We start from the raw sequence: 57,671 nt of genomic DNA, 5'->3' as shown, positions 1-57,671 counted from the left end.
GATAGTTTATTGATAACCACTTTTGGCGAATTGGTATTATGCAGTTCCTGCTCGGTGAAGATCCTTTTTACAAGAGTAGCCAACTGGGTGTCCGCATCATTAAAACAGTTGGTTAATTTGACAATCTGTTCAGGATCGATAAAAGGTTCATCTCCCTGAATATTGATGATCACATCATAGCCGGGATGTAAGCGGGCAACTTCGGCACAGCGGTCGGTACCACTTTGGTGGTTTGAACCTGTCATTACGGCTACGCCGCCAAAACCGGTAACATGTTTAAAAATCCGGTCGTCATCGGTGGCTACAATAACCTCGCTCAGGCTGCGGCATTTTTTAGCCTGCCCGTACACACGCTGGATCATGGTTTTACCACCGATATCAACCAATGGTTTACCGGGGAAACGTGATGACGCGTAACGGGCGGGTATGATGCCTAAGATTTTCATCGTATAACTTTAAAACAGCCCGTTGATCTCTCTTTCAATCAGGTTCACAATGGTAGCCATGTCTTCGGTATTGTTGGCAAAATCAAGGTTGTCTTTATCCAGGATCAGCAGCTTGCCGAGTTTGTAATTGTTGATCCATTTATCATACTTTTCGTTCAGTTTTGAAAGATAATCTAAACGGATACCTATCTCATATTCACGGCCACGGCGCTGAATATTGCTTACGAGTGTAGGTACAGAAGCTTTAAGATAAACCAGCAGATCAGGCGGTTTAATGAACTCGGTTATATTCTGAAAAATTGATTCATAGTTTTCGTAATCGCGGGTGGTCATCAGGCCCATATCATGCAGGTTTTCTGCAAAAATGTAGGCATCTTCATAAATGGTACGGTCCTGGATAATGTTTTGCCCGCCTTTCTGAATATCAATGATCTGACGGTAACGGCTATTCAGGAAGTAGATTTGCAGGTTGAAACTCCAGCGTTTCATGTCGCTGTAAAAATCTTCAAGGTAGGGATTATTATCTACGGCTTCGTACAATGGGTCCCACCCGTAATTTTTGGCCAGCATTTCGGTAAGGGTAGTTTTGCCGGCGCCTATATTTCCTACAATAGCTAAGTGCATATTCTTTAGTTCATGGGTTATAGTTCATGGTTCATAGCTGATGTTTTTGTCGAAGAGCACCCGTTATTTTGAAATGAACTCCGACTAATATACACCATGAACTATGAACTATCAAAACCTGCTATTTAAAATTTCCTGAAGCCTATGATCTCTCTAACTTCTCTTATCGTTTTTGAAGCGCTCTCGCGGGCTTTATCTGCACCCATTTCTGCTACTTTGCGCAGGTAATCGGTATCAGCGGCTATAGCATTGATCCTGTCGCGGATAGGGGCGGTAGCCAGCACCATATCTTCGGCAAGCTGTTTTTTCAGATCGCCGTAGCGGATGGCCATTTTGTTATATAGCTCGTCAAAATGAGCAAGTGTATCTGGCGTTGATACCACTTTCATCAAATCAAACAGGTTTTGGATCTCCTGTGGTTTTTGTTGGTTTTCAACGGTTGGGCCGCCGTCGGTTACTGCGCGCATTACCTTTTTACGGATAGCCTCAGGCGTATCGCCTAAAAATATAGCGTTGCCTTCGCCTTCCGATTTGCCCATTTTTCCCTTACCATCCAGACCTGGAATTTTTACCAAACTCTCGCCAAAACTAAAGGCATAAGGTTCGGGGAAGTAATCATTGTTATACAGCCTGTTGAAACGGTTACCAAAGGTGCGGGCCATTTCAAGGTGCTGTTCCTGGTCTTTACCAACAGGTACTTTGGTTGCTTTATGGATAATGATGTCGGCAGCCATTAATACCGGGTAAGTGAGCAGGCCGGCATTTACGTTTTCGGGATTGGCGCGTACTTTATCCTTAAAAGACGTAGCACGTTCCAACTCGCCCATATAGGCGTTCATGTTCAGGTACAGGTATAATTCTGTAACTTCCGGAACATCCGACTGTACATATATCGTAGCCTTCTCCGGATCGATACCGGCGGCTAAATATTCTATCAGCACCTGTTTCACGTTACCGTGTAAATCGGCGGGTGTTGGGTGTGTAGTTAACGAGTGGAGGTCGGCAATAAAGAAAAAGCAGTTGTATTCATGCTGCATTTTTATAAAGTTTTGCAACGCTCCGTAATAATTTCCTAAGTGTAAGTTTCCGGTCGATCGGATACCACTAACAACAGTCTCCATAGTGTGGCGAAAGTAAGGAATTTTTCTATTTTTGGTGATGATGAAAATGATATTGAGAAAAGTGCACGTATACCTTTACATTGTGAGCGTAGCCCTTGGCTACCTTATATTGTGGCCTTTTTTCTATTATTTTTCGCGTAAACCCGAACGCTACAGTACACTTAATTCATTTAGAAGAATCTGGGGATTAGTTAGTTCGGCTTTTGTGGGCATTTTTTATCGCTTTGAGTATGAGCAGCCGATAGACTGGGGCAAGCCGTATATCATTTGCCCCAACCATACCTCAAACCTTGATATTTCGGCAATGTGTATACTGGTTAAAAGCAATTGTTGTTTCATGGGGAAACAGGAGCTTGAGGAAGGGCTTGTTACCGGTCTTTTTTTTCGCACGGTAGATATTCCTGTTAACCGCGACAGCAAAATGTCGTCGTTCCGTGCATTTAAAAAGGCATCCGAGAAATTGCAGGAAGGTATATCGCTTATTATTTTTCCTGAAGGAGGTATCTCTGACCATTATCCGCCGCAACTTGGATCGTTTAAAAATGGGCCTTTCAGGTTGGCTATTGAATTAAAAATACCCATCATCCCGGTAGCATCCGCAAATACATGGCAAATACTTTGGGATACAGGCACCAAACACGGTAGCAGGCCAGGGTTGTGTAAATTTAAAATCCATAAACCTATCGAAACCGCGCACATGAATATTGATGATGCAGATGCTTTACGCGATAAAGTATTTGAGGTTATGAATCGGGATTTAAAATTTGGAGATCCGGTTTCTACTTTTGCTTAATCAATTATATGGCAGCAGACCGGGAATTTGTAATATATTTGTGGATAAACCGATTGAAACGGTTCGTTCAACATTAAATGAATCGATGCTTTGCGCCATGAGGTTTACGTTATATATAAAATAAAAATTACAACAGGCATGACCATTGATAAAGAAACCGTTGAAAAAGTAGCCCACCTGGCCCGCCTTGAACTTACCGAAGCCGAAGTACAGGATACCATGCAGGATATGAGCAAAATCCTTGATTTTATGGCTAAACTAAACGAGGTAGATACAACAGGTGTTGAGCCGCTGGTTTACATGACTACCGGTGCTAACGTACTGCGTGAGGACGTGGTGAAGCAACGAATTACACACGAAGAAGCCCTGGAAAATGCCCCTAAACATGATGAGGACTACTTTTTAGTAGCCAAGGTGATTGAGAAGTAAGTTCGAAGTTTTAAGCCGGGAGTCTTAAGTCTGGTAATAAAAAATAACTTTTGACTAAAAACTTAAGACTTTCGACTTTAAAGCTGTAACATTAGGTACCCATGTGCAGTCCAAACAAAAAATAATTCATGGAGCCAACAAATACTGCCAAACCGTTAATAACAATAAATGATATCGGGCGTAAATACGTAATAGGTGCCGAGGTGATCCACGCGCTGAAATCTGTTTCGCTTTCTATTAACAAAGGCGAATTTGTTGCTTTGATGGGTCCATCCGGTTCGGGTAAATCAACCCTCATGAATATTTTAGGTTGCCTGGATACACCAACCAAAGGGCAGTATATTCTTAACGGGATAGATGTAAGCCACATGACCGATAGTCAGCTTGCCGAGGTTCGTAACTCGGAGATTGGATTCGTATTTCAGACATTTAACCTTTTACCGCGTAATACAGCATTGGATAATGTGGCCTTGCCGCTAATCTACGCCGGTATTAGTAAAGAGAAACGTATGGAACGTGCCGGTAACGCTTTGAAAAACGTAGGGCTCGGCCACCGTATGGATCACAAACCAAACGAGCTTTCGGGTGGGCAAAGGCAGCGTGTTGCCGTGGCAAGGGCGCTTATTAATGATCCTTCCATTATCCTGGCCGATGAGCCGACAGGTAACCTTGATACCAAAACTTCTATCGAGATCATGGGCCTTATTGAAGATATCCACGCAAAAGGCAACACCATTATCCTGGTAACGCACGAAGAAGATATTGCCCTGCATGCCCACCGCATAGTACGTATGCGCGACGGATTGATTGAGAACGACTACGTTAATACAAACGTTCAGACTGTTGACCGCAGGGTAGAGGAGGTGTAGGCCCCAGCCACCTAAAGGGGGAGTTTTATACGTGTGAATTTAACCTGTTGAACCGTGAAACAATTACAAACAGGCAGCTTTTACGGACAAACTAATCAGACAACTCATTTACAGGGCATCACCATAACTGATACCGAATATACCCTTGATAAGGTAGACTGGCACTACCATGAAAATGCCTACTTCACCTTTATATTGGCCGGTAATGTAATTGAAGGCAATAAGAAAGAAGTTTATCATTGCCCTGCAGGCAGTCTGTTGTTTCACAACTGGCATGACCCTCATTATAATATTAAACCTAAAGGCTTTACCCGCGGCTTTCATATCGAATTGCAAAAACACTGGTTTGATGGTTTGGAGCTCAAGCAGGATAAACTGGAGGGCAGCTTTGCCGTTCATGATCCGGATGCTAAATTTCTTTTATACCGTATCTTCAAAGAATCAAAGATTGGCGATGAGCTAACCGCTATAGCGGTAGAGTCGTTATTGCTGCAAACGCTTAGTAAAATGCAGCTGAGCAACATTGCCGCATCAAGCCTTGTTCCTGCATGGGTTGGCAAGTTGAAAGAGATCCTTGCCGATGATCCTATCCGAAAGCATACGCTTACCGAACTTTCGGATTTGTTAAACTTACATCCGGTTCATTTATCGCGCGATTTTTCAAAGTATTTCAACTGTACAATGGGCGAATATGTTCGCAAGCTCCGGGTTGAAAAATCGTTCGCCTTACTGGCCGATGAGGAATTGTCTTTAACAGACATAGCATTTACCTGTGGATTTGCCGATCAAAGCCACTTTTTACGTTGTTTCAAGGAGTTTGGCAGGAGCAATCCATCAGCATATCGCAAGCTTTTATTGAGGGTATGTTAATCCTGTTCTATTTTTAATGTGTTGATTGTGGCAGATTTGTAAAATCTAAACAAATAAAAATGAAACGTTATCTACTCTCACTCTTTATCATAATTTATACAACCTGCAAAATATTTGCGCAAGCCGGCAATATCACCCAACCGGAGCTAATTACATCGGCCCTACAAAAAGCCAATATAGGTAAAGTGGTTTTTGAGGCAGATACTATTCCGCTTGAAGGGTTGAAAGCAACCGATCTGTTAACAAACTATCAGGCCAGGCCTGCCAATAATTTATATATGCGGCTTTTGCTGGCCAATTCGCTAACCAATTATCAGCATGCCTTACAACCATCGACAAGTATTGAGCAACTGAACCAGGGCAATTTTCAGTTTACTTTTTATGTAGATGGCAGGCAGGTTTATCAGGAAAACCTGCATAAGGGAGCCAACCTGCCCATTGTGAAAAATACGAAGACCACGATTTTTGTTCCGCTCATCAGCAACCGTGGCGAGGATTCATGGGGACGTTCTTTATGGGGGCGGTTCATGAACCATGGCGGAGATGACGCGTTTACAACGGGCTCACATCAGCTTAAAATAGAGGTGCGGCCTTATGTTGCGGTGCCCGATTTAAAAGTTGGCGAACTGATAGCACAGGGCGGGATAAGCTTTACTGTTCCGGCAATTGATCCGAAGGATGCCCAACTACAGTCTATAAAGCCAGGCAGTGACTGGCCGGTATCAAATGAGGCTTTTGATAAAAAGAAGATCATGGAGATGAACGCCATGATTGCGGGCAACAGGTTTAAACAGATCACCAGTGTGGTTGTGATCAAAAACGGTAAGTTGCTTATAGAGGAATATTTTAACGGCAGCGCGCGCGATTCATTACACAATCCCCGTTCGGTAGGTAAAACTTTTGCATCGGCTGTAATGGGCATAGCTATTCATGATGGCTATATTAAAAGCGTTGATCAAACTCTAAAAGAGTTTTATAATTTGAAGAAATTCAACAATTATTCGGCTCAAAAAGATAACGTAACGCTCAAGAGCCTGCTTACCATGAGTTCGGTTTTTGATGCCGATGATGATAAGAGCGATTCGCCGGGAAACGAAGACAATATGTATCCTACAGACGATTGGGTGAAATTTGCCCTCGACCTTAAAACCGACAGCAGCAAAGCCGCGGGCAAACAATGGAATTATTTTACAGCAGGCGTAGTGGTATTAGGCGATATCCTCAATGAATCGGTACCTGGGGGATTGGATAAATATTCGGCCGACAAGCTTTTTAAGCCTCTGGGCATAACAAATTATCGTTGGCAATACACGCCGAAAAATGTCCCCAATACAGCAGGCGGTCTACAAATGCGTTCGTTGGATTACGCCAAATTCGGGCAGCTGTATAAAAACGTAGGCTTGTGGAATAGTAAACAGGTGTTACCCCCAAGCTGGGTGAAGGACTCATTTACCAAACACCTCACTTTGCCTAAAGATGTGGTAGGCGAGGGCTTTTACGGCTATCTCTTCTGGAATAAAACGTATACGGTAAATGGCAAGGCATACGAAACTTATTATTGCTCGGGCAATGGTGGCAACAAAATCTTTGTTTTTACCGATCAGCCATTGGTAGTAATCATAACTGCCGAGGCCTACAATACGCCTTACGCGCATCCGCAGGTTGATAAAATGATGCGTGATTATATTTTACCGGCAGTATTGAAATAATTGATGTAGAGACGCATCTCATGCGTCTATGAATATGCCGGTCGATATGTTATTGCAGAGAGACGCATGTGATGCGTCTCTACATTGAAAAGGGGGCGTTTTTTAATCGCAGGTAGTACATAACCTCGAAACAAACTCCGCCAGGTGCATAGCTTTTTCGGCGTTTCTGGCTTGGGTGTTGCCTATGATCAGGGTATGTTCAACTATCTCAATCACAAAATCATCCAAACGGATATCCATTACCACATTCCGAAAATTACGATCGGCACCGGTTGTCGCTTTTTGGCGGTCACTTACCAGCATGTAAAACGTATCGCTGAATGCTTTATCCTCGGCAAAATCAAGCTCAACGGGGTGGATGAGTTCCTTGATTTTATCAACAAGCGTTTCGCGCCTGATGAGTACCTTTCCAAAATCGTGTTTTAAGTAGGCCAGCGCCCAAACGTGATGTTCGGTAGTTATAATTTTACCGTGGTCGGCATGTTTAGGTGTGGCCTCAGTAAAAAGTATGTAACTATCGTTGTTTTTATTTTTTACAGCATAGGAGCCGCTCAGGCTTACATCGCTGTAATTTTTAAATACGCTGAACTGTTCTAAATGAAAATCAATATGTCCGGTTTGCTCAATCCTGAATCTTTGCTGAAGCGTTTCAAGTATAGCATTTATATCCGTTACCGGTGTTGCAATTTGTGTTGTATCAAGGGAAGCTGACACTTTTATAAAGTTTAGTGTTAATGATTAACACAATAATAACTTTTTCGCAACAAAATTCAAAAAGTGATTAGTTAGGATATGGTTTCATTTTTCCACATGAACAAACACAATTTGGATCGTTCACGCCCATCTTTTTCAGGAAAAACTGGTAAAAGCCAATCCTGTCGTTCATGTTGTACATATTTTCGCCTTTATTACATTCAACGTCGCCGTTTACGATATTGATGGTCATGCCAAAGCCTGGTGTACGGCCAGCGGCCTTATCTTCGGCATTAGGCTGCCATTTGCCGGTCATAACATCATGTGCCGAAGGTTTGTGCGTTTGAGGGGTCATCCAAAAATAAATAGCTGTTTTAAACGCCATTACAGGATCGGTTTCCACTAACTCAGGGTTTTGCAGCAGTATTTTATCATCGCCTAAAATACAATCGGATGCATAGCCATAGTTGCCATTGTAGCTTAGCTGCATTGGTCCGCGGCCATAGTATTTTTTACCGGCTACAGGTGGGTATTCATCATTTTCGGCAACGTAGGGTAGGCTGGTATTACTTTCGTGGATCAGCATCAAGCCGTCGGTATAAGAGGCATTCATGCCGTGACGTGTTTCATGGGCAATATGCGCGAAGAAGGCCGCGAGCTCCTTTTTATTTACATCAGCGCTGTATTCGGTACAAAAATTACTGTAATCAATGGTGTAAGTACTATCTGGTTTGGCTTTGGCCCATTCTTCATTCCAGTCAACATCCTGGCGCACAACAGTGCTTTTATTTGTTTTTTTATCGGTACGTACCAACTGGTAAACAGATGTTGCCCGCCGGGTTACTTTTACTTTGATTATGCCCAACTCATCGGCGGCTTTAATAAAGGAAGCGTAGGTGTAAAATTTATCGCGCTGCGGAAAAAGATCATTGAATTGTTTCTCGCTCAGCAAACTGGCCATGGTTACTTTAGGAGGAGCTGGTTTATTTGACACCGCCTTATTACTGTCGCTGCCACTGCTACTTTTACTGTTTCCGCCGCAGCTAAAACCGGTTGAAAGCAGTATTACAAGGGAAAGACAAAGAAGCTTAGATGATAATATGATTGATTTCATGGGTTTAACACTAAGTATGTTAGATGATGTTACTAATGCAAGTTTAAGCTAACATTTTAAAAATTACACTTCATTAGCAAAAAATATACTAATTGCTATGAAATACAAATTTTAAGATGATAGCTTTGGAATAACAGTAATCATGAAAAAAAGATTTTGCAGGCGTTATTTAATTTGCTGATAGCCAGCATAGCTATTTTTTGTAACCAGATTGTTGTGGTTTAATTGTTAAATTAAGCATGAAGATATATACTAAAACGGGCGATAAGGGGTTTACCTCATTAATTGGTGGTACCCGTGTGCCCAAGCATCATATCCGGATTGAAAGTTATGGAACTGTTGACGAACTAAACTCGTACATAGGGTTAATTCGCGATCAGGATATTGATGCGCATGATAAGGAGGTATTGAAGCAGATACAGGACAGATTGTTTACTATTGGATCATCACTGGCGGCAGATCCGGAGCGCTCAAAAATGATCATCCCCGACTTGTACCTGAGCGATGTGGAAGCATTGGAAACGGAGATAGACAACATGAACGAAAAACTGCCGCCGCTAAAACATTTTATTTTGCCCGGTGGTAGTAATGTTATTTCATTTTGCCATATTGCAAGATGCGTTTGTCGCCGTGCCGAAAGGATCACCGTTCAGCTTGCCGAAGAGAGTACAGTTGATGAAAAAGTGAATATTTATCTGAACAGGTTGAGTGATTACCTGTTCATTTTGGCCCGCAAAATTGCAAATGTTAATGAAATAGCTGAAAATCAGTGGATACCACGGGTTTAAAAAATTGAAAAAAAATATTGATATTCAATTTGAAAATGTTATACTTTTGCGAAAAAGCAAATTTTACTGATAATTATAAATATAAATAAAAACGATGTATTGGACACTTGAACTGGCATCGCACCTGGAAGATGCACCATGGCCCGCAACAAAAGACGAATTAATTGATTATGCTATCCGTTCAGGCGCTCCTGTTGAGGTTATCGAAAACCTTCAGGCACTTGAAGATGATGGCGAACCGTACGAAAACATAGAAGAGATTTGGCCGGATTATCCGACTAAAGATGACTTCTTCTTTAACGAAGACGAGTATTAATCACGATAATAAAACCCTTAGCAATAAGGGTTTTTTTGTTAGCCACTACTTTTTGGAATGATTTTAGTATAGGTGAATTCACATTTACTTAATTAAAAACATACAAAATGAGAGGTTTACTGTACATTATCGCTGTTATCCTTGTAATAGGATGGGCAATTGGCTTTTTTGCATACTCTGCACCTGGTTTAATTCACGTTTTATTGGTAATAGCTATAATAGCCCTGCTTTTAGGCGTAATCAGGCGTGCATAAACAATTTTAACCTTGTATTGCAAATAGAAAAAGCCATGGCTGTTATAGCTGTGGCTTTTTGTTTAATAACAGTTCGGCAATAGCGATATCTTCGGGGAAGGTGATCTTGATATTGCTGTGATCGCCCTCGGTAAGTTTTATCTCGGCACCGTATTGCTCAACAACACTGGCATCATCCGTGAATGTACTATTGAAAGGCTGCTCGTACGCTTTTCTCAACAACGATGCTTTAAAGGTTTGTGGGGTTTGCACCAGGTAAATCTCGTCCCTGATTAAACTGACCGATTTGTCATCTCTTACTTGCCGTATCGAATCGCGGCTTTTAACGGCTACTACGGCTGTTCCGTGTTCAGCAGCGCACCGATAGGCATTGTCAATGATTAAAGGCGATACAAGCGGGCGTACTGCATCCTGAATTGCTACCAGAGCTTCTGTGTCTGTAATGATGCTAAGCCCGTTCTTAACGGAGTGAAAGCGGGTTTCGCCGCCTGTAACCAACCGGTGGGGGATGGTGAAAGAGTATTCCTCAATCAGCTGCTGCCAATAAGTATGATAGGCTTCGGGTAAAACCAATATAATGCCCGGCTTAAATGCTGACTGCTCAAAGGCCTCAATTGTGTGCATCAGTACCGGCTTGCCGTTAAGTAATAAAAACTGTTTAGGCAGGTTCGATTGCATCCGGCTGCCCGAACCGCCGGCTACTATAATGACGTAGTTGGGGAGATTAGATATGAGATTTGAGATATGAGATTTGAGATTGGAAGCTGCCATGATTTGAGTTGACTAATATCTAACAAAATTGGCTGTAAAAGAAATAAGATCTAATAGCATATAATGTGTCTCTCATCTCAAATCTAATAAAACTACCACAAAAAAAATGAGATATGAAACCGTAGTCTCATATCTCAAATCTTATATCTCACATCTAATAATATTAGATGATCAGCATCGCATCGCCGTAGCTGTAGAAGCGGTATTTTTCTTTTACTGCTATTTCGTAAGCGTTCATTACGTTTTCGTAGCCACCAAATGCCGCAATCATCATCAACAAGGTTGACTCTGGCGTGTGGAAGTTGGTGATCATTGAGTTTGCAATACTAAAGTCGTATGGCGGGAATATAAACTTGCTGGTCCAGTCGTTAGCTGCTTTCAATGTTTTGTTTGCAGATACAGCCGATTCGATAGTACGCATTGAAGTAGTACCAACGGCACAGATACGTGCTTTACGCTCAATACCACGGTTTACGATATCAGCTTGTCTTTGCTCGATAATGAATTGCTCCGAATCCATTTTGTGTTTGGTTAAATCTTCAACTTCAACCGGGCGGAAGGTGCCTAAACCAACGTGTAATGTAACCTCGGCAAAATCAACACCTTTTAGTTCAAGGCGTTTCATTAGCTCACGGCTGAAGTGTAAGCCTGCAGTAGGGGCAGCAACGGCACCTTCGTGTTTAGCGAAAATGGTTTGGTAACGCTCCTTATCTTCGGCAGTAGCTTTACGTTTAATGTATTTTGGAAGCGGTGTTTCGCCTAAAATTTCAACGTTACGACGGAATTCTTCGTCGGTACCGTCAAACAGGAAACGGATGGTACGGCCACGTGAAGTAGTGTTATCCACAACCTCGGCAATCAGCAAATCGTCGTCGCCGAAATATAATTTATTACCTACGCGTATTTTACGGGCCGGATCAACCAGTACATCCCATAAGCGCAATTCTTTGTTCAGTTCGCGAAGCAAAAATACTTCGATAGTGGCACCAGTTTTTTCTTTGTTGCCATATAAACGGGCAGGGAAAACTTTGGTGTTATTAAGGATCATTACATCCTTATCATGAAAGTAATCCAGCACGTCTTTAAATATTTTATGCTCAATTTTGCCTGAATCTTTGTGTAAAACCATTAAACGTGATTCATCGCGAGTGGCAGAGGGTGTATGGGCGATAAGGGATTCAGGTAAGTTAAATTTAAATTGAGATAATTTCATGCTTGTTTTTATGAATTTTCAAGGGCGCAAATGTACGAATTTTTTTTGTTAATTTAACAGATTTTTTTAAGAAGGGTTTTAATTACACTACTGTTATATTAATTAAAAAATACTGTAACTTAAATCACCCGCTGTTGTCTAAAAAACATCAGCAGGTTGTTAAACATTTTAGGAATAATAACACCGGCTGTTTTATTACCTCCAGGCGCTTTTTTACCGTGCAATAAAGGTTGATTAACAAGTAAGATCAAAATAAGTTATATGCTTTTTTTAAAACTTTTAAGGGAAAGTTTTTTGTTTGCGGGCGACGCCCTGCGGCAGAACAAAACACGTACGTTGTTATCGTTGCTGGGGGTAACCATTGGTATATTTACCATTATTGCTGTTCAGTCGGCAGTTGATACGCTGCGCAATAATCTGCAAACCAGTGTTAACAAACTTGGTAACAATAGTATATACGTACAAAAATGGCCCTGGGTAGGCGGTAGTGATTTCCCCTGGTGGAAATACCTGCAAAGGCCGGAGTCTGATCTGCGTGACTTTAACGAACTCTCGCGCCGTATCACCACTGCCGAAGCTTTATCTTATGAAATAAACATCGATAACCGTACCATCAAATATAAAAGTAACACAGTTGAAGGCGCTCAGGTTGATGCCGCGTCGGCAGATCACGACAAAACCTGGAATTTTGATTTTGAAAGCGGCAGGTACTTTACCGATATGGAATCAAAAACCGGCGCGCCTATAACCAACATCGGGTATGATATAGCACAAAACCTTTTCCCTGATGGTGACGCCGTTGGTAAGCAGATTAAAGTAATGGGACGTTATGTTACCGTTGTAGGCGTGTTTTCAAAGCAGGGTAAGGATATGCTGGGTATCTCGACAGATAAAGAGGTATTACTGCCTCTTAACTTTGCCCGCAATTTAATTGATATTCAAAGCTCTAAATATGGGCCGTCCATCATCGTGCGCGGCAAAAAAGGTATCCCTACCGATGATGTTGAAAGCGAGATTAAAGGCCTGATGCGTTCTATCAGGAGGTTAAGGCCCGGTGCTGACGATAATTTTTCATTGAACCGTACCACCATGATCACCCAGCAACTTGATGACTTGTTTAAGGTTGTTAATATAGCGGGGGCTATTATCGGCGGTTTTTCTATCCTGGTAGGAGGCTTCGGGATAGCTAATATCATGTTCGTATCGGTAAAGGAACGTACCAATATCATCGGCATACAAAAATCATTAGGCGCTAAAAACTATTTCATATTATTGCAGTTTTTAATTGAGTCGGTACTGCTTTGTTTTGTAGGGGGGATCATCGGGTTGCTTTTCGTGTATCTCGGTACGTTTGCCGTCAAGGCCGCGTTAGATGTACAGGTAATACTTGATGCCGCTAACATTTCAAGAGGTTTAAGCTATTCAATTATTATAGGTGTAATAGCCGGTATCATTCCTGCCTATTCAGCATCAAGGCTTGATCCGGTTGAAGCCATCCGTACAAACTAACATTGATATGAAAACAATTAAAGGATTTTGCTTTTTAGCGGCTTTGGCTGCCGCAACCGCTTGTAACCAGCCAGCCAAACAACAGGACTCAACTAAAGCCGATTCAACCGCAACCAACGCTGCTAAACCCGCTGAAACACAGGTTGCCGCTGATACCGCTAACACAAGTGATGTTTTAAAAGCCTATATCGCTTTAAAAGATGAGTTTATTAAATCAGACGTAGTCGGAATTAAAACTGCTGCTACCGATCTGGAAGGTAAACTTTCAGGCATTAAAGGTTGCACCGAAACAGCTACCGTAGCCCATCAGATAACAACAGCTGCCGATATTAAAGCACAGCGCGACGCGTTTTTGGTATTAAGCAAAGATGTGATTGCCTTAGTAAAAGGCGCCAAACTAAAGTCAGCCCCAATTTATGTTGATTTTTGCCCTATGGCCGATGGCGGTAAAGGTGGTTACTGGCTTTCATCAACAAAGCCTATTGTAAATCCATATTTCCCGGAGCATATGAAAGAGTGCGGATCAGTAAAGGAGCAGATTAATTAAGGCTGAACCCTGATTTTCATGATCGAAGGATTTCATGATATTTTGAAGCGATTGGGTTACCAGTCGCTTTTTTTTGAACCTTGATTTTCATGATTGAAGGATTTCATGATATTTTAAATCAGCTGTCCGCTGTCCGAAGCCTCTGACTTCGGACGACTATGTATGTAGTTTGTAACTACATTCATAAACCTGTAGTACAGAGATTTCGACAGGGAATAAATCCGAAATCGAACATCCCAAATCCGAAATTAAGCCGATTGTCTGATATGCTTTGCCAGCTTGCTGTACAATATTTCGGGAACAAAAGGTTTGGTAAGATAATCGCACATGCCTGCTTCAAGTGCTTGCTGATAGGTTTCAGGCATGGCATCGGCGGTGAGCGCTATAACTGGTATATCCGGGTGCGATTGCCTGATGATCGCCGTGGCTTCAAATCCGTTCATTACCGGCATTTGTAAATCCATAATGATCAGATCGTAAGAGTTGTGGTTAACCATATCAACAGCTATCTGTCCGTTTAAAGCTTCCTGCACCTGCGCGTTCCAGCGTTTTAAGAACCTACCGGCTATCATCAGGTTCATTTTATTGTCGTCTACAACTAAAATGTTCATACCCTGCAGGTTATTATCTGTAACAGGCGCTGGTGCAACTTCAGGTTTCGGAGCCGCAACTGCTGGCGCGATGGTAAAGTTTATTGCAAAACAAAACGTGGTGCCTTTGCCCAATTCGCTGGAAACAGCAATGGTGCTGTTGTGCAGTTCTATCAGTCGCTTAGTGATAGCTAAACCTAAACCGGTGCCTCCATAGTCGTTATTGATTACCTGTTGATCCTGCATAAAGGGATCAAAAACAATGTTAAAACTTTCGGGCGAAATGCCGATACCGGTATCTGTAACTGCAAATTTGATCGTAACGGTGTTTTCGGTTGTTACATCTTTATCCAGCCGGATAGTAACTTTACCGTTATGTGTAAACTTAATGGCATTACTAATGAGATTGTTGAGCACCTGGCTTAGGCGCATGGCATCGCCCATTAAATCTCCTGAAATAGTATCATCTACTATCAGCTCAAGCGTTAAAGCTTTCTCCGCAGCTCTTGATTCAAATGATTGCTTGATCTTGCGGATTAACTGGTGGATGTTGAACCTTGAATTATTCAGTTCAAGCTTACCGGCTTCTATCTTATTGTAATCTAAAATGTCATTAATAATGGCCAGCAGGTTCTCGCCAGAAAATTTAAGTGTGTTCAGGTATTCCATCTGTTCGGGCCGCGGATCCTGATCAAGCAGCAGGTTGGTTGATCCAATAACCGCATTCATTGGTGTGCGGATCTCGTGGCTCATGATAGATAGAAACTCCGACTTAAACTTGGATGATTTTTCGGCCATTTCTTTAGCCCAGATCAGCTCCTGCTGTGCCTTTTGCTGATCGGTGATATCCTCGCCAATACTGGTAGTTTCTTTAATATCGCCATTCTCGTCATAAAAAACAGTGTTTTGCCAGCTGATGATCCGTTGCTCGCCATTTCGGCAAATAATAGGATTTACAAAATGAGGCAAAATGGCGTTGGTGGCAAACCAATTCTTCAAAAAGTCTTTTAAATCGTCGGGTATGAAGTTATCCATCCAATTCATACCAATCAGATCCTGTTGTTTGTAGCCAACAAGTTTAGCCAAATACTTATTACAGAAAGTTATGGTCCCGTCGCCGTCAACGGTAATAGCAATCATGTTTATTTTTTCCAGTACGGATTTGTATTTGTTCTCGGCGCTTCTGAAATCAAGCTCGGCCTGTTTGCGTTCGGTTATATCCTGAAGTGTGCCAATGATTTTACGAACGCTGCCGTCCTCATTATAAAGGCGCTTGCCCGCAATAATGCTCAGGTATTTTAAATTGCCGCGAGGGGTTATAATTCGGTATTCGTGCGATGAATCCATGGTGTTGGCATCGCTCTGCAATAGTTTCCTGATGATGTTTTTATCATTGGGATGTACGTATTTAAGCAGCAGGTTTACAAATGTTTTGCGATACAATGAGGTATCCTGCCCAAGCTCATAAATATTATTCAACTCGTCCGACCAACTCAAGTTGCCGGTGGCTACATCATATTTCCAGTTGCCAATCTTCGCTATGGCCTGGGCTTCCATAAGTTCAAGCTGACTTAGTTTTACGGCCTTATCGGCCAGGCGGGCTTCAGTTATGTCCTGGATAATGCCAAAGGTACGGGTACCCGAGCCGGTGCCCGATCTTAACTCCTTTTCGCCTCTTTGTATCCTAATGTATTTTAAGTTGCCTGCGGGGGTAATGAATTTATGCTCAAATTTATTCTGACTGGTGCTGCGGATAGCATTAAGATATTGAAAGGTATTCTCCCTGTCGTCGGGGTGAACAAGGGATATGTAGTAGTGGAAGCGGTTCATCCCTGCCGGGATCTCCTCAATTTCAAGCAAATCGTTCAAATTGGCCGACCAATGGGTTTCTTTGCTTTCATGATCATACCACCAGTTACCTATTTTGGCAATGTCCTGAGCTTCCAGTAGCAAACTTTCATTTTCTTTTAAAGCCAGTTCATATTTTTTTTGCTCGGTAATGTCAACAACCGAGGCCGAGATCCGGCCGGTGTAAGTACCGTCACTATCGAAAACAGGGGTAAAGTTGGCTATAAACCAGTGGCCGCTATCATAATCTGATGGAAACTCAACCGACGTAGGTTTACGGTTTGCCATGACATAATTTAATGCCATATCATACTTATGGGCTTTTTGAGGGCCTACAACCATGTCAAGGGTTTTACCGATAGCCACCCTTGGGTCTACCGCACGTTCGGTAAGTTCATTAAACCAAACGTTACGGCATATCTTGGTTTCATCAAACTCAAAGATGATATCATTAAGCGAATTGATAAGCGCATGCAGATGTTTACGATGTTCCCGGAGTTCGGCATCGTTTTGCATCAGGTTATTATTAAGCTCCATTACGTTATCAACCGCTTTTTTTAGCTGGTATTGGTAAGCCATCACCACCAGGAATGATACGTAAGCTATCAGCGTAAAAACAAGAATGAGGACTACCAGTACCGTAGGCGATATAACGGGTTTGGTTGCCATGAAATAGGCAATCACAATTGCAGCAATATTAGCCTCGCTTATAACGATAAATTCCCTGCGCTTTCTGCAAAAAAGCGTTAAGGCAATAAAAGTTGTTATGGCGCTAAACAGGTATACGTGTGCAAACTCATTTTTGCTGAGTAAAATACAGTTGTTTATTACCAGGAAGGATGATATGGTAGCTACAATCGCTGCTTTATAAAAAGCTGCATTGTTAATGAAGGAAAAAAATAAAGCTACAGCACAAAAAAAGCAATTTATTGCCCGAAGCCAAAAAGGATCATAAGAATTTTGGAAGCAGAGATAATGCAAAGACGGACTTGCAATAAATAAACCTATCAGCAACAGCCGGTAAACGGTAGCTTCGTTTTGGATCATTACCAATGAGTTACCTTTTAACGCCATGTTTTGGAGTAATTTTTTAATCAATTATTAACCTTTATAAACAATAATACAGGTGTTAAAATAATAAATTTGCCCGAAATTTTTACAAACAGTAAATTATATTAGCGGTTATTAATACGCAGATTTATTTACATTTGTTGCAGATACAAATTTCTATGGCGGAAACAGCACAACTAAAAATTGGTGATAAAACATTTGAGCTCCCTGTAATTGAGGGCACTGAAGGTGAAAAGGCAATCGATATTTCTAAGCTTCGCGATCAAACCGGTTATGTAACACTTGATATCGGGTACAAAAATACAGGCGCTACCAAAAGCGCCATTACTTTTTTAGACGGGGAACAGGGAATTCTTAAATATCGTGGTTACCCGATTGAAGAACTGGCCGAAAAATCATCATTTATTGAAGTTGCTTATTTGCTGATCTATGGTGAATTACCAACTGCCGAACAGCTGAAAGCATTCCAGTACGAGTTAAGCCGCCATACCTTGGTGCACGAGGATATGAAGAAGTTTTTTGATGGGTTCCCGTCAAAATCGCACCCGATGGGCCAGTTATCATCGCTGGTATCAGCCTTATCGGCTTTTTATCCTGAATCATTAAAACCATCACAAACTACTGAGGAGCTTAACCAGAGCATTATTAAAATGCTTGCTAAAATGGCTACCGTGGTTTCATGGATCTATAAAAAATCATTAGGACACCCGGTTATTTATCCTCAAAATAAATACGATTACGTTACCAACTTCCTGTACATGACCTTTGGTCAGCGTACCGAAGATGTAACTATCGACCCGGTTGTGATTGATGCCATGAACAAGCTGTTAATCTTACATGCCGATCATGAGCAAAACTGTTCTGCTTCTACAGTACGTATTGTAGGTTCATCCGATTCAAATATCTACGCTTCTGTATCTGCCGGTATTTCGGCACTTTGGGGCCCGCTGCATGGCGGTGCTAACCAGGCTGTGATTGAAATGCTGGAAAAAATTAAAGAAGACGGCGGCGATACCGATAAATGGATTGCTAAAGCGAAAGACAAAAACGATCCTTTCCGTTTAATGGGCTTTGGTCACCGTGTTTATAAAAACTTTGATCCGCGTGCTAAGATCATCAAAAAAGCATGTGATGATATTTTAGAAAAGTTGGGTATCAATGATGAAGTATTGGAGATAGCCAAGAAACTGGAAGAAGTTGCCCTGAAAGATCCATACTTTGTTGAGCGCAAGCTTTATCCTAACGTTGATTTTTATTCAGGTATTATTTACCGTGCTTTAGGCTTCCCAACTGATATGTTCACTGTACTGTTTGCCCTTGGTCGTTTACCGGGATGGATAGCTCAGTGGAAAGAAATGAAAGAAAACAAAGAACCTATCGGTCGTCCACGCCAGATTTATGTTGGCGCTACTGACAGGGAATATGCTGACATAGCAAGCCGGTAGGAATTTGGTTCATCGTTGATGGATCATAGCTCATAGAAAATATCTTGTTAAAATAAAAAGCGATGGGGGATAACCTTATCGCTTTTTTTGACCGTTGACTTTTCACATTGAAAATTGATTACGCTGATTTCGTTGAGTTGTATTTTATTGACGCAGCTTTTCAATCAACGAAATCAGCGTAATCATTCATCAAAAAAATCAACGGTCAAAAAAGCCCCGCAGGTTTTCACCGTGCAGGGCCATATATATAAATCAATCAACTGTGAAGTTTGTGCTTAAAGCTTGGTAATGGTGAATGTATTGGCTACGGTGTTCAATACTATTTTGTATGTACCACCGGTTGTTATTGTATAATTACCTCCGCCTGCCGTAAGCGCAGCGGGAGTGCCACCTAAGTTTACATCCCAGCTGTGATTAAACCTGAATTTCATATCCTTGCCTGCAATTAAAGCAACGGTAACGCTCCATGTTTTAGTAGTAGCATCATAAAGCATATCGGTATCAGTGTTCCAGCCACCCGGAGTAGCGTCACCAATAATGCTCCAGAATACAGGTGTAGCAGTAAATGTGCCTTTGGTTTTATCACTTTGATCAATAACTGCATGCAGGGCATAATAACCCGCTGCCGGTACCGAAATGTTTCCGCCTGTAGTGCTTATCTTTCCGCTGCCTGCATCGCCGTATGCAACGTCCCAGGTTTTTTTCGGGGTGATTTTAAACTCAAGTTTGCCTGCCGGGAAACCAATATAGCCATCATATACACCATCGTTATTGGGCGAAATGAGACTATCGGCAGTGGCCGGATCCCATCCCTGGTAAGCACCCGGTACATAAATGTAACCTGTGCCCTGGTATGGCAGTACGGTTAATGTAATAACATTTGAATAGGTAGCTGCCAGGTTTGGAGCGGCCGATGATTTAATGCGTACCTCAACCTGCGACGGATCGTTATAAGATAACTTCAGCGCGGTTAACATATCATTAAGCACACCTACCTTAAGGGTTTGCGTAAGCTTATCTGTGCTTACTTCCCTGGTGTTTTTGAAATTGTCGCCTTTTACATCCAACTGTAAAGTGTAAGTGATAGGAGCTTTATAACCTGTTACCGGGGTTGCCGCCCAGCTAAAGGTAACAGCATCATTATTTGCGTTTGGTTTTGATAATGCCGGTGAAGTTGTTGTTGAAGTTAGGGCGCCCACTTTGCCCACGTTTGCTACAACCTTTGTTTCATCCTTTTTACATGACGCCAGCATCAGCAGCGCGATGCCGCCAAATGCCAGGAGCGTGGTAAATATTTTTTTCATATCCTTTTTTAGGTTTTATGGTTTTACGGGAGATACTTTGTGGGTATCTCCCGGTATAGTATTAATATCCTGTATTTTGTTTCAGATTAGGGTTAGCCGTAACATCTGCAGATGGTAACGGATAAACAGTGCGGAAACTCTCAACACCTTTTCCATCTTTTGAACCGCCTTTAAACGGCCATAGATAGGTATCCTCAACAAATTTTTTGTAACGGATCAGATCTGTACGGCGGAAACCTTCCCAGTACAACTCGCGACCTCTTTCGTCAAGCAATAAATCGGTTGTTAAGGCTGTTAACTGACCGGTTGTAGCGCTTTGGTAAGCACGGGCCCTTAATTTGTTAACATAACTTAAAGCAAGCGCGGCATCGCCACCTCCGCCACGTGTAGTAGCTTCGGCGTAAATAAGGTACTGCTCGGCTAAACGGAAAATAGGGAGGTCCATATCTGCATAGTCCAAACTTTGTGGAGCTCCGCCGTCTATCTTAACATCTTTAAATTTACTGATAGCATAGCCGTCGGTAAAAGTGCTTATGGTGTTGATATCTATATTTTGGCCATCGGTATAAAACTGGGCACGTTTATCAGCACTTGAAGCACCGCCCGGAAACAGGTTTACAAACGCTTTGGTAGTACGTAAACCAGCCCAGCCGCCGGCAATACCAAATTCGGCAGATGGCATTGAGCCACCAACAGGGGCGTGGGTCATGAAGGTAGCACCACCATAGCTTTGGGTATGCAAACCGTCATAATTAATGGTTAATATAAACTCGTTTTTATTGAGGTTGTTATCTGCACGCATTAATTTGGTGTAGTCGGTAACTAAAGAGTAACCGGCATCAATTACTTTTTTAGAATAAGTTACAGCATCCGGATAATGTGCAGTACCGGTATAAACCTCGGCATTAAGGTAAATCCTGGCTAATAATGCCCATGCGGCGGCTTTGTCGGCACGGCCGTATTCGTTACCGCGGGCGTCAACAAGGCCTGCATCAATTGCCTTAAGTTCGCTTTCTATATAAGCAAACAGGTCTTTACGGCTAATTTGTTTTGGCAGCGGACCACCCAGGGGATCGTTTTCGGTTACAAAAGGAGGGGCCGCAAACAGGTCCATCAAAATTGAATACTGGTAAGCCCTTAAAAAACGTGCTTCAGCAACATATTGATGTACTTTATCGGCATCGGTACCCTTGATACCCCTGCTGCTCAGGTTAGCATCAGATGATTGGCGAATGAAATCATTAGCCAATGTGATCTGGTACATACACCTGTAGTACAAGCCGGTTAAGAAGGTATTGCTTGATGACCATGACATGTTATGAAAATCGGGCAAGCCCACGTCTCCCCAGCCTACTACTGCTTCGTCAGTCGGTAATTCCTCTGCGCACCAGTAAAGACGGAAAAAGTCTGAGGTACCTTCGTCAATACCCTGAATATCTTTGGTACCGTCATCGCCGGCAGGGCCTTTGTTACCAGTTAAAGCAAATGCGCCATATACTTTAGCGAAAGCCTGTTTGTAACCTTCGGGCGTACTGTAAACCTGTGAGGCAGTAACGTCGTTAGTTGGTAGTAAATCCAGCTTCTTGGTGCATGAGGTTAATCCTCCTGCAATCAGGGCTGTAATTGTTATATATTTTAATGAATGTCTTTTCATGTTAATTTTTCTTTATTGTTGATTAACGATGTTATAGTGAAAGATTAAGACCTAACACGTAAGTACGCGGGCGTGGATAAAGGTTGTTATCGATACCAGTATTAACCTCCGGATCAAGACCTTTGTATTTGGTGATAACAAATACGTTTTGCACGTTGGCACTTAACCTTAAATTGCCTGTATTATGAAATACTTTACCAAAATTATAACCTACGTTAACGTTATCCATGCGGATAAATGAAGCGTTTTGGATGTAATAGTCAGATAACCTGCTTTTATCAAAAGAGCCTGTCATGCCGCTTTCAAGTAAATTGGTTGAGGCATTGTTTAAGATGCCTATACCGTTAAATACACTTAACTGTGTACCTGAGCTTGAGAAAACGTTATTATATACATAGTTGCCAACGCTTGCCCTTGCAACAAAACCAGCCGACCATTTTTTGTAGTTAAGGTTTGAACTTAAACCAAAATAGCCTTTAGGATCAGAGCTTTTGTAACGGTATAAGTCATTTTCGTTAACTATACCATCTTTATTTCTGTCAACATAAACACCATCCAGGGGTTTGCCATCGGTGCCGTAAACTTGTTGATAAACGTAGAATGAATTGCGTGGATAACCAACAGAGTTAATTTGAATGGTATTGCCGGTACCGCCAGAGATACCGCCGGTTGGCGCACCTGGATAGCTTGGGTCTGGAGCCAGTGTCAGTTTGGTTATTTTATTGGTATTGTATGTAGCGTTCAGGTTAACATTCCAGGTAATGTCGCTGGTCCTGATCACATCCGCGCTCAGGTTTAACTCTAAACCATTGCTGGTTAAATCGCCAATGTTTGCTACAATGTAGTTAGAGAAGTTGGTACCTGCTGGTTGCGGGATTTTGTTTAGCAGTTTTGATGTTTTACGGTGATAGTAATCAATAGTACCGGTAATGCGGTTGTCAAGGAAACCAAAATCGATGGCTACGTTAGTTGCAGCTGTTTGCTCCCAGGTACGCAGCGCGTAATAACCTCCCGGACGGTATAAGTTATAAAATGAATCGCCAAACTGGTATTGTGCAGTATTGGTACTCAGGTTATAGAAAGAGATAACATCATAGTTACCAATGCCATCCTGCTGACCGGTGATACCGTAACCTGCGCGAAGTTTCAGGTCAGATAAAGCCGTTAAGCCTTTAAACATCGATTCTTCTTTCAACTTCCATGCAAACGCAACTGAAGGGAAGGTACCAAACCTTTGGTTAGGGTTAAATTTTGATGAACCGTCGCGACGTACAGTACCAGTTAAAATGTATTTATCTTCGAATACATAATTTAAACGACCATAAACCGATATCAGCCTGTTTTCTGGTTTATCATATGGATAAACCGGTTGGGTGCCAGGCTGCTGGGTACGGTCATGGGCAAAGTTGCCAAAGTTGTAATTAGTGATAGAGAAATCCTGGTAAGAGTAACCTGCTACCGCGTCAACGTGGCTGGCTATGCTTTTCAAATCCTTAGCGTAGCTTAAATAGCCTTCAAATATGGTGTTTGACTGGGTTTGTTTGTATTGGTTGTTTAAACCGCGGTGAGTAACACCTTTTGTATCAAGGAAGCCTTTGTAATTTGAAGCCGCGCTATCAGGAATGATATTGTGGCCTGTACCTTTTGATACGTCATAGCCTAAGTTAACATTGGCATGTAACTCCGGTAAAAAGTGGAATTTATAATCTAACTGCAAGTTGCCTATGCTGCGGTAAACAGTACTGCGGTTATCCTGCTGCTCTAATAAACCAAGCGGGTTTAAAGTAGCAAGATCTTTAAGCGGACCGCCCGGCTGGGCCGGATTGTTTAACCATTGCCAGTAACCGCCAAAGCGGCTGTTGCCCGAGTAAACCGGTTTGGTAGGGTCAAAGCTCACTGCCGAACCAATAGCACCTTCATTGGCAAACCTTTGTTTTACCTGTGCGCCCTTAGCGTTTAAATTAACTTTCAGGTGATCAGTAAAAAAGCTTGGGCTTAAATTGATGGCACCTGTGATACGCTGCATTGAGCTGGTTTTTAAAACACCGTCCTGGTCAAGGTAACCGGCAGATACGCGGTAGGGCAGGTGTTTTGTAGCGCCAGATACACTAATGTTATTATCGGTAGTGATACCTGTTTGGTAAATTTGTTTTTGCCAGTCGGTACTTGCAGTACCTAATTGCGCTATTTGAGCAGCTGTTCCGTTGGCTTTAACATAATCGCGGATCTGATCAGCGCTTAGCACAGAAGCTTCTTTAGGGATCTTGCTGGCCGAAACCTGTGAGCTGAAATCAATAACCGGTTTACCGCTTTTGCCTTTTTTAGTGGTGATTAAAATAACACCGTTTGAAGCCCTGTTACCATAAATGGCTGCTGCAGAAGCGTCTTTTAATACCGAAAACGATTCGATATCGTTAGGGTTGATCAGGCTTAAAGGGTTGGCCGCGCCCGAGATGCTGGCGTTGCTGATAGGTACACCGTCGATAACGATAAGAGGATCGTTGCTGGCGCTTAACGATGCACCGCCACGGATACGGATAGTGCTACCTGCACCAGGAGCACCGCTGTTTGATATTACAGATACACCTGCAACTTTACCGGCAATTAACTGCTCAGGAGTTGTTATAACGCCTTTTTGAAAATCTTTGGCGGTTACGTTGGTAATAGCACCCGAAAGGTCTTTTTTACGCTGTGTACCGTAACCGATAACCACAACTTCGCTCAGGCTTTTGCTTTCGGGCAGCAGGCTGAAGTTTTCGATAGTGGCGCCGCTAACGGTTACTGATTTTTTGATGGTGATATAACCGATAAACTTAACGCTAAGCGTATAAGTGCCGGCTTTAACATTGTTAATGGCGTAGTTGCCATTAGGGTCGGTAGTTGAACCAATAGTGGTACCATCGATAGTAACCGTTGCTCCGGGAAGGGGCAGGTTGGTTTCATCAGATACCTTTCCTTTAATACTCCCGGTTTGTGAAAACGCCATGAATGACATCATCAGGAAAGCACAAAGAAGAACATACTTTTTTGAGTAATTTTTTCTCATTTACTTATTGATTTTTATGGATAAAAAAAGGCTTATTTTGCCGGCTATAATTGGTTTATTATTGTGGCCGAAACAGCATGCGACTAATTTACATTTACAAATATCAATTGCAAATTTTATATAAAAGATAATTTTAAAGCGTTTAATTAAGGCTTTTTTAACTTAAAAGAAATAATAAAAATTATCGAAATGACAGAGAAAAATTATTGTTTTTATGCGAAATTTGGATTTAAACCCATATTTGAGAATTATCTAAGTGTCAAGTTTACACAATAGTTGATTTTACTTTTATTTAACCATTTTCCGGGAACGTTCCCGGAAACGTTCCCGATTTTAACCGTTTTATCATGATGAAAAAAATAATTTTCTGCGCGTTTTTGCTTTTTGGCCAAAATTTTTTGCTCTTTAGCCAAGTGAAAATATCCTTTTTTACCGGCAAAATCCAAGCCCCCAAAAGCCCCCTGGAACACCTGTTTGTGGCAGGTGATTTTAATGGCTGGAACCCTGCTGATAAAGGTTGGGAACTGGTTAAAAACGAGGGTGGAAATTATGCATTAAGCAAAGAATTGCCCGCTGGGATAATTCACTTTAAAATTACCCGTGGCAGCTGGAACACAGTTGAATGCGACGCTACGGGTAAGTCAATTGATAACCGGAGCCTGGTGATAAAAGGCGATACCAATGTAAAACTCGATATAGCGGGCTGGCAGGATAGCTTTGCTCCGGCTGAAAAAAAACACACCGCCACAGCCCGTGTAAACATCATTAACGAAAACTTTGAAATACCTCAATTAGGCAGAGAGCGCCGCGTTTGGATTTACTTACCAGCCGGGTATGATACAGGTAGTAAAAAATACCCTGTAATTTATATGCACGACGGTCAAAACCTTTTTGACGAATACACCTCAAGTTATGGTGAATGGGGGATAGATGAGCTCATGGATAAAATGCCCGAACAGGAAGAAAGCATCATAGTTGGTATTGATCATGGCGGCGATTACCGTTTGACAGAGTATAATCCATACGATTCAAAATATGGCAAGGGCAGGGGGGATGATTATGTGCAATTTTTGGTTAAAACCCTTAAGCCATATATCGATGCACATTATCGCACCGAAAGTGATGCCACGCATACAACAATAGCAGGAAGTTCAATGGGCGGACTTATTTCCATGTATGCCTTGCTGAAATATCCGGAAGTATTTGGAAATGCCGGTGTGTTTTCGCCTGCGTTTTGGAATGCTCCACAACTGTTTGACCTGGCTAAACAGGTTGTTATAAGTGGGCAAAGCCGCTTTTACTTTGTATGTGGTGATGTTGAAAGCGACACAATGGTTCCTGATATGCAAAAAATGGCTGAAATCATCAGGGCAAGAGGAGTAAAACCGGAAAATGCGCCGGTTACGGTAATTAAGGGAGCATCCCACAATGAAAAGCAATGGAACGGCGACTGGCCCGGGTTTTACAAATGGTTGATGAAGTTTTAAGAAGTCGGAAAGTCTGAAGTCCGAAAGTCCGAAGTCGGAAAACTTTTAATAAACTTGCGGACTTGCGGACCTCCGACTTTCGGACTAAATTACACCCATGACTATCGAAGAAATATTAAAACAGTACTGGAACCATGATACTTTCAGGCCAATGCAGGCCGAGATCATCCAATCTGTTTTATTAGGTAACGATACGTTGGCTTTGTTGCCTACCGGTGGTGGTAAATCCGTTTGTTTTCAGGTGCCTGCGTTGGCCAAAGAGGGGGTATGCATTGTGGTATCACCATTAATAGCTCTTATGAAAGACCAGGTTGAAAACCTGCGTGCCAAGGGCATCAATGCGATTTCGATAGTATCGGGTATGGGGCGCAGGGAGATTGACCTGGCGCTTGATAATTGTATCTACGGCTCGGTAAAGTTTCTGTACCTGTCGCCCGAGCGCTTGTTGAGCGAACTGGTACGCGAGCGGGTGAAATACATGAAGGTAAACCTCTTTGCCATTGATGAGGCGCACTGTATATCACAATGGGGGTATGATTTCAGGCCGCCGTACCTGCACATAGCCGACTTAAGAGAACTACACCCTAACGTGCCTGTTCTGGCGCTTACCGCTACGGCTACCGCTGATGTGAAGGCCGATATCCAGGAAAAGCTGAACTTCAAAAAACCGGTGGTTTACCAGCAAAGTTTTGAACGGAGCAATATCAGCTATGTGGTGCAGTATGAGGAAGATAAGTTTCGTAAAATGCTGGATGTTGTACGTGGCGTTAAGGGCAGCGGCATAGTATATGTACGTAGTCGGAAAGAGACTTTTGAGATAGCGAAATTTTTGAGCGATAACGGTATCAGGGCCGATTATTATAACGCAGGTCTTTCGGTTGATCAGCGTTCGGAAAAGCAGGAAGCCTGGAAAAATAACCGTGTACAGGTTATTGTAGCCACCAATGCCTTTGGTATGGGGATAGATAAACCCGATGTAAGGTTTGTGATCCATAAAGATATTCCGGAAAGTTTAGAGGCTTACTACCAGGAAGCTGGCAGGGGAGGGCGCGATGGACAAAAGGCTTTCGGCGTTTTGTTATATAACCCTGCAGATAAACTGAAGCAAGAGAAGCTATTTGAGCTTAATTTTCCATCCATTGATGAGATTAAACAGGTGTATCACCACCTGGCCAATTATTTCCAGCTGGCTTATGAGGCAGGCGAGGGGTTGAGCTTTGATCTGGATCTCGGCGAGTTTTGCAGTCGCTATAAACTTGATGCCATTAAAACGCTTAACGCCCTTAAATTTTTGGAGCGCGATGAATACCTGGCATTTAACGAAAGCGTGTTTTTGCCGTCGCGTTTTCAGTTTGAGGTAGTTAACGAACAATTATATAACTTCCAGATCCAGAATGCAGGCTGGGATCCGTTTGTCAAAACATTACTCCGGTCATACGGTGGCGCGTTTGAAAATTACGTGCGGATCAAAGAGTTTGATATTGCAAGGCGTACCGGTTTAAGCGTTCAGCAGGTTATTGAAGGGATGTTGCAATTGCAACAATACGGTTTGTTGAGCTATATGCAGCAAACGGATAAGCCCCAGGTAACCTATTTGAAACCACGGGTACAGGGTAGCCACCTCATCATCGACAGGAAATATATCGAACAACGCAAGGAGGTTTACCGCCAAAAAATGGAAGCGGTTTTTGCTTATGCTATTCACAAGAAATGCCGAAGCCAGATGTTGTTGGCCTATTTTGATGAAACTGATGGCCGTAAATGCGGCGTATGTGATGTTTGCATCGAGGAAAAGCGTAAGGTAAACCAGGACGAGATCTTTGATAATATCACTACAGAGATTGTACAATTACTCAGCATTTCAAATCCGGACATCGGTAGCCTGATAACTGGTATCAATATCGGCACCGAAAAAGAAAAGATGGAAACCATACGCCTGCTGCTCGATGCAGGTAAGATCAAAACTGATGGCGAAACTTATTATTTGAGTTGAACAAATAATAGGCATTTTATACCCCAACCGTCGTCCTGAACTTGTTTCAGGATCTCAAAGGACAAGTCTGCATCGTTGATCAGCGCGTATAAACGTAGCACGTGAGGTACCGAGATAAGTTCGGCATGACCTATTGGAATTTACCTCTCAATTTTTTACCCCATTTCACCGGGAAAAATCACCCGCTTACCGATAAAAACCTGCACTCCAGCTAATTAAGCCAAAACCGCTGTAACGTTTTTTATTTGAGATCGTCATATCTGTGTATTCAATGAAATAAAATAATAATCACTTGACAATCAAAATATTAATACCATGAAAACTACATCAATCGCCATCGCTACCGTATTGTTTATGGTACTTGGCTTCGCAAACATCGCATCAGCAAATACAGTAAAAAATGATGCAGCCGTTGTTTTAACTGATATCAGCAAAATCAACAAAATTGAAGTTTACGGCAACGTTGAACTTTACGTATCAAGCGGCCCTGCCGATCAGGTAAAAGTTTATAACCGCTACTATTCTGAAAACGCGCTGGTTCAATCACAAAATGGTGTATTGCGCATTTCATCATATAAAAATGAAAAATTAGTAGTTTGGGTAACTGCAAACCAATTGAGCGCTATTAACGCTTACGATAACGCCGACATCAAATCATTCGGCATTCTTTCAGGCATCGAACTTGATGTTAAATTGAACAACAACGCATGTGCAAGTCTTGATCTGGATACTTACAGCACCAGTATCACCTTGAGTGGCAATGCCAAAGCCGAGCTTAAAGGTAACACCAACGAATATAGCTTAACCCGTAATGTAACTTCAAACGTTAACAGCAACGGCCTGGCATACGCTCACGCTACCGAAACTTTGAATAAAGAAACCAAACCAAGGGTTGATGAATTTGCAACTTTATAACAGCCATTTTTTTGAGTCAATTATATAGTGTAGCCGCCCTGAAAGGGGCGGCTTTTTTGTGTGGGATCAACTGCTTATATTAATAAGCAACCTCTACACTAACGCCATTAGCGCCCTGGCTTCTGATTTGACGCAGATTGCTTCCATCTATATTGCATGAATACAGATAGTACAAAATTGAAGCCGGCGGTATTGTATGGGCCGAAAAAAATATTGTTTTGTGATCCGGAGATATCCTGATATTATCCGGAGCTATCACAATACCTGTTGGCATAGTAATATTGATTTTTTGCGGATTGGAGCCATCAAAATTTGATGTCCATATAGCATTTGCCGGTTCGGTGGCGCCGGTCACGCCGTACAGCAATTTTCCGACCTGGGTAGCGGCATTAGCCGATATTTTACCGGTTGCATCTACAGAAATTGTTGTTCCGTCGGGGATTACACCGCCCAGTTTCGTTGTCGTAGCTGCTTGTAAGGTATAAGAATTGGGAGCTGATATTTTACCGGTTGCATCTACGGAAATTGTTGTTCCGTCGGGGATCACACCGCCCAATTTTGTTGTTGTTGCCGGTTGTAATGTATAAGAAGGTGTTTGTGAATTGGCTATTTTGGTGCAACTCATTTGAAAGATTGAAATTGCGATAGAAAATGCCATCAGCGCGGCGGCGCTTAAAAGTAATTTTTTCATGAAATTGTGATTAGATAATGTTGGTTTTTGTTTAGATATAATTAAGTAGGATATACGGTTATTGTGATAATCTGTCAGACAGATCTTCCAACAATTGATGCATTACACTATTGTTTGTAGTTTAACAGGTTTCGTTCTGTTGAGCAGCAATAATTCGTGATGATATCTACTGGTAATCTGAATTGTGGTATTGACCATAAGTGAGAAGGCGCGTGGTTTAGGCGAGACGAAAATAATAAATCGGTTAAAACATCACAAGCTTAATTGTAACAGTAAACACGTTGCTCAATGTTCATCTCATTGTCATCAATAAAAATATAACTTTCGTTTTCGACTTTTTGGTCTATTTTTGATTCGTCAAACAAAAACAACAATGGGCAAAGCAGAAAGAACCAGGCAATTCATTATCGAGACGGCAGCGCCGATCTTTAATGAAAAAGGTATAGCCGGTACTACCATTGATGACATCCTTGCGGCCACCAAAATGGCTAAGGGTGGCCTTTATGGGCACTTTGAAAGCAAGGAGGAAATTGCGAGTGTAATGGTTAATTACCTGCTTGATAAGTTAAGCGATAAGGTAAATACCGTTATAGCTAAAGAAAAAACAGCCATTAAAAAGATCTTCGCTTTTATTGACATATACAAAGATCCTATCGATTCATACATAGATGGCGGCTGTCCGATACTTAATTTTGGCGTTGAGGCTGACGATAACAATCCCATGCTTAAACAGAGGCTCAAAACAATGATTGAGGAAGGGCAGAAGGTTTTTGTGGAGATCATAAACAAGGGTGTTGCGGATGGTGAAATATCTCCCGAAATAAACGCCGCTGATTACGCGCTCAAGATGTTTACGCTGTTGGAAGGGGGAATGCTGGTATCACGAGTGACCGGAAGTGGCAAATATATGAACAGCCTTGTGCGCATGCTCAAAAACGAATTAAAGGAGTATGAACTAAAATAATTTTTTTTTGATTGAAAATAGACTTTTTGGTCTTTTTTAATCAGGTGTAATAAAATAAAGACAATAACCGGAAACGGTATTTTTTAAGAATAAGAATCGACTAAAAAGTCTAAAATATAAAATCAATAAAACAAACATCATGAAAACTCAAAAAGTAATATTAGTAACCGGCGCCTCAAAAGGCTTTGGTTTAGAGATAGCAAAAACAGCATTGGTCGCAGGTGATAAAGTAATAGCTACCGTGAGGAGCAAAGCAGATCAGCTGGCTGCTACATTAAGTAATAACCCTAACCTGTTGGTGGTAACAATGGACGTAACTAACGAAGCACAGGTTAAAGCCGCTGTTGCCGAAGGCCTGTTGCGTTTTGGTAAAATTGATGTAGTGATCAACAATGCTGGCTATGGTATCGTGACCGCCATTGAAGAAGCTACCGACGCCGAAGTAAAAGCACAGTATGAAACCAATGTATTCGGCTTACTAAATGTATTGCGTGTAGTATTGCCTCATTTACGTGCGCAAAGATCTGGTCATATCATTAACGTTTCTTCCTTATTTGGCTTTGACGCTATCCCGGGCTGGGCTTTGTACGGTTCAACCAAGTTTGCGGTTGAAGGTATTTCAAAAGGCCTTGCGGTTGAACTTGCTCCACTCAATATTAAAGTAACCGTAGTTGAACCCGGCTTATTTAGTACCGAGTTCCTGAGCGCGGAATCATATAGCGCTGCAAAAAATATCATTGCCGATTATACTGAAACCGTTGGTCCGATGAGAACGGGGGCCGATCAGTTGCACGGTAACCAGCCCGGCGATCCAAAGAAACTGGCTAAGGTTGTAGTGGATCTCGCTCATAACGAAAACCCTCCGTTACACCTGCCTATCGGTAAAGATGCTGTTGGTATGTATAAGGCCAATGCCGAAAAAACAAGCAAAGAAATTGATCAATGGATAGCTGTATCAACCAGTACCGATCATGACCATGTTGCTGCAAAATAATCAAACAAAATTCACTCAACATTAAATAAGAAACATCATGTCAACTAAGAAAATAGCCTTAATAACAGGCGCAAATCGTGGGATAGGTTTTGAAACCGCTAAACAATTAGGCGAAAAAGGCGTGGCCGTAATAGTGGCCGCACGTAAACTGAGCGCAGCTGAAGAAACCGCGGTTCAGTTAACCCAACAGGGAATTGAAGCATATGGCGTTCAACTGGATGTTACCAATGACGATGAAAGAAAAGCGGTTGCCGCCTACATCGAAAACAAATTTGGCAAACTGGATATCCTGGTAAATAATGCCGGTGTTGGCCCTAAAGATGATGATCTTTTTGTTAAAAAGACCGTTGCCACAACTGCCGATGAATTTGAATATATCTTTAATACCAACCTGTTCAGCATTGTATACCTCACAAATGAACTGCTCCCTTTGCTTAAAAAGAGTGAGGCTGGTCGCATAGTCAATCTGTCGAGCATATTGGGTTCAATAACTATACATGCTACTGAAGGCAGCCCGATAGCTGATTTCAAACGTCTATCATATTCGGCATCAAAAGCGGCCCTGAATGTGTTTACTGTTCTTTTGGCGGATGAATTAAAAGGTACCAAAATCAAAGTAAACTCGGCACATCCGGGTTGGGTACAAACAGAATTGGGTAGTGTTGAGCACGCACCTATGAGCGTTCCTGATGGTGCCAAAACCAGCGTTGAACTATCGCTTATTGGTGAAGATGGCCCTAACGGCAGGTTTATTCACCTTGGTGAAGAACTTCCATGGTAAATTGAATTGACCTCAATTGTTTTCTGGAGCGTCGTTGCCTTTAATAGGGTAGCGGCGTTTTTTGTTTTCCGTTGGAATATTTTTTCAAAACACTTGCGCAAGTAAATGCTTGCATTTATATTTGCAAGCAAATGCTTGCTTAATTATGAAAGCCAGAAGAGACGTTTACCAGGCGATTGCCGACCCTACCCGAAGAGCCATTATTAATATGATTGCCACCCAGCCCCACAATGTAAACACCATAGCCGCAAACTTTGATGTTACACGGCAGGCCATATCCTTACATATCCAGATCCTGGCCGATTGCGGTTTGATTAATGTTAAACAGCAGGGACGCGACCGGATCTGCGAGGCCCGGCTTGATCAGCTTAGCGAAATTTCGGCCTGGGTTGATCAATACCGCCAGCATTGGGAAAGTAAATTAGATAGCCTTGAGAAATATGTAGTACAACTAAAAAATGAGAGAAATGGAAAACAATCAAAGTAACACCACCGATCGCGAATTACGCTTAACACGAACCTTAGATGCCCCGGTTGAGCTGGTATGGGAAGTATGGACCCAGCCCGAACATATTGCCCAATGGTGGGGGCCTAACGGCTTTACCAATACCATCAGTAAAATGGAAATTAAACCGGGAGGGGAGTGGGACCTGGTGATGCATGGCCCCGATGGCACCGATTATAAGAACAAAAGTGTGTTTAAGGAAATTGTTCCGCTTAAAAAGATAGTGTACGAGCATGTGAGCAGTCCGAAGTTTGTTGCTACCATTGAGTTTGAAGAACAAGGCGAACAAACATTTTTGAGCTGGCATATGCTTTTTGAATCGCATGAGCAGTTTGTACAGGTGGTAAAAACATTTAAAGCAGATGAAGGCTTAAAGCAAAATATCGAAAAGCTGAACCAATATTTAAAAGATGTAAGCAAGGGGTGATTCTTTTAGCGTTAATATGATTCTAATACTAACTGCTATTCGAAGCCTCTGACTTCGAATTTCCAATATCTGTAGATTAATCTGTTATCATCCAAAGCGTTATTGTTCAATAACGCTTTGGTTTTTTATCGACAAATCACATCTGCACATTTGAAACATCGCTATTCGAAGCCTCCGACTTCGAATTTGCTATGCCTGTAGTTTGTAACTACAGGCTGCTACAATGAAATACGCTGTAGTTACAAACTACAGGCATAGTCGACCGAAGTCTCTGACTTCGGTCAGCATATCAGCGTATAATCCTATCTGCAGATTAATCTGTTATCATCAAAAGCGTTATTGTTCAATAACGCTTTTGTTTTTTATCGACAAATTACATCTGCACATTTGAAATCTTCACATCTGTAATCCCTACTTCCGTCTGCACATCTGAAATCTGCACATTTAAAATCTAAAATTCTTCCGCTTTTCACCGATATAAATCCGCTGTTCGCCGACTAAAACCTGCTGTACATCTAATTTGCCCGAAACCCCTGTAACGTTTTAAAAATGGGGGCGTCTTATGAGTGTATTAAATGAAATAGGAACACAAATAATTGACAATCAAAATATTAATCATCATGAAAACTACAATATTAACAATCGCAACCTCTTTAGTTTTAGCACTTGGAGTAACAACCGCAGCCAACGCCGCAACCAAAATAGATAACGGCGCAGCCGTAGTTTTAAACAACGTAAGCAAGATCAACAAGATCGAAGTTCGCGGTAACGTTGAAGTATATGTATCAGCCGGCGAAAACGAAAATGTTAAAGTTTATAACAAATATTATTCAGAAAGCGCGCTTGTACAAAACAACAACGGTACCTTACGCATCACCTCATATAAAAACGAAAAACTGGTAGTTTGGGTAACTGCCAATGACCTTAAAGCTATCGATGCTTATGATAATGCCGAAGTTAAATCATTCGGAAAGCTTGCCGCTCTTGATTTGAACGTTAACCTTTACAACAATGCATCTGCTAAATTAAATGTTGAAGCTTACGCTGCAACCGTAAATGTTAATGATAAAGCTAAAGCCGAGTTTACCGGTACTGCCGATGTTTACACCCTGAACCACACCAAAGAATCATTTGTAAACAACAATGCATTTGCCGCAGTAAGCTTCACCGATAAAGTAACCAACGCTCCTGCTAAATACACCGTTGAAAACGAGTTTGCAGGCCTTTAATACCTTACTTTTGCAAAAGTCCATCATATATTCAAAAGCTATCACCTAAAATGTGGTAGCTTTTTTTAATTTTGATGTAACACTAAACCGCCATTCGGCGTCATAACAACCAAACTATGAAAAATTACCTTTCTACCTTCACTATAGCAGGCGCATTTATATCTACAGCCATATTATCATCATGTAACTACAGGTGCGTACACGGTTCGGGAAACCAAACTACCGAAAAACGCAAAGCCGAAGATTTTAAAAAAGTTGAAATTTCAGGCGCGTTTAAAGTACATCTGAAACAGGACAGCTCATTAACCATCGACATTAAAGCCGACGATAACCTGATCAAATACATTTCGACATCGGTTGAAAGCGGCACACTACATATCAAATCAAAAAAGAATTTCTGTGATCCCGGAGATATGGTGATCAATATCGGCGTAAAAAACCTCGAAGAAATCCAGGCTGCGGGAGCAGTTGAAGTTAACTCGGACGGTAAGCTGAACGCTAAAGATTTTAAGCTTGATCTTTCAGGCGCTACCAAGATAACCCTTGATCTTAACGCGGCAAATGTATCAACAGAAGGCAGTGGCGCTACAGAAGTAAGACTTACAGGCCAGGCTGCATCTCATAAAATTGACCTGAGTGGTGCCGGTAAAATTGAGGCATTTGATTTTGTTGTGGGCGATTACGATATCGAAACTTCTGGTATTGGCCATTGCAAGATCAACGTACTTAAAACGCTGAATGTACATACCAGCGGCGCATCCGAAATTCAATATAAAGGTTCTCCGTCTACAGTGAATAACGATAAATCGGGAGCCTCATCTATCAAAAAAGTTGACTGATCGACCTTATAATTAAAGTATAACAAAGGGGCCGGGATCTAACTAATTCGCGGCCCCTTTGATTTATTAACCTCCTATCACTAATTAAAAATGAAAAAGTTTTTAAAATGGACAGCCTATGCAGTTATAGTACTTGTCCTGATTGCCGTTGTCGGCGTATCGTACATTACGCTGGCGCTGCCCAACGTAGGGCAGCCCGAAGCCATTAAAGTTGATGCTACGCCGCAACGGATTGCCCGCGGCAAATACCTCGCAAACAATGTAACCGTTTGCCTGGACTGTCACTCGGCGCGCAGCTGGGATAAATTTGCAGGCCCTTCAGATTCGGCAATATTAGGCTCCGGGGGCGAAAAGTTTGATGCTTCGGCAGGTTTTCCTGGTACGGTCTATTCGCCCAATATTACCCCTTTGAATTTAAGTAACTGGACCGACGGTGAGCTCTTCAGGGCCATGACCACCGGTGTTAAAAAAGATGGCTCGGCAATATTCCCGATAATGCCATGGCCATATTACGCGAAGATGGATAGGGAAGACCTTTATTCTATTATTGCCTACATGCGTACTTTGAAGCCCACAGGTAAAAATTACCCCGGTCACAAGCTTGATTTTCCGCTCAATATTATTGTGCATACCATGCCTCAAAAGGCTACATTAGGTAATATTCCTGATCCGCAGGATACAGTTAAATATGGTGCTTACCTGTTAAACGCCGCGGCCTGTAAAGAATGCCATACACAATCAAACAAGGGTCAGCTTAACGAAGCAATGGCTTTTGCTGGTGGGCAGGGTTACATGGTGCCGGGAGGGAGCAAAGTATTTTCGGCTAATATTACGCCGGATAAAGAAACTGGCATTGGCAGTTGGACTAAGGAGCAGTTTGTGAGCCGCTTTACTCAGTATGCCGATGGCAAAATACAGCCCACACCGGTAAAGCCCGGCGATTTTCAAACCATTATGCCCTGGTGGAAATATGCGGGTATGAAAACATCCGATTTGGAAGCGATTTATGCTTATTTAAAAACAATAAAGCCTATTAGTAACCACGTAGTAAAATTTGAAAGGAATAGGAATTAGAGATTAGAGGTTGGAGATCAGAGGTTAGTTGGGTTTAACGCTGTTACGGCCAGAGTGTAGGCCGCGTTAGGGATTGAAACGGAAAGCCCACAGCCAGGGTTGGTATTGCGGGTTGAGAAGGCGAGGACTTGTAGTGTAAAGCCCGGGCCGTAGGCAACGCCCATAATATTGTCCGAACTTGAATTTATTCAATTAAACAATTTAACAGAATGCCTGGCGACTGTTTGAAGCTGATTTTCGATCAATTCTAAAAATTCGTTTAATTCAGGTTCAGACAAATTTATGCGCGATTATTGTGCGGATCCCTGGCAAACATTTATTAAAAAGCAGTTTCATTTTCCTCGAAAACAATATAAAATCAACAGCAAATTAAAAATAAATTCATACTTTTGCGCCTCGAATTTTGTATAGCACCAATTAGGTTTTAGGCTATATTTCAAAGGATTAAATTAAATACCCGGTAAAAGATGAATATTACACAGGAAAAAATTAATGACCTGAGCGCAGTTGTTAAAATTAACATCAACCCTGAAGATTATCAGCCACGTGTTGAAAAAGCTATAAAGGAAAATGCTAAAAAAGCAAAACTTCCTGGTTTCCGTCCGGGCATGGTGCCTGCAGCGCACATCAAAAAAATGTATGGCAAAAGCATCCTTGTTGACGAGATCAACAACCTGTTACAAGATACTTTAAATAACTACATCGACGAGCAAAAACTGGCCGTATTAGGTCAACCGCTTCCCGCTCTTGATGATAACAAAGAATACAACTGGGATTTTGCCGATAATTTTGAGTTTAGCTATGAATTAGGCTTAGCTCCTGAGTTTAGCATCGACTTTTCATCAGCAGATAAATTAACGCAATACGTTATCAAAATTGATGACGAAACATTGGCTTCACGTATCAAAAATATCCGTCGCAGCTATGGCAAAATGACAAATCCTGACGTATCGGCAGACGATGACGTTCTTTACAGCGATTTGGTTCAACTTTCTGCTGATGGTAGTGTTTTTGAGGATGGAATTACCAATACAGCGTCTGTACGCTTAGATCAGATCAAAGATGAGGCTATCAAAGCTTCGTTGATCGGTTTGAAAAAAGGCGACGTTGTTACGTTTGATATCCGTAAAGCTTTTGATAACGATGCAGCAAAAATTGCAGGTTTATTAAAAATTGAAGAGGATGACGCAGCTGACTTAAGAGGCGACTTCCAGTTAACCGTTAAAAACGTTAACCGTTTAGAAGAAAGCGATCTTAACCAGGAGTTCTTTGACAAATTATTTGGTGAAGGTACAGTAACTACCGAAGAGGAATTCAGGACTAAAATCACTGAAGAGCTTGAAAGCATGATGGTACAGGATTCTGACCGCAAATTGCAGGATGATATGTACAAATTAGCTATCGCTAAAGTTGATTTTGCACTTCCTGATGAGTTCCTGAAACGTTGGTTAAAAGCAACTAACGAAAAGTTAAGCGACGAGGAATTAGAAGGTGGTTACAATGATTTTGCTCAAAACCTGAAATGGACTTTGATCGAAAACAAGATCATTACTGATAACACTATCGAAATTAAATACGAAGATGTGTTTGAATTAGCTAAGATCCGTTTAGATCAGCAGTTCAGGATGTACAGCCCAACCCCGATCCCTGAAGATCAGTTAGGCCAGTACACTGTTCAGTATCTGCAAAACAAAGACAACGCTAACAAAATATTTGAAGAGGTAAAAGCATTGAAGGTATTTGACTATATCAAAAATGTAATCACTTTAGATAAGCAGGATATCCTTTACACTGATTTCAGTGCATTGGTTACCGCAGGGCAGTAATCAGTTTTTAAACCGCCCTTGTTAGGGCAGGTTTTATAATATATTCACCAAAAGCAACTCACAAGGTTGCTTTTGGTGTTTTTGCATTTCTGCCATGTCATTGCGAGGAGGAACGACGAAGCAATCTCGTAGCCATACAGGGCGGTCTTGCTTCCGTGCGATTGCCGCGCTTCGCTCGCAATGACATGATTTTAGATTTGCGACAATGTTGTCACTAACATCTTGAAGAAAACTGCATGGTAGCGCAAATCGTCGTAAAATAAACCCTAAGTGTTAGTATTTTGTAACTTTCGGACTTACGGACTTTCGAACTTCTGACTTAAAAGTACCCTCATTAAAAAATTACTTAATAAAAACTATCTTGCAAAAAATCTATTCAACTAAAAACTATATTTATCGCGGGTAAGACGCCCGCATTTCCTAACGAACAACAAACAAAAACCATGAGCAGTAATATCGATAAAAACGAATTCAGAAAATATGCTGTTAAGCATCACCGTATTAACAGCCTTTATGTAGACAAATATATTGCAGGTGTTGAAAGAGGTAATATGCCAACAGGCGGTATCACTACCGTACCAACCGGCATGACCCCATATATCCTTGAAGAGCGTCAACTTAATGTACAGGCCATGGACGTGTTTTCACGTTTAATGATGGACCGTATCATTTTCCTGGGCGATGCTATTTATGATAATATCGCAAACATTATCCAGGCTCAGTTGCTTTTCTTACAGTCGGCTGATGCTAAACGCGATATTCAGATCTACATTAACTCGCCAGGTGGCTCGGTTTATGCAGGTTTAGGTATCTATGATACTATGCAGTTTATATCAAATGACGTGGCTACCATCTGTACAGGTATGGCTGCTTCAATGGCTGCAGTATTGTTAGTAGCCGGTACCGAAGGTAAAAGGGCTGCGTTGCCGCATGCAAGGGTGATGATTCACCAGCCATCAGGCGGTGCGCAAGGTCAGCAATCAGATATTGAGATCACTTACCAGGAGATAACCAAATTGAAAAAAGAGTTGTACCAGATCATTGCTGATCATAGCGGTGCACCTTACCAAAAAGTTTGGGATGCATCTGACCGTGACTATTGGATGATTGCCGAAGAAGCCAAAGAATTTGGTATGGTGGATGAGATTTTAAAAGGTAACAAAGGAAAATAATTTTTTAAACCTTCAGTTCTAAGTCTTAAGTTTGAAGTCAGAAAAAAATTGACTTCAGGCTTAAGGCTTGGTACTTATGGTTGTAGACTTTGTTTTCTGACACTAATTATTTAACTTTGAGTAAGAAGACGAATCAGATGAATAAAAACAGCAAAGAGATCAGGTGTTCATTTTGCGGTGCCGGTAAACAGGATTCCCTGATGTTAATAGCAGGACTTGATGCACACATTTGCGATAAGTGTGTGAACCAGGCCAATGAAATATTGGCTGAAGAGTTGAAGGTACGTAAAGTGAAGTCATCGCCTCTGGCGCCGGCCTTGCTTAAGCCATCAGAAATGAAGGCCCACCTTGACCAGTATGTTATTGGTCAGGATGATGCCAAAAAGATTCTTTCTGTAGCTGTATATAATCATTACAAGCGCTTAAACCAGCGTGTTGATAAAGATGAAGTTGAGATTGAAAAATCAAACATCATCATGGTTGGTGAAACCGGTACTGGTAAAACCCTGTTGGCCAAAACGCTTGCCAAAGTACTAAACGTTCCGTTTTGTATTTGCGACGCCACCGTACTAACCGAAGCCGGTTATGTAGGGGAGGACGTTGAGAGTATCCTGACCCGCCTGCTTCAATCTGCCGATTATGATGTAACCCTTGCCGAAAAAGGTATCGTTTACATTGATGAGGTTGATAAAATAGCACGTAAAAGTGACAACGCCTCTATAACCCGCGATGTATCCGGCGAGGGTGTACAGCAAGCTTTGTTAAAGATATTGGAAGGTACCATGGTTAACGTACCACCTCAGGGTGGTCGTAAACATCCTGATCAAAAAATGATCACGGTAAATACCAGCAATATCCTTTTCATTTGCGGCGGCGCGTTTGATGGTATCGAAAGAAAGATCGCGAACCGTTTACGTACTCAAACCGTTGGTTACAAACTTAAACGTGATGAGGGAGATATTGATACCAAAAACTTCTACAAGTATATCACTCCACAGGATCTGAAATCATTTGGTTTGATTCCTGAGCTGATTGGTCGTTTACCTGTGCTTACTTACCTTAACCCACTGGATAGGGAAGCGTTGCACAATATCCTTACGGAGCCTAAAAACTCATTATTGAAACAGTACAAAAAACTGTTTGAATATGAAGGTGTAAAACTCGACTTTGAAGACGAGGTGCTTGATTTTATTGTTGATAAAGCAATGGAATTTAAGCTTGGTGCAAGGGGCTTACGCTCAATTTGTGAAGCTATTATGATTGATGCGATGTTCGAGTTCCCATCTAAAAAAGATGTGAAACGCCTGAACGTAACATTAGATTACGCACACGAGAAGTTTGAAAAATCTGATCTGAAAAAGTTAAAAGTAGCTTAACGCACAGTATATAAGTAAACACTTATATTTATTAAAAAATAAAGCGCGCCCTGGTTCCTATACCGGGGTTTGCTGTATAAAAAGAAATCATATGAACGAAGAATTAGATGTAAAAAAGGATGGAGACAACATCCAAAAAGTAAAAGAGGTACACACCCCAATTAAATCGGGCCTCAAAACAAAAGAAGCAATTGTAGCTAACTGGCTGCCACGTTATACCGGCCGACCGCTTGAAGCATTTGGCGAGTATATTATTCTTACCAATTTTTCAAAGTATATCCAGCTGTTTTCGCAGTGGAATGATAACGCGCCTATTATGGGGCTTGAAAAGCCAATGCAAAGCGTTACCGCCAATGGTATTACTATCATCAACTTTGGTATGGGCAGTTCGGTTGCAGCTACTGTAATGGATCTGCTGACCGCTATTCACCCTAAAGCTGTAATATTTTTAGGTAAATGCGGTGGCCTTAAAAAGAAGAACAACGTAGGCGACCTGATATTGCCAATAGCGGCCATTCGTGGTGAAGGTACATCAAATGACTATTTACCACCAGAAGTGCCTGCATTGCCGTCATTTGCGCTGCAAAAAGCCATCTCGACTACCATCCGTGATTACTCACGCGATTACTGGACTGGCACCTGCTACACCACAAACCGCCGCGTTTGGGAGCATGACAAAAACTTTAAAAAGTATTTAAAAGATCTGCGTGCCATGGCTGTTGATATGGAAACCGCAACCATTTTCACTACAGGTTTTGCCAACAAGATCCCTACAGGCGCCCTGCTGTTGGTATCAGACCAACCAATGATCCCTGAAGGTGTTAAAACCGCCGAAAGTGATTCGTCTGTAACCGAACAATTTGTTGAAACACACCTGCATATCGGTATCGAATCGTTAAAGCAGTTGATCAATAACGGGTTAACGGTTAAACACTTGAAATTCTAAGGAACCATGATTTTTAGGATTTAAGGATTACCTGATAAATTATGATATCAAGAAATCCTTAAATCAGGAAAATCAAGGTTCTAATCAATGACAACCTGTTTCATCCCCTCTCTGCCGTAAAATACCGGGAAATACATCATCTCGGCTTTGGCCGGGTTTAAGGTGTATTTACCGTTGTAACGGGGGATGAGGTTAACGGTGAATGTATATTTGCCCTGTTTAAGGGAACGGCAAAATATACTTACCTTCTCTTTAAAATATTCGCGGTGTACCTCGTTGTTTTGCCACGATTGCTCCTTGCTTTCGTATGAGCATCCGGCGGGTATCGGGATTTCTACCATCACAAAATCAGCATCGCCACGTACCGTCACTTCTGCTTTTAATAACACAGCTTCACCGCCTTTTAAGGTGGTAATTGCTTTTTCTTTGTGCTCAAACCAGGTATCTACTGTAAAATCTTTACTAACCTTTTCGGGCTTGCTGTTCCAGAATTGCTGGTAGCCGGTAATGTAAACAGGTAAGCTACCTGTTTTATTAACACTAATCTGCTTATCGGTTAAAGTAGCTGAGTAGGGGAATTTGCTGATAGTTTTTGTATCGCTGCCATTCAATGTAATTTGCGAAGGTTTAACCTGTTTATTTTCAATCAGGAGATCGGGGAGGATAGTTTCCAGGATCAGGGCCGATTCATAAGTATTGCGCCAGTCGCCATGACGGCGTTGTTCAAGAAAGTAGCCCCGTATCTTACTTAATAATTCAGGGTGGCTACCGTCGTTTTTAATAATATGGTAGGCCAATATGCTTAACTGTATCGAGTTATCAAAAAAACGGTAATCATCTTCGCCCCAATACATATTGCCAAACATGGTGCGCTTGCTTGGTTTGAGCAGACTGTCCATTTTTATAGGTAAACCTGATTCCTGGCGTAATAACATCAGCCTCAATTTATCATAAACTAATAAGCCACCGCCAAACGGTTCGCGGGCTTTTGCCTGCTTTTTCTCGATGATCGCTACATACTTCTGGTAATCAACTTTTGCCTCCAGTTTATGAAGCAATTGCAAACAGAATATTTTATCCCTGTCTTTATAGCTTTCCAGCTGGTAAACGAGGTAGTCGGTTAATTTTTGTTTATCCAGTTCAACAACAAAACCCTCTTTTTGGGCATTGACAAGGGCCTCAATTGCATGAAGGCTTATCCAGAGCTCTTCATTACTATCTTTCCACCAGCCCCAGGTGCCGTTGCCCCTGCGGTTTTCCTGCATTTTTTTTATTACCTCTCTTATATTCTTTTCATACCTGAAATCTTCGCCCATAAACTTTTTGATGCGGCGCTCCATGAGCAGCCCTTTTAGTTTTGAAGCCAATTGCTCATTGCACAGGTATTTGTATTCCCGCAACTTCCGGGTTTCTTCTGCCAGCACAGGTAAGGCCGAGGCTTCGGCGCGGAAAGTTATGGGGCCCAAAGCCGGATCGAACTTAAGGCATACTGTTGTATCGCGGTCGAGGGCTTCAAAAATACCTTTTGTTTCTTTAACGCCCTGTGGCATTACCGGGATTTTGCGTTGCTCGCCGTCAAAATAGCCGTTGTCGCGTTTAATAGTGTATTCAAAAGTGAGACTATCTGTGGAGGTTGCCGTAATGCCCAAAGTATCTATTTTGGAGTTTTTAATCTCCAATTCGTCCTGTTTTAACGTTTGACCGTTGTATTTAAAAACGCGGGTGAGCTTAGCGGTGTTGGTATTGTAGTTCATCACTTTACCTATCAGGTTCATTTCATCGCCGGCAACGGCAAACTGTGGCGCAATGAAATTAGCGCTTAGCGGTTTGTATGATTTGATATTGCTTTCGGCAAAACCGGTTTGCTTGTTACCGTTTATACCGATAATAAATGTTCGCCAGTTGGTGATATCATCGGGGTAAGTAACCATGAAGCTGGCTTTGCCGTGTTCGTCGGTAGTTAGTTTAGGTTGCCAATATGCATAATCAGAGAAGTTTTTGCGCAGTGTTGAAGTTCCGCCGGTCTGCGTAGTATCTGCCTTTTGGCCTCCGGCCAAACCGGGTTTAGCTTTGGTCTTGATCACAATAACGCCGTTGGCAGCGCGGGCGCCGTATATTGCTGTAGCGGCCGCCTCTTTCAGTATGCTTATTTCTGCAATATCATCCTTATTAATATCAGACAACGAAGCAACAATTTCACCATCGACAACTACAAGCGGCGGTGCCGATGGTAAGGATGATACTCCTCTGATCATTACTTTAAGATTCGGACTTCCGTCATTTACAGAAACACCGGGCACCTGACCGGCTAATCCATATGTTACAGTACTAACAGATCCTGTGAGCTCTCTTCTCATCACTGTACCATAGCCAACAACTACAACCTCCTGCAATAGCTTTGAGCTTGATGTTAAAGCAAGCCTAAGCGTTTCTCCGGGATGTATGGGCACCTGTTGCGTTTCATAGCCTATATAGCTTATGATAAGCCTGCCGTTTTTAGGAACCTTTACTTTAAATCGGCCATTGGCATCTGTAAAAGTACCGGTTGCCGCGCCTCTAACCCTTATACTAACACCAGCCGCAGGCTGATTGTCATAGCCTGAAATTATGCCGCTCATTGTATCCCCAAAGCTGCCAGAATCCAGGTATTTGTCATTAAAAGCTTCTTTAATCTTCAACGCGTCGTTTTCTATTTCACGGTCGCCATTGGTATATGTTCCAGTGCGGTTATTGATGATGTTGCTGATCCTGCTACCTACCGAATCTTTAGCGTGCGCAGGCAAGACTGTAAAATTGTAGAAATTGGTTCCTTGTGTTTTTATGACAACGTTTTCTTTAATATCATAGTTATCGCCTTTAAGTAAAAATAAAACCCAATACCTGCCTGCGTTAAGGCCAGAAACATAAGTAGTATTGCCCGGGTAGATCATGACAAAGTCCGGATCGTTATATTTATAGATGATGATATTTTTGATCAGGAGCTTTTTATTTTCCGGTTGAGTGATATTCATGCTGAGCTTGCCTATCTCGCCACTTATGGTAGGATTATTAAAAAGCGCCTGGGTATTGCTGCGCAGATCAAGGTATTGCTGCCAAACGTTTTCTGCTTCAGGACGGGTAAGTACCTCCTGGGTATAATCATCGGCAGTGCCCTGATAAGATGATAGCACAGGGTTAAAGGGATAAGCGGTCGCGATACTTTTTTGCTTGATAAGGCCTGGGTCAAATTGAAATGAATAGCCCGGTTCGGTGGCAAAATATCTTGATTCACCGCCTTTAACTTCCAGGTTAGCAAAGTTTTCGGCTAATGGGCCTACAAGTACACTATTGTACTGGCCTGGATCCGCGTTGATCATGAATACCTTTTCGCTTTGGGTTAGCAGGGCCATTTTCCAGCCAAAATTATTGATAATCGTAATCAGATAGCGGTTAATCAGGTCGCACTCATAAGTGCTCAGCGTATCAGAAACTTTTGTGAATTTCGCACTGTCTGCATTAATGCTGAAGATCAGCTTCTTCGATTTCGGTACATCAATTGTATCTACCCAAACGTTTTGATGGCTGGTCCTGAACCTGAACAAATGTTTGCCCGGCGATACCGCGAAGCTGTAGCGTTTAAGCTGCCGTGTCTGGTCAAAATAAACAGGCCGGTTATCAATATAGAGGATGTGAACAGGTAACACATCGCCGTTTTTAACCACAAATGGCGCTACTTGTGTAAGCGAGTCTTTAGTGTCTTCTTCAACCCGGTAAATTTTATCAGGATGCGTAAACTGGTAATAGGCAATGCTGTCCAATCCCATTTCCTTGCTCCAGCGTTTCCAGTTGAGCTGCAACGTACCAATGATATTAACTCCGTTGGCCTCAAAGGCCGCTTTTTGCTTGCGATAGATAAAGTCTTTGCCCAGATAGGGTACATAGGGTGTTCTGTAATCCGTAAACTTGCTTGTCATTGACCACGCCGTTAAATCGGCATTGGCTACAGGCTGACCTTTTGCATCGGTAACTACAATGTCTGTTTTAGCCTGTTGCCCGGGATAAACAGATACAGGCTGACGTACATTAATGGTTATGAGTTTATCGCGGTATACTATATCCGTGGCTTCGGTTCTGCTTTCGCCCACCCATATATAATGCACTTGAAAATTCACTATGTTTTGGTTATTGTAGGCGCGTGTATAAAACAGGTTATCGGCCTGCCCTGCATCTATCAACCTGTTACCACCAAATACCGAATACCAGAAATGCAGGTGACGCGGGTTTTCAACTTTTACAAATAATGAGTCGGCAGTGCGATAGCCCGAAAGCGAAATCCCGGAATCATTGTTTTTAAGGTAAAGGTCGGCATAGGCACTGTCGGTCTGGATGTTGTAGTTATCGGCATAGGGGTTAATGATAGTTTTGGAGGGCAGCATTACCCTGATCTTTGATAGGGTATCATAGCGGGGATTCAGCGTGCTGATGGTAGCCATCGTTTTGATGGGTTTACCATTATCAAATGCCTCACTTACCAATGTATCACCGCTTAATTTAGCGGTAACGCTAAAACGGCTATACCGGTAACTCATGTTATTATCGGCCGATTGACGCTCGTTGTTGCTGTTCAGAAATTCTGAATTGATGTAATAGGTAACGTCAGCCTTGGGGAAAATAGAATCGGGAATAATGAGTTTGGTTTCACCAATAGCGTCGAGCTGTAGTTGGTGCGTCCAGAGTTGATCTGGTACGAAAGTGTAGTTCTGGCGGTGTGTGCCTGTGTTGCGGGTATAAAGCGTAATATTAACCCGGCCATCGGTAACAGGCAGGTTATTTTCGTCAACAGCTTTAAGGTATAGGGTTGCAGGGTTTCCAGGGCCGTGTTCTTCTTTATCAACCCTGGTGCTAAACGTTATCGATTTTAGTTCATATTCCTCGTATTTAAATTCGCCGGTCGTATAAACTATGCGTTTGGCTAAAAAGCCCTCATCGTCATCTCCTTTATAATCGTCAAGTTTATATTTTTCGCTCGACGGATCTTCGAGTGATATGGTATAATCCCTATCAAGCGAAAGGTCAAGGCTATCTGTCAGTGCGAAACTATATTCATATGCTCCGTCACGATAACTTTTTACCTTGCCAATGATCTTGCCGTCTTCATCGCTCCGGTATCTGAGCCGTATCAATAACTGAGCCGCATTGACGGGCTTTTTTGATTTTTTGTTTAAGATAAAAGCCTTGAATTTTACTGTATCGCGTGGCTTGTAAATAGCCTTGTTGAATACCATAAAACCCTCGTAATCATGCCCCGGCTGAGGGCGATAATGGGGTTTGTCGCTTTTTTTGAACAGGTTTTTAAAACGATTCCAGGTGGCCTTGAAAAAACTCATACCACGATATGGATTGTAACGATAATAAGATGGTTTCTCCTGCTTTTTTATATCGTAGTAATTGGTGACGCCGGCATAGTCTACTTTCAAAATAGTGCCTTTTTTTGAAGCATCGGCTATATATAAACCAGCCTTTGCATCATACGCAATTGTACGATTGTTAGTTTGTACCGAAGCATTATTGATGATTTTGCCTTCATTATCAAGCAAAATAAAGCGCAGGTCATAGCGGTTATCCAACAGCTTTAAATTAGCGGAATGGTTTTCAATAAGAGAGTAGTTGAGCAGGTTCTTTTTGGCAGCAACCTGCATGTAGTTGCCGGGAGGGAGGGAATTGTCCCATTTGGTGTTCGTTTTAAATGAATCTATAGGATTACGCAGTATCTGCTCGTCGGGTTTTTTATCCGGGTGCTGGTAAAATTTCAGCACGTCGTCGGCAGTTACTTTATATATGTAGGTATAAAAACTGTTTTGCCGGCTTGGCGTTAGGCGCTTTTGGGCAAATGTGGTGATTATGCAAAAACTTAAGAAGCTGAAAAATAATAACGATCTTTTTAGTGTTGCCTGCATGTTTAGGTATATTTTGTGGTAACGGCCACCGGTTTAAATATATTTATTTGTGTTTGTTTGCATTTAAGATGCAGATGTATTTACTTTTCCATAAAAGAAATATCATTTAAGAAACTTATTTTTGAGGCGTAACCCTGCTTTACATATCGGGTTAGTAGACATTTAAATTATGTGGTACAGCAACATACTTGATACCATTGGCAATACGCCGCTGGTAAAACTGAATAAAGTAGCAAAGGACATTCCCGCTACTGTTTTAGCCAAAATAGAAACAACCAACCCCGGCAACTCCATTAAGGACCGTATGGCCCTTAAAATGATTGAAGACGCCGAAAAAAGCGGTAAGCTTAAACCCGGCGGAACCATTATCGAAGGCACATCCGGTAACACTGGCATGGGCCTGGCAATAGCTGCGGTTATAAAAGGCTACAAATGTATTTTTACAAGTACTGATAAACAATCAAAAGAAAAGTTTGACGCTTTGCGTGCTTTTGGCGCCGAGGTAATTGTTTGCCCCACCAATGTAGAGCCTGAAGATCCGCGTTCATACTACTCGGTATCATCGCGCCTGGAGCGGGAAGTTCCTAACTCGTGGAAACCTAATCAGTACGATAACCTGAGTAACTCTCAGGCGCATTATGAATCAACTGGTCCGGAGATATGGGAACAAACTGAAGGTAAGATCACTCACCTTATTGCGGGTGTTGGGACCGGCGGCACTATCTCAGGTATTGCCCGTTATCTGAAAGAAAAGAACCCGGCTATCCAGGTTTTGGGTATTGATACATACGGCTCGGTATTCAAGAAATATAAGGAAACTGGTGTGTTCGATAAAAACGAGATCTATCCTTATATCACTGAAGGTATTGGCGAAGATTTTTTACCGCAGAACGTTGATTTTAGCCTGATCGACCATTTTGAAAAAGTAAGCGATAAAGACGCCGCCCTCATGACCCGCGAGATTGCCCGCAAGGAGGGTATCTTCTCGGGTAACTCGACCGGTTCGGCAGTGGCAGGTCTGCTGCAGATGAAGGATAAATTTAAAGAAGGAGATGTGGTAGTGATCATTTTTCCAGACCATGGCACCCGCTACCTCGGCAAAATGTACAATGACGACTGGCTGCGCGACCGTGGTTTCCTGAAAGACGAGAAACTAACCGCCCGCGATATCATCGGCAAAAAAGATGTGCAGGAGATCATCACCATTGATTGCGAAAAGAGCGTACTGGAAGCTATCAATACTATTAAATCGCTTAATATCTCGCAGATCCCAGTTACTCAAAAAGGTATGGTAATAGGCAAGATCACAGAAAGCGATATCCTTGATTCGCTGATCGAAAATCCATCGATCAAGTCACAACCCATCAAGAATATTACAACAGCACCATTCCCGTTTGTTGATCTGAATACATCGATTGACAGAATCTCGGCCATGATCAATAAAGATAACATTGCCGTGCTGGTTGAAGACGGGGAAGGTAAAATTGAAATCATTACCCAGTATGATATTATAAACGCTATTTCCGCCTAAGAGGTTAAAGGCGAAAGGTTAAAGGTAGCTGCAGTTTGCAATGTCCTTTAACCTTTCCCTTTTTAAGACCTTTTACCTTTATCCTTTCGCCTTTCACCTCAACATTACTCCAACCGCTTCTTCGCCAATTCTGGGCTATACCGTTGATTTAAGCGGTAATTTGGTGTGATGATAAACACAGCCGTGCCTTTTTCGCGGGCGAGCGGATTGCTTACTTCGCCTACTTTAGTAAAGCTACCTATCATATTGTCGGCTACAAATTCTTTAATGTTTTTGCCGCCGCCGTCATCTATGTAGATCAGGTATTTGCATTTAAGACTATCGGGTGCCCAAAGGGTAAAGCTGCTGTTCAGCGATATTACATTGGGATAGCCGTATTGCTTGCGGTAGTGGTGTATAGCGCCGGCTTCGCCGTAGTTATCGGCGTAAACCAAGGTTTGCTTCTGATCGTCAGGACTGAGGCTCTTGTAGGCTTTATCCACCAATGCAGCCATATCATCCCAGCCCAGCATATCGGCGTAATCCTGAGTGGTGGCATGCTTTTTACCATCTTCCCAAGTCATTGAAAAACGAACGGGCGGCAGGTGCTTATCCGCAAAGCGAAAAAACGCCAGGGTTTGATCCATTGGTAAAATTGGTAATAGGATGGGCAGTAACAAAGCGTTGGGCAGGGTAAACAAAACGATTAAAGCGGTACGCAAAACATAGCCATTTGTTTTTAATAAACGCTCAAAACCGAACGCTCCTGCGGCAAACAACATGGGGTAGGCCCCAAATATGTAATAGCTTTTGCCATCCATCATCAGTAAAAAAAAGAAGATGAGTGCATAAGCCAGCGCCATGAACTGAAAATTACGCAGCCTGAACGAGAATATCAGGAAAGCAAGTCCGTTAAGCCATATAAACAATGCAACGCCGTTGACCAATAATTGCTGTTTAATAAAGTCGGTTGGGGTAATATAATCAAGTTGCTGTTCACGCAGGGCCTTCATATGCGTAAAAACCGGCATGTGGTGATTTATTTGCCAGATGAGGTTGGGTAGTACAATAATTACTGTTATCGCGGCAGCGCCAAGAATGTGCTTGTTAAACAGTAATTTGCGTTGTTTACTGATTAGGATGCCAATAAGCAGTGACGCTGTAAAAAACAGCATTGTATATTTAGTAAGAATACCAAGACCAACAGCTGTCCCGAGCCAGTATAGGTACCTTACATCGGTAGTGTTAAGGTATTTTACCAGCAACCAAACAGTTATCACCCACCAAAATTGATCAAAAACCACTGGTTGGAAAAGATATTCGCTTGCTGCAAAAGCAGGTGCAAAAATGAGCGACAAACACGCAAGGGTTATAGCAAACTTTTTTCCACCAAATTCAATAACTATAAGGCCCGTAAGTAAAACAATGAGCCCGCCAAACAGGGTAGGGAACAACCTTGCTGCAAAGACTGAGTTACCGAAACAGGTGATAGAGATTTTTGCCAGGATGGCGATAAATGGTGGCACTTCCTTGTATCCCCAATCCAAATGATCGGCCAATACAAGGTGCAGAAATTCATCACGATGAAAACCGAAATGCGATATAGCGAAAAGGTTAAGAACTACTTTAATAAATACAAATATCAGTACAAAATAAACGTAGGTAGATTTCCGGTTTTTGTAAGGCATTGTTTATATAATGGTTTTTTAAAGGTAATATTTTGAGGCGAAAGGCAAAAGGTTAAAGGCGAAAGGTTTTTAAAAGAAAAAGGTTAAAGGATGCCACGCTATGCAGCTACCTTTAACCTTTGACCTTTCGCCTTTAACCTTAAAAGCTTAAATACGTGTTATATCAGCGCCTAAAGCTTTAAGCCTGGTATCAATGTGCTGATAGCCGCGTTCAATTTGTTCAATATTGTAAATAGTTGATTGACCTTGTGCTGAAAGGGCAGCGATCAATAATGAAACACCGGCACGGATATCAGGCGAGGTCATGGAAATACCACGTAATTTAACCTGGTTATCTAAACCAATTACGGTTGCACGGTGCGGATCGCAAAGGATGATCTGGGCACCCATATCCAACAGTTTATCCACGAAGAATAAACGGCTTTCAAACATTTTCTGGTGAATCAGTACCGAGCCTTTTGCCTGGATAGCAACAACCAGCACAATGCTCAATAAGTCGGGCGTGAAGCCCGGCCATGGCGCGTCGGCAATGGTCATTATACTGCCGTCAATAAAAGTTTCAATTTCGTAATGTTCCTGGGCCGGAATAAAGATATCATCGCCCCTAAGCTCCAGCTTAATACCCAAACGTTTGAAAACATCGGGGATCATGCCCAGTTCTTTGTACTGAACATCTTTAATGGTGATCTCAGAACCGGTCATGGCAGCCAAACCAATGAATGAGCCAATCTCGATCATATCAGGTAATAAGCGGTGCTCGGTACCGCCCAGCCTTTCAACACCCTCAATAGTTAACAAGTTTGAACCAATACCGCTGATCTTAGCACCCATACGGCTCAGCATTTTACAAAGCTGCTGCAAGTAAGGTTCGCAGGCGGCGTTATAAATGGTAGTAGTACCTTTGGCCAATACCGCGGCCATTACCACGTTGGCCGTTCCGGTTACCGAAGCCTCATCCAGCAGGATGTAAGTACCGTGAAGATTGGAGGCATCTACATTAAAGAAACCATTTTCGGGGTTATAATTAAATTGTGCGCCAAGTTTCTCAAAACCCAGGAAGTGGGTATCCAACCTGCGGCGACCAATTTTATCGCCACCCGGTTTAGGGATAGATGCTTTGCCAAAACGGGCCAGCAGCGGGCCAACTATCATGATAGAACCACGTAGGCCACCACCTTTTGATTTAAACGCCTCAGACAGGAAAAAGTCCTGGTTAATATCTTTAGCTTCGAAGGTATAAGTATGCTCGTTGATACGCTCAACAATAACGCCCATATCGCCAAGCAGTTCTATCAGTTTGTTTACATCCTTAATATCAGGAATATTGCTGATGGTTACTTTTTCTTCGGTAAGCAATACGGCAGATATAACCTGTAAAGCTTCGTTTTTTGCACCCTGCGGGGTTATTTCACCTTTTAGCGGTTTGCCGCCATTTATTACAAATGCGTTAGTCATGCGGAGTTTCGGATAATTGATAAGATCACCAATGATAAACTATCAAAGCTATGATCGGTTTTGCCAAATAATTTATTGGGGCAAAGATTAGAAAATTAATGCAGATAAAATAAAAGGCTTGGGGATTTATCATTAACGATATAACACAAAAAACGTCATTGCTGTAGGGTACCAAACAATCACGAACTATACAGGGTGTACCTGCTGGTTGGTGATTGCTTCGTACCTCGCAATGACGTGTTTTTCTTAATTCTGCAGAAATGCCCCCGAATTAATATTTTTTTGAACCTCCGTTGTTGTTACGGTTACGGTTGTTTTGGTTGTTGTTACGGTTTTGGTTGTTGTTTTGTCTGCCTCCGTTGCTACCGCCGCGGTTTTGATTGTTCTGATTGTTGTTACGACCGCGATTATTGTTGTTGTTATTGCTGTTTTGCTGAAAGTTATTAGGACGGAAATCAACACGGTTAAGATTAACGTTATCCTCCAGTTTCAATGTGCCGCCTGATAAAGCGTACAAATCAGACAAGATACTTTCGTCGCTCACCGAATCTTTGTTCCATTGTACATAGGCCATCTTCATGAAATTGGCGATGGCCTGAATCATGTGGCGCTTACGATCAGGCTCTTCAATGGCTTTAGCTTTTTCAATCATCAGCTCAATAGTTTTGCCATAGTGCTTGTATTTAATGCGCTGATGAGGATAGTTTAATGGCGCAGGCTTAATATGCGCTGCCTCTGGCAACGGCTTTGGATACGGTGAATCTACATCAATCTGGTAATCAGAAATGATGTGCAAGTGGTCCCAGAGTTTGTGTTTAAAATCTGCCACGTCGCGCAGGTGCGGGTTCAGGAAACCCATCAGGTCAATAACTACCTGTGCGTAGCGGTTACGTTCTTCTTTAGTTGGCAGCGCTACAATATATTTAACCATATTTTGTACGTTGCGGCCATATTCAGACAGGATTAATTTATTCCTGGTTGAGTTATAATCAAAATTTGCAGGCGTGTTTTCTTTAGCCATGTTAATAATTTTTTTATGAAGATTTGAAAGTTAGCCAGACAAATTTCCCTGATTGGAAGGGCAAAAGAGGCTAAAATTGAATTGTTACTTGTATTGAAGTAGTGCAAATATAAACTAATACTTATAATACGCAAATTACGTTGGTTAATTGTTGCAATTATTTGTTTTATTTTAGCTTTTAAACATCTACAATTTGGAAAATCAGCAAATTACCATCACCCATATAGATATATACCGCTTCAGTATTCCCATGGAGCCGTTTACCATTGCCACCGGAACTTTAGACCATGCTCAAAATGTTTTTATCCGGGTACATACCGATGCCGGCTTTTACGGTGTGGGCGAATGCTCCGCTTTTCCTATGATTGTTGGCGAAACGCAGGATACCTGCCTGGTAATGGCACGCGAGTTTGCCCGGTTATGGAAAGGTAAAGACGCGCTTGATATTGAAGCCCGGCTTCAGGAGCTGCATAGCTTCACCGCCGGCAACACCACCATAAAAAGTGCTTTTGATAACGCGCTGTTTGATATAGCGGCAAAAAATGCAGACATGCCCTTGTACCAGTTTTTAGGAGGCGAGAGACGCACCGTTGAATCTGATATAACTATAGGTATAGCCGGGCATCATACCATGGCTTTAAAAGCGCTTGATTTTAAGGCATCAGGTGCTAATATATTAAAAGTAAAGCTTGGCAAAAATGCGATAGAAGATGTGGAACGCATTCAACAGATCCGCGAGGCGGTGGGCCCGGCCATGAGGATCCGTATTGATGCTAACCAGGGTTGGAATTTTAACGAGGCCGTTTTTGCACTACAGTCGATAGCACAATATGATATTGAATTTTGCGAACAGCCAATACGTACCTGGTATGATGACCGGTTGCCGGAATTGATGCAACTATCGCCGGTTAAGATCATGGCCGATGAAAGTGTGTATAATCATCATGATGCCCGTAAGCAGATCAATGCCGGCGCTTGCCACTATATCAATATAAAAATGGCTAAATCGGGCGGTATTTATGAAGCTAAAAGGATTCATGATGTTGCTGCTTCATATGGTATTCCCTGTATGATGGGAGGTATGCTGGAGAGCCGCATAGCTTTGAGCGCGAAATTACACTTTGTATATGCCAGTCCTAATATCCGGTTTTATGATATGGACACCTGTAAGTTAGGCCACCTGGTTGATCCCTGTGTTGGTGGAGCCATGTATGATGGTTACCACTTAACCATTGATGACGCTCCGGGTATTGGCGCCGATGCTGATGAAGCTTTTTTGGCAGATTGTGAACAATTTACTATTTAATCCAATGCTGATTAGAAAAGCCATCATCGAAGATCTGCCTGTTCTACTTCAGTTTGAACAGGGAATTATAAACACCGAACGTCCGTTTGACAGCACACTCAAACCGGATCCTATAAGTTATTACGATCTGAAAGCATTCATATCCTCGTTCGAAGTAGAAGTTTTGGTTGCCGAAATTGACGGAGAAATAGCAGGCAGCGGATATGCGCGCATCAAAAAGAACCCGGATAGCTACTATGATTTTGAAAAATATGCCTATCTGGGGTTTATGTACGTATCGCCGCCACATCGCGGTAAAGGGATAAACCAGGCAATTATTGAAGAGCTTAAAAAATGGGTGGCAGAACAGGGATTGGCCGAAATAAGGCTTGAGGTTTATAATGATAACGCGGGTGCCATTAAGGCCTACGAAAAAGTGGGATTTGAAAAGCGTATGATTGAGATGAGGATACGCATATAAAAAACAAGCCGGCAGGTTGCCCGTGCCGGCTTGTTAATTTTGTTATAAATATCTTATAACAGGGGCTTTCGTTTCATTTTGTTTCCGCTTAACGCTTTGGCAGCGTTTGTTTTTTCCTGTTTGGATGATTTTGGATCGTGCAACTGCTTTGATGCATCGGTCTTTTCTTTGTCCAATTCTTTAGTTGCCATGGTTGTTTGATTTTGTATGATTAGATAATATCATAAATTTATTATTTGTTTTACGCAAATCAAAAAATAACCACGGTTAACTTGAAAATTAAGGCTTCACGGCATTATTCCGATAACTCGGCAAAATATTTGTGAAACAACGGAATGGTTTCAATGCCCTTATAATAATTGTAAATATCATATTTCTCATTAGGCGAATGCAGCGCATCACTATCAAGCCCAAAACCCATTAATACGGTTTTTAAACCAAGCTCGGCCTCAAACAGAGCAACGATAGGAATACTGCCGCCGCCGCGGGTTGGGATAGGCTCTTTACCAAACGATTCGGCAATGGCTTTTTGTGCTGCACGGTAGGCTACACTATCAGTAGGGGTTACAGCAGGTTCGCCACCATGATGAGGCGTTACCTTAACCTTAACATAAGGAGGCGCGATGCTTAAAAAGTGATCGGTAAAAAGTTTAGTGATAGCTTCTGATGTTTGGTTGGGTACCAAGCGCATAGAGATTTTAGCATTGGCCTTTGATGGCAATACCGTTTTCGCGCCTTCACCAATGTAACCGCCCCAAATACCATTCAGTTCGAGGGTAGGGCGGGTGCCTGTACGTTCAAAGGTGCTATAGCCTTTTTCGCCCCAAAGCTCAGTAACGTCAAGGTCTTTTTTATATTCGGCTTCATCGTATGGGGCGCTGTTCAGTGCGGCGCGTTCTGCTTCGGTAAGCGGAACTACATCATTATAAAAGCCGGGAATGGTGATATGATTATTTTCGTCGTGAAGTGTGGCAATCATTTGTGCCAGTATAGTGATGGGGTTGGCTACCGCGCCACCGTAAACGCCCGAATGCAGATCGCGGTTAGGGCCGGTTACTTCAACTTCAAGATAGGATAGGCCGCGCAAGCCGGTTTCAAGCGAAGGGTGTTCCATGCTGATCATCGATGTATCGGAGATCAGTACAACATCGGCTTTTAGTTTTTCTTTATTGGCTTTAACAAAGATACCCAGGTTTGAGGATCCAACTTCTTCTTCGCCCTCAATCATAAATTTGATATTGCAGGGAAGTGTGTTGGTTTGCATCATCAGCTCAAAAGCTTTAACATGCATGTAAAACTGGCCTTTGTCATCGCAGGCGCCACGGGCATATATTTTACCATCCCTAACAGTTGGTTCAAATGGAGGGGTTTTCCATAATTCCAGCGGATCGGGTGGTTGTACATCATAGTGACCGTAAACCAGCACGGTAGGCTTTGAGGTATCTATGATCTTTTCGCCGTATACAATGGGGTACCCGGCGGTTTGGCAAATTTCAACATTATCTGCTCCTGCATCGCGGAGCCTTGCTGCCACATAATCGGCAGTTTTTAGTACTTCTGATTTGTATTTTGGGTCGGCACTAACCGATGCTAAACGTAACAGGTCAAATAACTCATCAAGTAAACGCTGTTTGTTTTGCTCAACATATTGCTTTATGTGCTGCATAATATTATGGTTTGCAGCAAATATAGCTAATTAGGTCATTGTAGTCATTAGGTCATTGAGTCATTCCCAATTTGAAAATTTTAACCATGCCCTATGCACAACAAGCAGCTATTTGTAGTTCATGATCAATCTGCAGATCCTAAATCCTTTTTAGGCGCGCTGGCAGCCTTGTTTGAAAATTCAGATTTCTCAATCTTTACTTTAACCACTTCTTGTTTATCTTCTTTATGAGTTAACGAAACAGCGGTAAGGCCTGTCGCAATCAAAACCGCTGCTGCTATGATAAATTTTTTCATGTTGTTAACTTTTATAATGATTTTATAATGAATTGTATTTCGATTAAAAGGGCAATTATGCCACGAAATCAGCAGAACCTAAGTCACGTT

48 protein-coding genes (1 of these 48 running past the window's edge) are annotated in these 57,671 nt (G+C 42.1%); 29 read left to right on the top strand and 19 right to left on the bottom strand.

What is annotated here, in order from left to right; all coding sequences use genetic code 11:
- From kdsB to trpS, 3 genes are all read right to left on the bottom strand, one after another.
- On the bottom strand, positions 1-446 hold the 5' portion of the coding sequence (gene kdsB / locus DUL71_RS23110; RefSeq protein WP_114940273.1) for a 3-deoxy-manno-octulosonate cytidylyltransferase. The gene continues 289 nt to the left of window position 1, outside the view; the window shows 446 of its 735 coding nt (coding positions 1-446); its start codon is at positions 444-446; its stop codon lies off the left edge, out of view.
- Between the two features lie 9 nt (positions 447-455).
- Positions 456-1,070, bottom strand: a complete 615-nt coding sequence (locus DUL71_RS23105) for a deoxynucleoside kinase (protein ID WP_112574059.1) — start codon at positions 1,068-1,070, stop codon at positions 456-458.
- A gap of 125 nt (positions 1,071-1,195) precedes the next feature.
- Positions 1,196-2,191: a tryptophan--tRNA ligase gene (gene trpS / locus DUL71_RS23100; RefSeq protein ID WP_114940272.1), complete on the bottom strand. Its 996-nt coding sequence runs from the start codon at positions 2,189-2,191 to the stop codon at positions 1,196-1,198.
- Between the two features lie 82 nt (positions 2,192-2,273).
- On the opposite strand from trpS, the gene DUL71_RS23095 reads away from it, so the two are divergent.
- From DUL71_RS23095 to DUL71_RS23075, 5 genes are all read left to right on the top strand, one after another.
- Entirely contained in the window at positions 2,274-2,984 is a 711-nt protein-coding gene (locus DUL71_RS23095) for a lysophospholipid acyltransferase family protein (RefSeq protein ID WP_244228823.1), read from the top strand.
- A gap of 138 nt (positions 2,985-3,122) precedes the next feature.
- Entirely contained in the window at positions 3,123-3,413 is a 291-nt protein-coding gene (gene gatC, locus DUL71_RS23090) for an Asp-tRNA(Asn)/Glu-tRNA(Gln) amidotransferase subunit GatC (RefSeq protein WP_114940270.1), read from the top strand.
- A gap of 128 nt (positions 3,414-3,541) precedes the next feature.
- Positions 3,542-4,282, top strand: a complete 741-nt coding sequence (locus DUL71_RS23085) for an ABC transporter ATP-binding protein (protein WP_114940269.1) — start codon at positions 3,542-3,544, stop codon at positions 4,280-4,282.
- Positions 4,283-4,336: 54 nt separating this feature from the next.
- Positions 4,337-5,152, top strand: a complete 816-nt coding sequence (locus tag DUL71_RS23080; RefSeq protein ID WP_114940268.1) for a helix-turn-helix domain-containing protein — start codon at positions 4,337-4,339, stop codon at positions 5,150-5,152.
- Between the two features lie 59 nt (positions 5,153-5,211).
- Complete coding sequence (locus DUL71_RS23075; protein WP_114940267.1) at positions 5,212-6,861, top strand: serine hydrolase domain-containing protein; 1,650 nt, start codon at positions 5,212-5,214, stop codon at positions 6,859-6,861.
- A 102-nt stretch (positions 6,862-6,963) separates the two neighbouring features.
- Here DUL71_RS23075 and DUL71_RS23070 read toward each other — a convergent pair whose 3' ends face one another.
- Both DUL71_RS23070 and DUL71_RS23065 read right to left on the bottom strand, forming a co-directional pair.
- Complete coding sequence (locus DUL71_RS23070) at positions 6,964-7,575, bottom strand: hypothetical protein (RefSeq protein ID WP_114940266.1); 612 nt, start codon at positions 7,573-7,575, stop codon at positions 6,964-6,966.
- Positions 7,576-7,642: 67 nt separating this feature from the next.
- Complete coding sequence (locus DUL71_RS23065; protein WP_114940265.1) at positions 7,643-8,668, bottom strand: chitinase; 1,026 nt, start codon at positions 8,666-8,668, stop codon at positions 7,643-7,645.
- A gap of 239 nt (positions 8,669-8,907) precedes the next feature.
- Between DUL71_RS23065 and DUL71_RS23060 the strand changes: the two genes are divergently transcribed.
- The 3 genes from DUL71_RS23060 to DUL71_RS23050 all read left to right on the top strand — a co-directional run bounded on the left by DUL71_RS23060 (position 8,908) and on the right by DUL71_RS23050 (position 10,026).
- Entirely contained in the window at positions 8,908-9,456 is a 549-nt protein-coding gene (locus DUL71_RS23060; RefSeq protein ID WP_114940264.1) for a cob(I)yrinic acid a,c-diamide adenosyltransferase, read from the top strand.
- A 94-nt stretch (positions 9,457-9,550) separates the two neighbouring features.
- Positions 9,551-9,772: a DUF2795 domain-containing protein gene (locus DUL71_RS23055; RefSeq protein ID WP_002996718.1), complete on the top strand. Its 222-nt coding sequence runs from the start codon at positions 9,551-9,553 to the stop codon at positions 9,770-9,772.
- 107 nt (positions 9,773-9,879) lie between these two features.
- On the top strand, positions 9,880-10,026 hold the full coding sequence (locus tag DUL71_RS23050) for a lmo0937 family membrane protein (RefSeq protein WP_114940263.1): 147 nt from the start codon (positions 9,880-9,882) through the stop codon (positions 10,024-10,026).
- A gap of 42 nt (positions 10,027-10,068) precedes the next feature.
- Here DUL71_RS23050 and DUL71_RS23045 read toward each other — a convergent pair whose 3' ends face one another.
- Complete coding sequence (locus tag DUL71_RS23045; RefSeq protein ID WP_114940262.1) at positions 10,069-10,797, bottom strand: 2-C-methyl-D-erythritol 4-phosphate cytidylyltransferase; 729 nt, start codon at positions 10,795-10,797, stop codon at positions 10,069-10,071.
- A 163-nt stretch (positions 10,798-10,960) separates the two neighbouring features.
- Positions 10,961-12,010 carry a tRNA preQ1(34) S-adenosylmethionine ribosyltransferase-isomerase QueA gene (queA, locus tag DUL71_RS23040; protein WP_112574046.1) on the bottom strand — a complete coding sequence of 350 codons (1,050 nt, stop codon included), beginning with the start codon at positions 12,008-12,010 and terminating at the stop codon, positions 10,961-10,963.
- Positions 12,011-12,271: 261 nt separating this feature from the next.
- On the opposite strand from queA, the gene DUL71_RS23035 reads away from it, so the two are divergent.
- On the top strand, positions 12,272-13,519 hold the full coding sequence (locus tag DUL71_RS23035) for an ABC transporter permease (protein ID WP_112574045.1): 1,248 nt from the start codon (positions 12,272-12,274) through the stop codon (positions 13,517-13,519).
- A 7-nt stretch (positions 13,520-13,526) separates the two neighbouring features.
- Positions 13,527-14,066, top strand: coding sequence for a DUF3347 domain-containing protein (locus DUL71_RS23030; protein WP_114940261.1), 540 nt, complete (start codon positions 13,527-13,529; stop codon positions 14,064-14,066).
- Between the two features lie 248 nt (positions 14,067-14,314).
- On the opposite strand, the gene DUL71_RS23025 is transcribed toward DUL71_RS23030, so the two are convergent.
- Positions 14,315-17,578 (bottom strand): PAS domain-containing hybrid sensor histidine kinase/response regulator, encoded by a 3,264-nt coding sequence (locus tag DUL71_RS23025; protein WP_154402462.1) that lies wholly within the window; start codon positions 17,576-17,578, stop codon positions 14,315-14,317.
- A gap of 155 nt (positions 17,579-17,733) precedes the next feature.
- Between DUL71_RS23025 and DUL71_RS23020 the strand changes: the two genes are divergently transcribed.
- On the top strand, positions 17,734-19,020 hold the full coding sequence (locus DUL71_RS23020) for a citrate synthase (protein WP_112574042.1): 1,287 nt from the start codon (positions 17,734-17,736) through the stop codon (positions 19,018-19,020).
- Between the two features lie 275 nt (positions 19,021-19,295).
- On the opposite strand, the gene DUL71_RS23015 is transcribed toward DUL71_RS23020, so the two are convergent.
- From DUL71_RS23015 to DUL71_RS23005, 3 genes are all read right to left on the bottom strand, one after another.
- Positions 19,296-20,324, bottom strand: a complete 1,029-nt coding sequence (locus DUL71_RS23015) for a SusE domain-containing protein (RefSeq protein ID WP_114940259.1) — start codon at positions 20,322-20,324, stop codon at positions 19,296-19,298.
- 61 nt (positions 20,325-20,385) lie between these two features.
- Positions 20,386-21,978 (bottom strand): RagB/SusD family nutrient uptake outer membrane protein, encoded by a 1,593-nt coding sequence (locus DUL71_RS23010; RefSeq protein ID WP_114940258.1) that lies wholly within the window; start codon positions 21,976-21,978, stop codon positions 20,386-20,388.
- Between the two features lie 31 nt (positions 21,979-22,009).
- On the bottom strand, positions 22,010-25,024 hold the full coding sequence (locus tag DUL71_RS23005) for a SusC/RagA family TonB-linked outer membrane protein (RefSeq protein WP_114940257.1): 3,015 nt from the start codon (positions 25,022-25,024) through the stop codon (positions 22,010-22,012).
- A 413-nt stretch (positions 25,025-25,437) separates the two neighbouring features.
- Here DUL71_RS23005 and DUL71_RS23000 point away from each other — a divergent pair, with 413 nt between their 5' ends.
- From DUL71_RS23000 to DUL71_RS22990, 3 genes are all read left to right on the top strand, one after another.
- Positions 25,438-26,511 (top strand): alpha/beta hydrolase, encoded by a 1,074-nt coding sequence (locus DUL71_RS23000; RefSeq protein ID WP_161964491.1) that lies wholly within the window; start codon positions 25,438-25,440, stop codon positions 26,509-26,511.
- Between the two features lie 97 nt (positions 26,512-26,608).
- Positions 26,609-28,504 carry a RecQ family ATP-dependent DNA helicase gene (locus DUL71_RS22995; protein ID WP_114940255.1) on the top strand — a complete coding sequence of 632 codons (1,896 nt, stop codon included), beginning with the start codon at positions 26,609-26,611 and terminating at the stop codon, positions 28,502-28,504.
- A 315-nt stretch (positions 28,505-28,819) separates the two neighbouring features.
- The gene (locus DUL71_RS22990) at positions 28,820-29,419 is read left to right on the top strand and encodes a GIN domain-containing protein (RefSeq protein WP_114940254.1); all 600 of its coding nucleotides are present in this window, start codon (positions 28,820-28,822) and stop codon (positions 29,417-29,419) included.
- Positions 29,420-29,498: 79 nt separating this feature from the next.
- On the opposite strand, the gene DUL71_RS22985 is transcribed toward DUL71_RS22990, so the two are convergent.
- Positions 29,499-30,110, bottom strand: a complete 612-nt coding sequence (locus DUL71_RS22985) for a TolB-like translocation protein (protein ID WP_114940253.1) — start codon at positions 30,108-30,110, stop codon at positions 29,499-29,501.
- Positions 30,111-30,483: 373 nt separating this feature from the next.
- Here DUL71_RS22985 and DUL71_RS22980 point away from each other — a divergent pair, with 373 nt between their 5' ends.
- From DUL71_RS22980 to DUL71_RS22925, 12 genes are all read left to right on the top strand, one after another.
- Positions 30,484-31,074 carry a TetR/AcrR family transcriptional regulator gene (locus DUL71_RS22980; RefSeq protein ID WP_114940252.1) on the top strand — a complete coding sequence of 197 codons (591 nt, stop codon included), beginning with the start codon at positions 30,484-30,486 and terminating at the stop codon, positions 31,072-31,074.
- Between the two features lie 139 nt (positions 31,075-31,213).
- Complete coding sequence (locus DUL71_RS22975) at positions 31,214-32,068, top strand: oxidoreductase (protein ID WP_114940251.1); 855 nt, start codon at positions 31,214-31,216, stop codon at positions 32,066-32,068.
- A gap of 37 nt (positions 32,069-32,105) precedes the next feature.
- Positions 32,106-32,849: an SDR family oxidoreductase gene (locus DUL71_RS22970; protein ID WP_114940250.1), complete on the top strand. Its 744-nt coding sequence runs from the start codon at positions 32,106-32,108 to the stop codon at positions 32,847-32,849.
- Positions 32,850-32,994: 145 nt separating this feature from the next.
- A complete protein-coding gene (locus DUL71_RS22965) occupies positions 32,995-33,336 on the top strand; it encodes an ArsR/SmtB family transcription factor (protein WP_114940249.1) in 342 nt (113 codons plus the stop codon).
- The gene (locus tag DUL71_RS22960) at positions 33,317-33,781 is read left to right on the top strand and encodes an SRPBCC family protein (RefSeq protein ID WP_114940248.1); all 465 of its coding nucleotides are present in this window, start codon (positions 33,317-33,319) and stop codon (positions 33,779-33,781) included. Before DUL71_RS22965 ends, DUL71_RS22960 begins: the two co-directional genes overlap by 20 nt.
- A 620-nt stretch (positions 33,782-34,401) precedes the next feature.
- Complete coding sequence (locus tag DUL71_RS22955; RefSeq protein ID WP_112574029.1) at positions 34,402-35,010, top strand: GIN domain-containing protein; 609 nt, start codon at positions 34,402-34,404, stop codon at positions 35,008-35,010.
- A gap of 116 nt (positions 35,011-35,126) precedes the next feature.
- The gene (locus tag DUL71_RS22950; protein ID WP_112574028.1) at positions 35,127-35,849 is read left to right on the top strand and encodes a head GIN domain-containing protein; all 723 of its coding nucleotides are present in this window, start codon (positions 35,127-35,129) and stop codon (positions 35,847-35,849) included.
- Between the two features lie 90 nt (positions 35,850-35,939).
- Complete coding sequence (locus DUL71_RS22945; RefSeq protein ID WP_114940247.1) at positions 35,940-36,923, top strand: c-type cytochrome; 984 nt, start codon at positions 35,940-35,942, stop codon at positions 36,921-36,923.
- Between the two features lie 467 nt (positions 36,924-37,390).
- Positions 37,391-38,749, top strand: a complete 1,359-nt coding sequence (gene tig, locus DUL71_RS22940) for a trigger factor (RefSeq protein ID WP_114940246.1) — start codon at positions 37,391-37,393, stop codon at positions 38,747-38,749.
- A 443-nt stretch (positions 38,750-39,192) separates the two neighbouring features.
- Complete coding sequence (locus tag DUL71_RS22935; RefSeq protein ID WP_112574025.1) at positions 39,193-39,921, top strand: ATP-dependent Clp protease proteolytic subunit; 729 nt, start codon at positions 39,193-39,195, stop codon at positions 39,919-39,921.
- Positions 39,922-40,058: 137 nt separating this feature from the next.
- Positions 40,059-41,297 carry an ATP-dependent Clp protease ATP-binding subunit ClpX gene (gene clpX / locus DUL71_RS22930; protein WP_112574024.1) on the top strand — a complete coding sequence of 413 codons (1,239 nt, stop codon included), beginning with the start codon at positions 40,059-40,061 and terminating at the stop codon, positions 41,295-41,297.
- 91 nt (positions 41,298-41,388) lie between these two features.
- Positions 41,389-42,243 carry an AMP nucleosidase gene (locus DUL71_RS22925; protein WP_208645635.1) on the top strand — a complete coding sequence of 285 codons (855 nt, stop codon included), beginning with the start codon at positions 41,389-41,391 and terminating at the stop codon, positions 42,241-42,243.
- Between the two features lie 80 nt (positions 42,244-42,323).
- Here DUL71_RS22925 and DUL71_RS22920 read toward each other — a convergent pair whose 3' ends face one another.
- Positions 42,324-48,179, bottom strand: a complete 5,856-nt coding sequence (locus tag DUL71_RS22920; protein WP_114940245.1) for an alpha-2-macroglobulin family protein — start codon at positions 48,177-48,179, stop codon at positions 42,324-42,326.
- Between the two features lie 169 nt (positions 48,180-48,348).
- Between DUL71_RS22920 and DUL71_RS22915 the strand changes: the two genes are divergently transcribed.
- Positions 48,349-49,710 carry a cystathionine beta-synthase gene (locus tag DUL71_RS22915; RefSeq protein ID WP_114940244.1) on the top strand — a complete coding sequence of 454 codons (1,362 nt, stop codon included), beginning with the start codon at positions 48,349-48,351 and terminating at the stop codon, positions 49,708-49,710.
- Positions 49,711-49,814: 104 nt separating this feature from the next.
- On the opposite strand, the gene DUL71_RS22910 is transcribed toward DUL71_RS22915, so the two are convergent.
- The 3 genes from DUL71_RS22910 to DUL71_RS22900 all read right to left on the bottom strand — a co-directional run bounded on the left by DUL71_RS22910 (position 49,815) and on the right by DUL71_RS22900 (position 53,853).
- Positions 49,815-51,377: an ArnT family glycosyltransferase gene (locus DUL71_RS22910; RefSeq protein WP_114940243.1), complete on the bottom strand. Its 1,563-nt coding sequence runs from the start codon at positions 51,375-51,377 to the stop codon at positions 49,815-49,817.
- 147 nt (positions 51,378-51,524) lie between these two features.
- Positions 51,525-52,832: a UDP-N-acetylglucosamine 1-carboxyvinyltransferase gene (gene murA, locus DUL71_RS22905; protein WP_114940242.1), complete on the bottom strand. Its 1,308-nt coding sequence runs from the start codon at positions 52,830-52,832 to the stop codon at positions 51,525-51,527.
- A gap of 271 nt (positions 52,833-53,103) precedes the next feature.
- Complete coding sequence (locus DUL71_RS22900; RefSeq protein ID WP_114940241.1) at positions 53,104-53,853, bottom strand: DUF4290 domain-containing protein; 750 nt, start codon at positions 53,851-53,853, stop codon at positions 53,104-53,106.
- Between the two features lie 208 nt (positions 53,854-54,061).
- Between DUL71_RS22900 and DUL71_RS22895 the strand changes: the two genes are divergently transcribed.
- Positions 54,062-55,159, top strand: a complete 1,098-nt coding sequence (locus DUL71_RS22895) for a mandelate racemase/muconate lactonizing enzyme family protein (RefSeq protein WP_114940544.1) — start codon at positions 54,062-54,064, stop codon at positions 55,157-55,159.
- 4 nt (positions 55,160-55,163) lie between these two features.
- Positions 55,164-55,619 (top strand): GNAT family N-acetyltransferase, encoded by a 456-nt coding sequence (locus DUL71_RS22890; RefSeq protein WP_114940240.1) that lies wholly within the window; start codon positions 55,164-55,166, stop codon positions 55,617-55,619.
- 53 nt (positions 55,620-55,672) lie between these two features.
- Here the strand turns inward: DUL71_RS22890 and DUL71_RS32060 are convergent, their stop codons facing one another.
- The 3 genes from DUL71_RS32060 to DUL71_RS32055 form a co-directional block, all read right to left on the bottom strand.
- Positions 55,673-55,810, bottom strand: a complete 138-nt coding sequence (locus DUL71_RS32060; RefSeq protein ID WP_154402460.1) for a hypothetical protein — start codon at positions 55,808-55,810, stop codon at positions 55,673-55,675.
- 104 nt (positions 55,811-55,914) lie between these two features.
- Positions 55,915-57,285: a dipeptidase gene (locus tag DUL71_RS22885; protein WP_114940239.1), complete on the bottom strand. Its 1,371-nt coding sequence runs from the start codon at positions 57,283-57,285 to the stop codon at positions 55,915-55,917.
- Between the two features lie 125 nt (positions 57,286-57,410).
- Positions 57,411-57,581, bottom strand: a complete 171-nt coding sequence (locus DUL71_RS32055) for a hypothetical protein (RefSeq protein ID WP_154402459.1) — start codon at positions 57,579-57,581, stop codon at positions 57,411-57,413.
- Between the last annotated feature and the right edge of the window lie 90 nt (positions 57,582-57,671).

Source organism: Mucilaginibacter endophyticus (assembly GCF_003351025.1).
GTDB classification, from domain to species: domain Bacteria; phylum Bacteroidota; class Bacteroidia; order Sphingobacteriales; family Sphingobacteriaceae; genus Mucilaginibacter; species Mucilaginibacter endophyticus.
This window is presented reverse-complemented; position numbering and strand designations above follow the sequence as displayed.

Bases quoted from the DNA above. Each gene is read 5' to 3' on its own strand.
- DUL71_RS22920 (WP_114940245.1), bottom strand. From the start codon at position 48,179: ATGCAGGCAACACTAAAAAGATCGTTATTATTTTTCAGCTTCTTAAGT.
- DUL71_RS22900 (WP_114940241.1), bottom strand. From the start codon at position 53,853: ATGGCTAAAGAAAACACGCCTGCAAATTTTGATTATAACTCAACCAGG.
- DUL71_RS22950 (WP_112574028.1), top strand. From the start codon at position 35,127: ATGAAAAATTACCTTTCTACCTTCACTATAGCAGGCGCATTTATATCT.
- DUL71_RS23060 (WP_114940264.1), top strand. From the start codon at position 8,908: ATGAAGATATATACTAAAACGGGCGATAAGGGGTTTACCTCATTAATT.
- DUL71_RS22935 (WP_112574025.1), top strand. From the start codon at position 39,193: ATGAGCAGTAATATCGATAAAAACGAATTCAGAAAATATGCTGTTAAG.
- tig (WP_114940246.1), top strand. From the start codon at position 37,391: ATGAATATTACACAGGAAAAAATTAATGACCTGAGCGCAGTTGTTAAA.
- DUL71_RS23105 (WP_112574059.1), bottom strand. From the start codon at position 1,070: ATGCACTTAGCTATTGTAGGAAATATAGGCGCCGGCAAAACTACCCTT.
- DUL71_RS22925 (WP_208645635.1), top strand. From the start codon at position 41,389: ATGAACGAAGAATTAGATGTAAAAAAGGATGGAGACAACATCCAAAAA.
- queA (WP_112574046.1), bottom strand. From the start codon at position 12,010: ATGAAATTATCTCAATTTAAATTTAACTTACCTGAATCCCTTATCGCC.
- DUL71_RS22975 (WP_114940251.1), top strand. From the start codon at position 31,214: ATGAAAACTCAAAAAGTAATATTAGTAACCGGCGCCTCAAAAGGCTTT.
- DUL71_RS22960 (WP_114940248.1), top strand. From the start codon at position 33,317: ATGGAAAACAATCAAAGTAACACCACCGATCGCGAATTACGCTTAACA.
- DUL71_RS22910 (WP_114940243.1), bottom strand. From the start codon at position 51,377: ATGCCTTACAAAAACCGGAAATCTACCTACGTTTATTTTGTACTGATA.
- DUL71_RS22885 (WP_114940239.1), bottom strand. From the start codon at position 57,285: ATGCAGCACATAAAGCAATATGTTGAGCAAAACAAACAGCGTTTACTT.
- DUL71_RS22890 (WP_114940240.1), top strand. From the start codon at position 55,164: ATGCTGATTAGAAAAGCCATCATCGAAGATCTGCCTGTTCTACTTCAG.
- DUL71_RS23045 (WP_114940262.1), bottom strand. From the start codon at position 10,797: ATGGCAGCTTCCAATCTCAAATCTCATATCTCAAATCTCATATCTAAT.
- DUL71_RS22955 (WP_112574029.1), top strand. From the start codon at position 34,402: ATGAAAACTACAATATTAACAATCGCAACCTCTTTAGTTTTAGCACTT.
- DUL71_RS22990 (WP_114940254.1), top strand. From the start codon at position 28,820: ATGAAAACTACATCAATCGCCATCGCTACCGTATTGTTTATGGTACTT.
- DUL71_RS23085 (WP_114940269.1), top strand. From the start codon at position 3,542: ATGGAGCCAACAAATACTGCCAAACCGTTAATAACAATAAATGATATC.
- DUL71_RS23020 (WP_112574042.1), top strand. From the start codon at position 17,734: ATGGCGGAAACAGCACAACTAAAAATTGGTGATAAAACATTTGAGCTC.
- DUL71_RS32055 (WP_154402459.1), bottom strand. From the start codon at position 57,581: ATGAAAAAATTTATCATAGCAGCAGCGGTTTTGATTGCGACAGGCCTT.
- DUL71_RS22985 (WP_114940253.1), bottom strand. From the start codon at position 30,110: ATGAAAAAATTACTTTTAAGCGCCGCCGCGCTGATGGCATTTTCTATC.
- DUL71_RS22970 (WP_114940250.1), top strand. From the start codon at position 32,106: ATGTCAACTAAGAAAATAGCCTTAATAACAGGCGCAAATCGTGGGATA.
- DUL71_RS23075 (WP_114940267.1), top strand. From the start codon at position 5,212: ATGAAACGTTATCTACTCTCACTCTTTATCATAATTTATACAACCTGC.
- DUL71_RS23065 (WP_114940265.1), bottom strand. From the start codon at position 8,668: ATGAAATCAATCATATTATCATCTAAGCTTCTTTGTCTTTCCCTTGTA.
- DUL71_RS23050 (WP_114940263.1), top strand. From the start codon at position 9,880: ATGAGAGGTTTACTGTACATTATCGCTGTTATCCTTGTAATAGGATGG.
- DUL71_RS23005 (WP_114940257.1), bottom strand. From the start codon at position 25,024: ATGAGAAAAAATTACTCAAAAAAGTATGTTCTTCTTTGTGCTTTCCTG.
- DUL71_RS23010 (WP_114940258.1), bottom strand. From the start codon at position 21,978: ATGAAAAGACATTCATTAAAATATATAACAATTACAGCCCTGATTGCA.
- DUL71_RS32060 (WP_154402460.1), bottom strand. From the start codon at position 55,810: ATGGCAACTAAAGAATTGGACAAAGAAAAGACCGATGCATCAAAGCAG.
- DUL71_RS22945 (WP_114940247.1), top strand. From the start codon at position 35,940: ATGAAAAAGTTTTTAAAATGGACAGCCTATGCAGTTATAGTACTTGTC.
- murA (WP_114940242.1), bottom strand. From the start codon at position 52,832: ATGACTAACGCATTTGTAATAAATGGCGGCAAACCGCTAAAAGGTGAA.
- DUL71_RS23055 (WP_002996718.1), top strand. From the start codon at position 9,551: ATGTATTGGACACTTGAACTGGCATCGCACCTGGAAGATGCACCATGG.
- DUL71_RS23030 (WP_114940261.1), top strand. From the start codon at position 13,527: ATGAAAACAATTAAAGGATTTTGCTTTTTAGCGGCTTTGGCTGCCGCA.
- DUL71_RS23025 (WP_154402462.1), bottom strand. From the start codon at position 17,578: ATGGCGTTAAAAGGTAACTCATTGGTAATGATCCAAAACGAAGCTACC.
- DUL71_RS22965 (WP_114940249.1), top strand. From the start codon at position 32,995: ATGAAAGCCAGAAGAGACGTTTACCAGGCGATTGCCGACCCTACCCGA.
- clpX (WP_112574024.1), top strand. From the start codon at position 40,059: ATGAATAAAAACAGCAAAGAGATCAGGTGTTCATTTTGCGGTGCCGGT.
- DUL71_RS22915 (WP_114940244.1), top strand. From the start codon at position 48,349: ATGTGGTACAGCAACATACTTGATACCATTGGCAATACGCCGCTGGTA.
- DUL71_RS22980 (WP_114940252.1), top strand. From the start codon at position 30,484: ATGGGCAAAGCAGAAAGAACCAGGCAATTCATTATCGAGACGGCAGCG.
- DUL71_RS23035 (WP_112574045.1), top strand. From the start codon at position 12,272: ATGCTTTTTTTAAAACTTTTAAGGGAAAGTTTTTTGTTTGCGGGCGAC.
- gatC (WP_114940270.1), top strand. From the start codon at position 3,123: ATGACCATTGATAAAGAAACCGTTGAAAAAGTAGCCCACCTGGCCCGC.
- trpS (WP_114940272.1), bottom strand. From the start codon at position 2,191: ATGGAGACTGTTGTTAGTGGTATCCGATCGACCGGAAACTTACACTTA.
- DUL71_RS22995 (WP_114940255.1), top strand. From the start codon at position 26,609: ATGACTATCGAAGAAATATTAAAACAGTACTGGAACCATGATACTTTC.
- DUL71_RS23015 (WP_114940259.1), bottom strand. From the start codon at position 20,324: ATGAAAAAAATATTTACCACGCTCCTGGCATTTGGCGGCATCGCGCTG.